This window comes from Streptomyces sp. DSM 116793 (assembly GCF_057320905.1).
Genome location: NZ_CM170494.1, coordinates 3,282,263 through 3,339,933, shown reverse-complemented (window position 1 = coordinate 3,339,933; position 57,671 = coordinate 3,282,263). Strand labels below are relative to the sequence as shown.

Annotated in this window: 45 protein-coding genes (2 of these 45 running past the window's edge); 22 read left to right on the top strand and 23 right to left on the bottom strand. The window is 74.2% G+C overall.

The genetic code is table 11. The features are described from left to right. Window positions 1-180, bottom strand: partial view of a hypothetical protein gene (locus tag ACSMXW_RS13030; RefSeq protein WP_485806325.1) — the 5' portion only. It extends 246 nt beyond the left edge of the window; 180 of the gene's 426 nt are visible here — the first part of the coding sequence; it begins with the start codon at window positions 178-180; its stop codon lies beyond the left edge, outside the window. A 265-nt stretch (window positions 181-445) separates the two neighbouring features. Here ACSMXW_RS13030 and ACSMXW_RS13025 point away from each other — a divergent pair, with 265 nt between their 5' ends. The 4 genes from ACSMXW_RS13025 to ACSMXW_RS13010 all read left to right on the top strand — a co-directional run bounded on the left by ACSMXW_RS13025 (window position 446) and on the right by ACSMXW_RS13010 (window position 5,494). Beyond that, entirely contained in the window at window positions 446-1,396 is a 951-nt protein-coding gene (locus ACSMXW_RS13025; protein ID WP_485806323.1) for a LysR family transcriptional regulator, read from the top strand. Window positions 1,397-1,424: 28 nt separating this feature from the next. After that, entirely contained in the window at window positions 1,425-1,817 is a 393-nt protein-coding gene (locus ACSMXW_RS13020; protein ID WP_485806322.1) for a hypothetical protein, read from the top strand. A gap of 152 nt (window positions 1,818-1,969) precedes the next feature. Beyond that, on the top strand, window positions 1,970-3,022 hold the full coding sequence (locus ACSMXW_RS13015) for an aldo/keto reductase (protein ID WP_485806320.1): 1,053 nt from the start codon (window positions 1,970-1,972) through the stop codon (window positions 3,020-3,022). A 327-nt stretch (window positions 3,023-3,349) separates the two neighbouring features. Then, complete coding sequence (locus tag ACSMXW_RS13010) at window positions 3,350-5,494, top strand: SpoIIE family protein phosphatase (protein ID WP_485806318.1); 2,145 nt, start codon at window positions 3,350-3,352, stop codon at window positions 5,492-5,494. A gap of 337 nt (window positions 5,495-5,831) precedes the next feature. Here ACSMXW_RS13010 and ACSMXW_RS13005 read toward each other — a convergent pair whose 3' ends face one another. Both ACSMXW_RS13005 and ACSMXW_RS13000 read right to left on the bottom strand, forming a co-directional pair. Next, complete coding sequence (locus ACSMXW_RS13005; protein WP_485806316.1) at window positions 5,832-6,569, bottom strand: polysaccharide deacetylase family protein; 738 nt, start codon at window positions 6,567-6,569, stop codon at window positions 5,832-5,834. Further along, window positions 6,566-8,104, bottom strand: coding sequence for an MGDG synthase family glycosyltransferase (locus tag ACSMXW_RS13000; RefSeq protein WP_485806315.1), 1,539 nt, complete (start codon window positions 8,102-8,104; stop codon window positions 6,566-6,568). The genes ACSMXW_RS13005 and ACSMXW_RS13000 overlap by 4 nt, the downstream gene beginning before the upstream one ends. A gap of 181 nt (window positions 8,105-8,285) precedes the next feature. Here ACSMXW_RS13000 and ACSMXW_RS12995 point away from each other — a divergent pair, with 181 nt between their 5' ends. From ACSMXW_RS12995 to ACSMXW_RS12985, 3 genes are all read left to right on the top strand, one after another. After that, window positions 8,286-8,678 carry a BlaI/MecI/CopY family transcriptional regulator gene (locus ACSMXW_RS12995; RefSeq protein WP_485806313.1) on the top strand — a complete coding sequence of 131 codons (393 nt, stop codon included), beginning with the start codon at window positions 8,286-8,288 and terminating at the stop codon, window positions 8,676-8,678. A 300-nt stretch (window positions 8,679-8,978) separates the two neighbouring features. Next, complete coding sequence (locus tag ACSMXW_RS12990) at window positions 8,979-10,010, top strand: hypothetical protein (RefSeq protein WP_485806311.1); 1,032 nt, start codon at window positions 8,979-8,981, stop codon at window positions 10,008-10,010. Continuing rightward, the gene (locus ACSMXW_RS12985; protein ID WP_485806309.1) at window positions 9,977-10,825 is read left to right on the top strand and encodes a hypothetical protein; all 849 of its coding nucleotides are present in this window, start codon (window positions 9,977-9,979) and stop codon (window positions 10,823-10,825) included. The genes ACSMXW_RS12990 and ACSMXW_RS12985 overlap by 34 nt, the downstream gene beginning before the upstream one ends. A 167-nt stretch (window positions 10,826-10,992) precedes the next feature. Here the strand turns inward: ACSMXW_RS12985 and ACSMXW_RS12980 are convergent, their stop codons facing one another. Together ACSMXW_RS12980 and ACSMXW_RS12975 are read right to left on the bottom strand one after the other, a co-directional pair. Further along, window positions 10,993-13,689 (bottom strand): glycoside hydrolase family 2 protein, encoded by a 2,697-nt coding sequence (locus tag ACSMXW_RS12980; protein WP_485806308.1) that lies wholly within the window; start codon window positions 13,687-13,689, stop codon window positions 10,993-10,995. 370 nt (window positions 13,690-14,059) lie between these two features. Further along, window positions 14,060-15,439 carry an ROK family protein gene (locus tag ACSMXW_RS12975; RefSeq protein ID WP_485806306.1) on the bottom strand — a complete coding sequence of 460 codons (1,380 nt, stop codon included), beginning with the start codon at window positions 15,437-15,439 and terminating at the stop codon, window positions 14,060-14,062. A 232-nt stretch (window positions 15,440-15,671) separates the two neighbouring features. Between ACSMXW_RS12975 and ACSMXW_RS12970 the strand changes: the two genes are divergently transcribed. Both ACSMXW_RS12970 and ACSMXW_RS12965 read left to right on the top strand, forming a co-directional pair. Continuing rightward, window positions 15,672-17,177: an APC family permease gene (locus ACSMXW_RS12970; RefSeq protein WP_485806304.1), complete on the top strand. Its 1,506-nt coding sequence runs from the start codon at window positions 15,672-15,674 to the stop codon at window positions 17,175-17,177. Then, window positions 17,174-18,226 (top strand): ROK family protein, encoded by a 1,053-nt coding sequence (locus ACSMXW_RS12965; protein WP_485806302.1) that lies wholly within the window; start codon window positions 17,174-17,176, stop codon window positions 18,224-18,226. Before ACSMXW_RS12970 ends, ACSMXW_RS12965 begins: the two co-directional genes overlap by 4 nt. 172 nt (window positions 18,227-18,398) lie before the next feature. Here ACSMXW_RS12965 and ACSMXW_RS12960 read toward each other — a convergent pair whose 3' ends face one another. Beyond that, window positions 18,399-20,621 carry an NADP-dependent isocitrate dehydrogenase gene (locus tag ACSMXW_RS12960; RefSeq protein WP_485806300.1) on the bottom strand — a complete coding sequence of 741 codons (2,223 nt, stop codon included), beginning with the start codon at window positions 20,619-20,621 and terminating at the stop codon, window positions 18,399-18,401. Between the two features lie 313 nt (window positions 20,622-20,934). Here ACSMXW_RS12960 and ACSMXW_RS12955 point away from each other — a divergent pair, with 313 nt between their 5' ends. Next, window positions 20,935-23,358: a SpoIIE family protein phosphatase gene (locus tag ACSMXW_RS12955; protein WP_485806298.1), complete on the top strand. Its 2,424-nt coding sequence runs from the start codon at window positions 20,935-20,937 to the stop codon at window positions 23,356-23,358. Here the strand turns inward: ACSMXW_RS12955 and ACSMXW_RS12950 are convergent. Next, window positions 23,300-24,061 carry a helix-turn-helix domain-containing protein gene (locus ACSMXW_RS12950; RefSeq protein ID WP_485806296.1) on the bottom strand — a complete coding sequence of 254 codons (762 nt, stop codon included), beginning with the start codon at window positions 24,059-24,061 and terminating at the stop codon, window positions 23,300-23,302. The genes ACSMXW_RS12955 and ACSMXW_RS12950 overlap by 59 nt on opposite strands. After that, window positions 23,982-24,620: an HD domain-containing protein gene (locus tag ACSMXW_RS12945; RefSeq protein WP_485806294.1), complete on the bottom strand. Its 639-nt coding sequence runs from the start codon at window positions 24,618-24,620 to the stop codon at window positions 23,982-23,984. Before ACSMXW_RS12945 ends, ACSMXW_RS12950 begins: the two co-directional genes overlap by 80 nt. Window positions 24,621-25,207: 587 nt before the next feature. Here ACSMXW_RS12945 and ACSMXW_RS12940 point away from each other — a divergent pair. Continuing rightward, window positions 25,208-27,136 (top strand): glycoside hydrolase family 84 protein, encoded by a 1,929-nt coding sequence (locus ACSMXW_RS12940; RefSeq protein ID WP_485806292.1) that lies wholly within the window; start codon window positions 25,208-25,210, stop codon window positions 27,134-27,136. 54 nt (window positions 27,137-27,190) lie between these two features. Here the strand turns inward: ACSMXW_RS12940 and ACSMXW_RS12935 are convergent, their stop codons facing one another. Next, the gene (locus tag ACSMXW_RS12935) at window positions 27,191-27,991 is read right to left on the bottom strand and encodes an IclR family transcriptional regulator (RefSeq protein WP_485806290.1); all 801 of its coding nucleotides are present in this window, start codon (window positions 27,989-27,991) and stop codon (window positions 27,191-27,193) included. 296 nt (window positions 27,992-28,287) lie between these two features. Then, window positions 28,288-28,989, bottom strand: a complete 702-nt coding sequence (locus ACSMXW_RS12930) for a GntR family transcriptional regulator (RefSeq protein ID WP_485806288.1) — start codon at window positions 28,987-28,989, stop codon at window positions 28,288-28,290. A 151-nt stretch (window positions 28,990-29,140) separates the two neighbouring features. Between ACSMXW_RS12930 and ACSMXW_RS12925 the strand changes: the two genes are divergently transcribed. From ACSMXW_RS12925 to ACSMXW_RS12900, 6 genes are all read left to right on the top strand, one after another. Next, a complete protein-coding gene (locus ACSMXW_RS12925; RefSeq protein WP_485806286.1) occupies window positions 29,141-30,358 on the top strand; it encodes a 4-oxalomesaconate tautomerase in 1,218 nt (405 codons plus the stop codon). Then, window positions 30,355-31,380 (top strand): amidohydrolase family protein, encoded by a 1,026-nt coding sequence (locus ACSMXW_RS12920; protein WP_485806285.1) that lies wholly within the window; start codon window positions 30,355-30,357, stop codon window positions 31,378-31,380. The genes ACSMXW_RS12925 and ACSMXW_RS12920 overlap by 4 nt, the downstream gene beginning before the upstream one ends. 26 nt (window positions 31,381-31,406) lie before the next feature. Then, on the top strand, window positions 31,407-32,090 hold the full coding sequence (gene ligK, locus ACSMXW_RS12915; RefSeq protein ID WP_485806284.1) for a 4-carboxy-4-hydroxy-2-oxoadipate aldolase/oxaloacetate decarboxylase: 684 nt from the start codon (window positions 31,407-31,409) through the stop codon (window positions 32,088-32,090). Between the two features lie 117 nt (window positions 32,091-32,207). Next, window positions 32,208-33,128, top strand: coding sequence for an amidohydrolase family protein (locus tag ACSMXW_RS12910; protein ID WP_485806282.1), 921 nt, complete (start codon window positions 32,208-32,210; stop codon window positions 33,126-33,128). Between the two features lie 96 nt (window positions 33,129-33,224). Continuing rightward, a complete protein-coding gene (locus ACSMXW_RS12905) occupies window positions 33,225-34,604 on the top strand; it encodes an MFS transporter (RefSeq protein ID WP_485806280.1) in 1,380 nt (459 codons plus the stop codon). Window positions 34,605-34,712: 108 nt separating this feature from the next. Next, window positions 34,713-37,136, top strand: coding sequence for a SpoIIE family protein phosphatase (locus tag ACSMXW_RS12900; RefSeq protein WP_485806279.1), 2,424 nt, complete (start codon window positions 34,713-34,715; stop codon window positions 37,134-37,136). A 68-nt stretch (window positions 37,137-37,204) separates the two neighbouring features. On the opposite strand, the gene ACSMXW_RS12895 is transcribed toward ACSMXW_RS12900, so the two are convergent. The 3 genes from ACSMXW_RS12895 to ACSMXW_RS12885 form a co-directional block, all read right to left on the bottom strand. After that, window positions 37,205-38,512 (bottom strand): beta-ketoacyl-[acyl-carrier-protein] synthase family protein, encoded by a 1,308-nt coding sequence (locus tag ACSMXW_RS12895; protein WP_485806277.1) that lies wholly within the window; start codon window positions 38,510-38,512, stop codon window positions 37,205-37,207. After that, on the bottom strand, window positions 38,509-38,793 hold the full coding sequence (locus ACSMXW_RS12890; protein WP_485806276.1) for an acyl carrier protein: 285 nt from the start codon (window positions 38,791-38,793) through the stop codon (window positions 38,509-38,511). The genes ACSMXW_RS12895 and ACSMXW_RS12890 overlap by 4 nt, the downstream gene beginning before the upstream one ends. 148 nt (window positions 38,794-38,941) lie before the next feature. Then, window positions 38,942-40,246 (bottom strand): wax ester/triacylglycerol synthase domain-containing protein, encoded by a 1,305-nt coding sequence (locus ACSMXW_RS12885; RefSeq protein WP_485806274.1) that lies wholly within the window; start codon window positions 40,244-40,246, stop codon window positions 38,942-38,944. 775 nt (window positions 40,247-41,021) lie between these two features. Between ACSMXW_RS12885 and ACSMXW_RS12880 the strand changes: the two genes are divergently transcribed. Continuing rightward, window positions 41,022-41,489, top strand: a complete 468-nt coding sequence (locus tag ACSMXW_RS12880; RefSeq protein WP_485806272.1) for a hypothetical protein — start codon at window positions 41,022-41,024, stop codon at window positions 41,487-41,489. 134 nt (window positions 41,490-41,623) lie between these two features. On the opposite strand, the gene ACSMXW_RS12875 is transcribed toward ACSMXW_RS12880, so the two are convergent. Further along, the gene (locus ACSMXW_RS12875) at window positions 41,624-42,484 is read right to left on the bottom strand and encodes a helix-turn-helix transcriptional regulator (protein WP_485806270.1); all 861 of its coding nucleotides are present in this window, start codon (window positions 42,482-42,484) and stop codon (window positions 41,624-41,626) included. 125 nt (window positions 42,485-42,609) lie between these two features. Between ACSMXW_RS12875 and ACSMXW_RS12870 the strand changes: the two genes are divergently transcribed. After that, window positions 42,610-43,605: an aldo/keto reductase gene (locus ACSMXW_RS12870; protein ID WP_485806268.1), complete on the top strand. Its 996-nt coding sequence runs from the start codon at window positions 42,610-42,612 to the stop codon at window positions 43,603-43,605. Between the two features lie 534 nt (window positions 43,606-44,139). Here ACSMXW_RS12870 and ACSMXW_RS12865 read toward each other — a convergent pair. The 4 genes from ACSMXW_RS12865 to ACSMXW_RS12850 form a co-directional block, all read right to left on the bottom strand. Continuing rightward, on the bottom strand, window positions 44,140-45,108 hold the full coding sequence (locus ACSMXW_RS12865) for a PfkB family carbohydrate kinase (protein WP_485806267.1): 969 nt from the start codon (window positions 45,106-45,108) through the stop codon (window positions 44,140-44,142). Continuing rightward, window positions 45,108-46,631 (bottom strand): purine-cytosine permease family protein, encoded by a 1,524-nt coding sequence (locus ACSMXW_RS12860; protein ID WP_485806265.1) that lies wholly within the window; start codon window positions 46,629-46,631, stop codon window positions 45,108-45,110. Before ACSMXW_RS12860 ends, ACSMXW_RS12865 begins: the two co-directional genes overlap by 1 nt. Window positions 46,632-46,788: 157 nt before the next feature. Further along, window positions 46,789-47,805: an ADP-ribosylglycohydrolase family protein gene (locus tag ACSMXW_RS12855; protein ID WP_485806263.1), complete on the bottom strand. Its 1,017-nt coding sequence runs from the start codon at window positions 47,803-47,805 to the stop codon at window positions 46,789-46,791. Beyond that, the gene (locus ACSMXW_RS12850; RefSeq protein ID WP_485806261.1) at window positions 47,802-48,521 is read right to left on the bottom strand and encodes a GntR family transcriptional regulator; all 720 of its coding nucleotides are present in this window, start codon (window positions 48,519-48,521) and stop codon (window positions 47,802-47,804) included. The genes ACSMXW_RS12855 and ACSMXW_RS12850 overlap by 4 nt, the downstream gene beginning before the upstream one ends. A 186-nt stretch (window positions 48,522-48,707) precedes the next feature. Here ACSMXW_RS12850 and ACSMXW_RS12845 point away from each other — a divergent pair, with 186 nt between their 5' ends. After that, window positions 48,708-49,580, top strand: coding sequence for an SGNH/GDSL hydrolase family protein (locus ACSMXW_RS12845; protein WP_485806259.1), 873 nt, complete (start codon window positions 48,708-48,710; stop codon window positions 49,578-49,580). Window positions 49,581-49,763: 183 nt separating this feature from the next. Next, the gene (locus ACSMXW_RS12840; RefSeq protein WP_485806257.1) at window positions 49,764-50,984 is read left to right on the top strand and encodes a carbohydrate-binding protein; all 1,221 of its coding nucleotides are present in this window, start codon (window positions 49,764-49,766) and stop codon (window positions 50,982-50,984) included. Window positions 50,985-50,992: 8 nt separating this feature from the next. On the opposite strand, the gene ACSMXW_RS12835 is transcribed toward ACSMXW_RS12840, so the two are convergent. The 3 genes from ACSMXW_RS12835 to ACSMXW_RS12825 form a co-directional block, all read right to left on the bottom strand. Next, on the bottom strand, window positions 50,993-51,547 hold the full coding sequence (locus ACSMXW_RS12835) for a LysR family transcriptional regulator (RefSeq protein WP_485806255.1): 555 nt from the start codon (window positions 51,545-51,547) through the stop codon (window positions 50,993-50,995). After that, entirely contained in the window at window positions 51,522-52,367 is an 846-nt protein-coding gene (locus ACSMXW_RS12830; protein ID WP_485806253.1) for an MBL fold metallo-hydrolase, read from the bottom strand. The genes ACSMXW_RS12835 and ACSMXW_RS12830 overlap by 26 nt, the downstream gene beginning before the upstream one ends. A 308-nt stretch (window positions 52,368-52,675) precedes the next feature. Further along, window positions 52,676-54,145 (bottom strand): MFS transporter, encoded by a 1,470-nt coding sequence (locus ACSMXW_RS12825; protein ID WP_485806251.1) that lies wholly within the window; start codon window positions 54,143-54,145, stop codon window positions 52,676-52,678. A 438-nt stretch (window positions 54,146-54,583) separates the two neighbouring features. On the opposite strand from ACSMXW_RS12825, the gene ACSMXW_RS12820 reads away from it, so the two are divergent. Further along, on the top strand, window positions 54,584-55,528 hold the full coding sequence (locus ACSMXW_RS12820) for a LysR family transcriptional regulator (RefSeq protein ID WP_485806249.1): 945 nt from the start codon (window positions 54,584-54,586) through the stop codon (window positions 55,526-55,528). Between the two features lie 70 nt (window positions 55,529-55,598). Here ACSMXW_RS12820 and ACSMXW_RS12815 read toward each other — a convergent pair whose 3' ends face one another. Both ACSMXW_RS12815 and ACSMXW_RS12810 read right to left on the bottom strand, forming a co-directional pair. Beyond that, window positions 55,599-56,399, bottom strand: a complete 801-nt coding sequence (locus ACSMXW_RS12815; RefSeq protein ID WP_485806247.1) for an AfsR/SARP family transcriptional regulator — start codon at window positions 56,397-56,399, stop codon at window positions 55,599-55,601. A gap of 508 nt (window positions 56,400-56,907) precedes the next feature. After that, window positions 56,908-57,671, bottom strand: partial view of an IS701 family transposase gene (locus ACSMXW_RS12810; RefSeq protein WP_485806245.1) — the 3' portion only. It continues 463 nt past the right edge of the window; the window shows 764 of its 1,227 coding nt (coding positions 464-1,227); its start codon lies beyond the right edge, outside the window; it ends in the stop codon at window positions 56,908-56,910.

The following is a 57,671-nucleotide window of genomic DNA, read 5'->3' as shown; positions in this document are numbered from 1 at the left end:
GATGACGATCACCGCGATCGCGCCGAAGAGGATGTTCCAGGCGTCCTGGTAGACGCGGGCCTGCACCATGCCGGCGTCCTGCGACTGCCCGAGTGTGAAGAGGTCACGCGCAGCGTTGAGATGCACGAGTCCCCAGATGACGTAGCAGACTGCTCCGATTCTCGCCGCTATTCGTTGCATCTCGTTCACGCTCCTGCGTCGCTTTTTCCTGTTGTTGTGCTCGGGCCGTTTATGACCATGGGCCGGCGCGCTCGACGTTTCTCCCTGAGCGCCCGCGAGTTGGCCGGGAGATGAACACCGGCGGCAGTTCGCGTGTTCGTTGCGAGGTATCCGTGGTCACGCGTGTCCTTGTTGCGTTTCCGCCTTGCGTCTTCAGCCTGACGCCCCACCACTATGATGTCCAATGAACGCTGTTGATCATCGCTATCGACACAAGGAATGCCTGGTGGAGCTGCGTCATCTCGAACACTTCGTCGCCCTTGCCGAGGAGTCGAGCTTCACCAAGGCCGCCAGCCAGCTGAACCTGGTGCAGTCCGCGCTCTCCGTGTCGATTCGCAACCTGGAGAAGGACCTGGCGGCCGAGCTGTTCTTCCGGACGAACCGCGGTGTGCGGCTGACCGAGGCGGGTGAGGCGTTGTTGCCCGCGGCCCGGCAGGTCCTGCGTGACGTCGCCGTCGCCAGGGACGAGGTGAACGCGGTGCGGGACGTGGTGCGTGGACGCCTGCGGATCGGCATGATGCAGTCCCTCGGCCTCATCGACGCCGGCCGGCTGTTCTCCGCGTTCCACCAGGCTCACCCGGACGTCGTCATCGAACCCCGGCCGGCCCCCGGCGGCGCGCTCACCCTCGCCGAGCGCGTGCACCAAGGGGAACTCGACGCGGCCTTCCTCTGGCACCCCGAGGTCTCCGCGTACGCGCTGCGGGTCGCCGAACTGGCCACCGAGCCCTTCGTGCTCGTCGCGCCCACCGGCCGCGGCCTGCCCCCGGGAGAACTGGGCCTCGCCGATCTCCGCGGGGAGGCGTTCGTCGAATTCCCGCCGGGCTGGGGGGCGCGGGCACTGGTGGACCAGGCGTTCAGGGACGCCGGCATACCGCGGAGGACCGAAGTCGAGGCGGCCGACGTGGCGATGTGCATCGAATTGGTGCGCGCCGGATTCGGTGTCTCCCTCGTGCCCAGATCACAGGTCAGCCGCTCGCGCGGACTGACGTGCCGACCGGTCTCCGGCCTCCCGCGGTGGGGGGTCGCCCTGGCCGTCCCCTCCGACCGGCGCCAGACGGCCGCCGCCGCCGCGTTCACGGACCTCGTGTGCGCCGAGTTCGGCGTCACGCTCTCCGCCGCACGGGCACCACGCCGGAGTCCGTGGCGCGAGCCGGAAGACGGGACCGGAGTAGCCTGACCACCCCGGAGTAGCACGACCACCGGGGATGGACGAGGTGGCCGACTGCCGGGAACTGGGCGGCGGCACCTACAACACCGTCTTCCGGGTCCGCAGGGCGGACGGCACCGGCCTGGTGGTGAAGCCGGCACCCGATCCGGCCGCACCGGGACTGCGCTACGAGCGCGGGATCCTCGGCACCGAGGCGCTGTACTACGCGCTGGCGGGCGCCCTGCCGGGGGTGCGGGTGCCGGTGGTGCGGGTGGTGCGGGTGCCGGTGGTGCGGGTGGTGCGGGTGCCGGTGGTGCCGCGGGACGAGCGCGGATGGCTGCGCGAGCAGGTCCTCGGCCCTCTCGCCGCGACGCTGGACTCCTGGCGGCGGAACCACCGCGAGGCCGGCCCCCGGCGCCCGGCGGGAAGGCCGGGGCCGGGCAAACGGTGAGGACGGCGCTCGGGCCGCGGGTCGTGGTGTGAGGGCCCCGGCGGCGCGGGTACGCGGGGAGCCGGTGATGCGGGGCTCAGGGCCGGTGTGAGCGTGCCGGAGTCCCCTTCGCCGGCCGGCCGGTCCCCTCGGCCAGAGGCAAGGGAGTGATCATGGAATACCGTCAGTTGGGCCGCTCCGGGCTGCGGGTGTCCGCCCTGACGCTGGGCACCATGACCTTCGGCGGGAAGGGCATGTTCGGCGCGCTGAGCGACGTCGGCCTCGAAGGCGCCGACCGGCAGATCGGCATGGCGCTGGACGCCGGTGTGAACCTCATCGACACCGCCGACATGTACTCGAACGGCGTCAGCGAGGACATCATCGGGCAGGCCGTCGGGAAGCGCCGGGACGAGGTGCTGCTCTCCACCAAGGCCCGTATGGTGCTCGGCGAGGGCCCGAACGACGGCGGGGCCTCGCGCTTCCACCTGATGCGCCAGCTGGAGGGCAGCCTGCGGCGGCTGCGCACGGACCACGTGGACATCTTCCACATCCACGAGTGGGACGGGCAGACGCCGCTGGAGGAGACCATGGAGACCCTGGACACCATGGTCCGCTCCGGGAAGGTCCGCTACCTGGGTGTCTCGAACTACACCGGCTGGCAGCTCATGAAGGCCCTCGCGGTCTCCGACGCGCGCGGCTACCAGCGGTTCGTCTGCAACCAGATCTACTACTCGCTCGAATCGCGCGACTCCGAGTACGAGTTGCTGCCGCTCTCCGTCGACCAGGGTCTCGGCGTCCTGGTCTGGAGCCCGCTGGCCGGCGGCCTGGTGTCGGGCAAGTACCGGCGCGGCAAGGACGCCCCCGAGGGCACCCGGCAGGTCGACGAGCGGTGGAACGAGCCCCCGGTCCGTGACCGGGAGAAGCTCTACGACACCGTGGAGGTGCTTGTCGAGGTCGCCGACGCGCACCGGGTGTCCCCGGCGCAGGTCGCCCTCGCCTGGCTGCTCACCAGGCCGGCGGTCACCTCACTGGTGATCGGCGCCCGGAAGGAGGAGCAGCTCCGCGACAACCTGGCCGCCGCCGGCCTGACCCTCGCGCCCGACGAGATCGCGGCCCTGGAACGGGTGAGCGCCCCCGCGCTGATCTATCCGCACTGGCACCAGGCGAACCTCGCCCGGGAGCGCTTCGGCCCGCCCGACCTCGCCCTGCACGGCTCGGCGGGGTAGACGCACCGGACGGCGACCGGCACCACGCCCGGCCCGCTGCCGGGCGCCCGGGAGGCCGGGGCCGAGGGGCCCACCGCATCGGGTCGTTCCCGGCGGCCCGTGTCCCGTTCCCACCCCCGGCCACCGCGGCGGTCCGGCCTCGGCCGGACGCCGCCGGCCCGGTCCGGGCAGCGCCTGTCGCGTCATTCCGCGCCCAGCCGGGCCATATGGGCTACGACACCGCATGGGCTACGACACCGCGCGGCCCCCGATACCGATTTATAGCAGGTATTCACCTTTATAGAAGGTATTCACCCTTATGGGCGTAGGCTTTGCCATAATGGTGGAATGTACCCCGACCCCGACCGGCCTTATGCGCTGGATCCCTTCCTGCACTCGGTGATGGGCGAAACCGGCGCCTATGGCGGCGGGATTTTTCTGCTCCCACCGGGCGAGCAGGTGCTGTGGCTCGCGGTGAAAGCCGGTATACCGGACGCACTCGTCGGGCCCTGGAAGCGGGTGTGGCGGGGCGCGCAGACCCCGACGGCCGATGCCGTCAGGGAACGGCGGCTGGTCTGGCTCCCGGTCGGCGAGAATTTCGGCCGCTATCCGCAGACCGCGGTGGTGCTGCCCTACCGCTTCGCCGGGGTCAGCTCCCCCATCCTCACCGGCGACACCGTGTGGGGCGTACTGTCCCTGCTCTTCGCCGCCTCGCACCCGCCCGAGCTGGCACAGGGCGAGCGCACCGCGGTGGAGAAGACCTGTCATGAGCTGGGCCTGCTGCTGTCCGACGCCGCGGGGCGGGGCCGTCCGGTGCTGCCCGAGCCCGAGCCGCGCACCCCGCGGCTACGGCCGCCGGACGTGCCGCCCGCCCCCGAAGCGGTCGCCGCGGTCGCCTTCGCCGAGCGGCTGCCCGAGGGCGGCATGGCGCTGGACCCGGAGGGCCGGATCACCTTCGTCACCGCCTCGGCGGCCGACCTGGTCGGCGTCCCGGCCGGGCGGCTGCGCGGGCAGCGGCCGTGGGAGGCGCTGCCCTGGCTCGGCGACCCGGTCTTCGAGGACCGCTACCGTGCGGCGCTCTTCAGCCGGGAGCCGACGGGGTTCACGGCACTGCGGCCGCCCGGCACCTGGCTCTCCTTCGTGCTCTACCCGGACGACTTTGGGCTGAGCCTGCGCATCTCCTCCGCCCGGCCACCGCAGGAGCCCGAGCCGCCCCCCACCGGCGGCGGGCAGCCGATGAGCCCGGCCCCGGACGGCGGGCACGCTCTCGGCACCATCGCCGCACCCGCCCCCGTGGGCACGATGTACCAGCTCATGAACCTCGCCGCGATGCTCACCGAAGCCGCCGAGGTCGACGACATCGTGAAGCTGGCCGCCAACCCGATCATGGCCGCGTTCGAGGCCCAGGGCCTGGCCCTGCTGGCGCTGGAGGACGGCAGGCTGAAGAACATCGGCCACCGCGGCTACCGCTTCGATGCCGTGCGGCAGTTGGACGGTGCCCAGATGCGCTGGACGCCCACCCCCGCGTCGCAGGCGCTGAGCAGGAAAGAGGCGGCCTTCTACGGCACGCCGGAGGAGATGGACGCGGTCTACGAGGGCATGTCCACCCTCACCGGCAAGTCGGCCTGGGCGTACCTGCCGCTGATCGCCTCGGACCATCCGGTCGGCTGTTGCGTGGTCTCCTACGACCACCCGCGCACGTTCACGCCCGGCCAGCGCGCGTTCCTGACCTCCCTCGCCGGGCTGCTGGCCCAGGCCCTCGACCGCGCCATGCTGCACGACTCCCACTACCGGTTCGCACGGCGCCTGCAGGCCGGGCTGCTGCCCAGGACACTGCCCGAGATCGAAGGACTGAGCGTGGCCGCGCGCTACCGGGCCTCGGCACACGGCATGGAGATCGGCGGCGACTTCTACGACCTCATCGGGCTGGACGGCACCGGCGCGGCCGCCACCATCGGCGATGTGCAGGGCCACAACCCCACCGCCGCCGCGCTGATGGGCCAGGTCCGCACGGCCGTGCACGCGAGCGCGGGGGCGCCGCCCGCGGAGGTGCTGGCCCGCACCAACCGGTTGCTGACCGATCTCGACGCGGGCCTGTTCACCAGCTGTCTCTACGCGGACCTCGACCTGGCGGCCCGCCGCGTCCGGCTGGCCAGCGCCGGCCACCCGCCGCCGCTGCTGCGCCACCCCGACGGCACGGTGTCCGTGGTCCGGGTGCCGCCCGGGCCGCTGCTCGGCATCGTCCGCGACGCCCGGTACCCGACCATCGAGATCCCGCTGCCGCCCGGTGCGGAGCTTCTGCTGTACACCGACGGGCTCGTCGAGACGCCGGGGGACGACCCCGACCTCTCGACGGAGGAACTGGCGCTCCGGATGGCACACACCACGCGCCGTGAGTCGGTCGACGCCCGCGCCGACCTCCTCCTGAAGAACGCCCCACCGGCGGTCTCCGGCACGGACGACGTGGCTCTGCTGCTCATCAGCACGGACTGAGGACCGGACCTCCCGGCCGGGGAAGACCCCCGTCGGGGCGCACCGCGGCGGGGGCGCGGGACGGGGGTTCCTCCCACGCCCTCAGGGCAGTGGGGGAGCGACAAGCCACAACGCGACCCGTGGGTTCTGGGGGCGCCTCCCACGCCCCTCAGGCAGTGGGGAACGTCCCGAGGGGGCTGTGTCCGCCGCCGCCGGACCACCGGCCGGCGGCCGGCGGCCGGGAGGGGACCATGGGGTGGCCGGCCCCGGTGGCCCGGTGCGGCACGCGTGTCGTGGCCGGTCGCGCGGTTCCCCGCGGCCCTTCCGGGGCACACCCACCGGGCGGTGGTCGGCGCCCCTACAGTCCGCGTTGCCAGCCGTGTTCCCGCAGCGGCCCCACCCGAACCCCCGACTCCGCGCACCCGTCGAGAACGCGCGGCAACGCCCCGAGCGCCGCCCGCCACGCCCCCGGCGCCGACGTGCAGTCCGAGTCGTGCAGCAGCAGCGTGCCGCCCCCACGCAGATCGGCCATCACCGTCCGGTACACGGAGTCCGGCGTGGCGCGCGCCGTCCAGTCCTCGCCCCAGCACGTCCACAGCACCGGAGTGAGACCGAGGCGGCGGGCGGCCAGGTGGGCGGCGCCGGTCATCACCCCGTACGGGGGCCGGAAGAGCCGGGGCGGACGGCCGATGAGGTCGCCGACGAGATCCCGGGCGCGGGCCAGGTCGTCACGGGTGGCGCGCGGCCCCCGCAGCAGCAGCGGCAGGTGCCGCCAGCCGTGCACGCCGATCTCGTGCCCGGCGGCGGCGATCTCCCGCACAAGACCGGGGGAACGCCTGGCCTCGCCGCCCAGCAGGAAGAACGTCGCCCGCACCTCCCGGTCGGCCAGCAGCCGCAGGAAGAGCGGGGTGGACAGCGGGGCGGGCCCGTCGTCGAAGGTGAGGGCGAGGTGATCGGCGTGGCCCCGCCCGGCGAGCCGGGGCATCACGCGGTTGCGCAGCGGCCCGAACGTGGAGACCACCGGTGCGGCGTGCACGGCCGCGAGCGCGGGCAGCGCCGTCAGGGCGGCGGTGCGCAGCATCCTGGCGGCGGTCACGGCCGGGGCTCCTGACCCGCGGGGGCGAAGTCGTCCGGGTCCAGGCGGTGGTCGATGGCCCGCAGCAGGCCGGACCCGTGGTGCGTCGCGGCGAACCCCGCGCCCACCCCGCCCGCCGACACCGCGCACGCCAGCGCCACCGTGAGCACCAGCCGCCGCAGCGCCGGCACGGCCCGGACGGGGCGCGGCCGCGCGCCGGGCAGTGCCCGTGTGGCGGGGCCGGCCGGACGCGGTCGTGCCACGGGGCCGGTGGGGACCGGTCCTGCCGTGGGCCCGGCCGCGCGTGGCCCGCGGACCGGCCGCGTCCGCACCGCCGACCGCGGCGGCGCAGCGGCCGGCGTGACCCCCGTCGTCGGGCGGCGCAGCCCGGGCCCGGCGGCCCGGCAGGCACCGAGGACCGCGGCCTCGGGGCCTCCGCGCGGCGCCACCGCGAACAGCGCGCGGCCCGCGGCCCGCTGCCGCTCACCGAGCGGCCCCTCCAGTACGGCGGAGAGCACCCGCCCGAGGTCGTCCGGGCTGCGTACCCAGGCGGCGACCCCCGCCTCGGCCAAGGCGGCGGCGTTCGTCAGGCCGTGTCCCGGGATGCAGCGATAGCTGATCACCGGAAGGCCGGTGGCCAGCGCCTCCAGCGAGGTCAGGCCCCCGGCGTTCTGGACCAGCAGGTCCGCGGCGTGCATCAGGCCCGGCATGTCGTCGCTCCAGCCGAAGGCGTGCGCGACGCCGCCCGCGCGCAACCGCTCGGCCAGCGCGGAGTTGCGTCCGCAGACGACCACGGGCACCGCCGTGCCGGTCCGGAGGATCTCCGCCGCCGCCTGCCGCAGCGAACCGACGCCCCAGGAGCCCGCGACCAGCAGCGCGAGCGGCACGTCCGCGGGCAGCCCGAACCGCTCCCGCGCCGCGCGCCGCTCCCGCGCACCACCCGGCCGGAACCGCGGATCGGTGACGGGCCCGCAGACCCGCACGTCCGCCGCCCCGAGCGCCCGGGCCTGCCCGGCGGGCACGGCGTGCGCCGCGAGGTGCGTGTCCACGCCCGGGGCCACCCAGAAGGGGTGTACGGAGAAGTCCGTCAGATAGGTGAGCACGGGCACGGTCAGCCGGCCGTCCAGACGCAGCGCGCCCAGGATCCGGCTGGCGCCGGGGTAGGTGGAGACGACCACGCCGGTGCCGTCGGGCAGGGCGCGTAGCAGGCGGTCCTCGGTGGCCCGCAGCAGCGCGCGGGCCAGCGGGCCGCTGCCGCCGGCGCGCTCGGCGCCCCGGTGGATCCGCTGGTAGACCCAGGGCGTGTGGTCGAGCAGCCGGTGGTAACCGTCGCAGACCGCCCGGCCGAGCCGGGCGGGCAGCAGGTCGAGCAGGTCGTACCTGACGACGGCGGTCCCGGCGGCGGAGATCCGCCGGGCCAGCTCGGCGGCGGCACCGTCGTGACCGGCCCCCATGCTCGCCGAGACGATCACGACGCGGTGTGCGGTCGTCCCCGCCGGGCCGGGAGCGGCGGGCGGTGCCGCTCCCGGGTCGACCGTTCTGCCGAAGCGCACCATGGACCTGCCTTCTGCGTGCGGAACTGGGTGGTGCCGGGCGCGGTGTGTGCTGCGTGCGCTACGTGGCCGGGCACGAGTGAGCGGAAACTCTACAACATGTAGTAGGCCGGGTCTCCCGGGGCGGCCGCACCGGCCGGGGCCCGCAGTAGCCTGGGCGCGGACCGGGAAAGGAGCGTGCGCGGTGCGCGACGGACGTGCGGGGGATGCCGGGCCCGGCGGGGCGCGCAGGCGTGCCCGCGGGGAACTGGAGGCGGGGGTGCTCGCCGCGCTCTGGGAGGCAGGGGAACCCCTCACCGCCCGCCAGGTGCGCGGCCGCCTGCCGGGGGACCTCGCCTACACCACCGTCCTGACGATCCTGGCCCGGCTGTACGCGAAGGGCGTGCTGGTCCGGCAGCGGAGCGGGCGCGGCTATGCGTATGCGCCCGCGCGGGACGAGGCGTCCCACACGGCGGAGCGCATGCGGACGCTCCTGGACGGCGGCTCCGACCGCGAGGCCGTCCTCACACGCTTCGTCTCCCAGCTCTCGGAGCAGGACGAGGAACTCCTCCAACGCCTCCTCGCCCCGGACGACTGAGGGGGCACCCCGCGCGCCCCTTCCCCGGTGACTGCTCATGTCGGGGTCCGCCCCGGCAGGGGTGCGGGGAAGGGTGTGCGCCAGGTCGACGGTGCGGTGAGGTCGCCGCCGTGCCGAGGGGGCGGTCTCTGTCGTCGCCGGGCCACTGGCCGGTGGGGGCTGGTCGCGCAGTTCCCCGCGCCCCTCGGCGCCCGTCCCGACAGGGGCGCGGAACCTCAGCGTGGATCCTCTCATCTACGACATGTAGTAGATGGCGCAGAGATCTCCCCCATGGCGGGACGGAACGAAGGGCGGTCCGCGATGCCCGACGGGACACGCACCGACGGCACACGCACCGGCGGCGTACGCACCGGCGGCGTACGCACCGGCGGCGTACGTACCGGCGGCCCACGCCCCGCCGCCGCCCCGTGGCGCGCCGCGGACGCCGGGGCCGGACCGGCCGGACCCGGACCCGGGGCCGGGCCGCTGCCCCTGCACCGGGGACTGACCCTGCTCGCGACGGTCAGCCTCTTCATCGGCACCCGGTCCACCTGGACGGCCGCCATGGCCGCGGACCCACCCCTGGCGGGCGTCGTCACCGCCTGCTACGCGGGCATCCTCACCTGCGCCGTCCTCGCCCTCGCCGTACGCTCCCGGCGCACGCTCACCCGGGTGGACCTCGCCGTCCTGGCCCTCGCGACGGTCCTCGTGCTGTGCGGCTACGGCCTGCACCACGCCGGCACCGACGAGGGCGTGCTCACCGCGCAGGCCGCCGACCAGATCCTGCACGGCCGCCCGGTCTACGGCCAGCCCTGGCCCTGGCTGTTCGGCAGACCCTCGGTGGCCCTCACCAAGACGATGTCCGGCGGCGCCGACCTCACCTACGCCTACCCTCCGCTGACCGCACTGCTGGCCGCGCCGCTGACCGCCGTCGTGCACTCGGCGGCCGCCGCCACCCTGGTCACCACGGCCGCCCTGCTCGCCGGCACGGCCGTGCTGTGGGTGCTGCTCCCGCCGCCGTGGAAGCCCGCGGCCACCGCCGTGTGCCTCGGCTTCGGCCTGCTGCCGGCCCTCGCCTTCGCCGGCTACCCGGCCGTCACCGCGCTGGCCCTGCTCATCCCGGTCGTGGTGCGCTGGCACACCATCGGCACGCGCACCCCCGTCTCCTCAGGCCGCCTGAGCCGGCCGGACGTGCTGCGGGCCTGCTGCCTCGGCGCGGCCTGCGCCGCCCAGCAACTCGCCTGGTTCCTGGTGCCGTTCCTCCTCGTCGGGCTGTACGCCGTGCTGCGCGGCACCCTCGGGCGCAGGAGGCCGGCGCCGTGCTCGCCCGCTTCACCGGCGTCGCCGCGCTGACCTTCGCCCTCCTCAACGCCTACGTCGCCGCCCAGGACCCCGGCGCCTGGGCGCGCGGGCTGCTGCTGCCGCTCACCCAGAAGGCGATCCCGCACGGCCAGGGCGTGATGGGCATCTCCTACTACGCCACCGGCGGAAGCAGCCGCCTGGACTACTACTCCTACGGCAGCGTCCTGCTGCTCCTCGGCCTGCTCGCCGCCGCCCGGCTCTTCGTGCGGCGGCTCGGCCCCGCCCTCGTCGTGCTGCCCTGGCTCGCGTTCTACGCCGCGCTGCGCTCCCAGGACGGGTACTACACGACGATGACGCCGCTGTGGCTGGCGTCCGCGGCGACCGTGCCCGCGTCCGCGTTCACCTCCGCCTGGCAACCGCGCCTCGTCCGCCGCGCCGGGCGCCGCGGCAAGGCGGTGCTGGCGGCGGCCCTGCTCGCGCCCGCCGTGCTGTGCGTGGCGGTCGCCGCGGCCAGCCCGCCGCCGCTGCGCATGACGGTCGTCGCGCGCCTCACCGCCCGGCCGGGACCGGACATCGCCGCCGTCACCGTACGGGCCCGCAACACCACCGGGACCGTGCTCACGCCGCACTTCGCCAGCCGCAGCGGCCAGGCCGCGTCCAACTGGTGGACCATCGCCTCAGGACCGTCCCGGCTCGGGCCGGGCGCCGCCGCCACGTACGTCGTCCGTCCGCCCGGCGGCCGCCCCCGCCGGCTGCCCGCCGGGCCGCACCCCTGCCTCTACCTGGTCGCCGTCACCGGCACGCCGATGACGGTCACCACCGCGCCCGTCCCGCTCCCGGCGTGGACGGCCGGGCATCCGGGCTGACGGGCCCGCGAGGTGACGGGCCCGCCAGGGCCCGCGGGCCGACGGGTGCCCGGCCGGACCCGGTGCCCGGCCGACCCGGTGGCCCGGACGTGCGCAGGCCGGACCCGCCGGCCGGGTGCCCGTCGGCGCGGGCACCCGGCAACGTCCGCTCCGGCCACGGGCGGGGCTCAGCCCCGCCCGGCCGCCACCACCCCCTGCCGCACATTGAAGCCGGACAGCTCCACCGCCGGGGTGTCACCGCCCAGGTCCCCGGTGCGGTAGGTGGCCGTCAGCGTGATCCGCTGGCCGGGGAAGAGGGTGATGTCGTCGTCGCTCCACGACACCGGCGCCACCGCGGCCCCGTGCCGGGCGCCGACCACGCTGGTGTGCAGCCCGACCGCGGGCACCGTGCCGGTGTTGCGCAGGGTCACCCGGGTCGTCGTCCGGCCGCCCGCCGTGCCGGAGTCCACGGCGGCCGTGACGTCCGCGTCCGCCAGCTTCTGCAGGGCCGTCAGGTCGGCGTACTCGCTCTCGGGCGTGTAGTACCAGGTGGTGTTGGCGTCGTCGAGGACGTCCGGGTGGGTGGAGTTCCAGTAGACGTTGCGGCTGACCTCGTGGCCCTGCGCGTCGCTCAGGGTCAGCTCCACGAAGTACGCGGTGGTCAGGCCGGCCGGCGGCTTCAGGGTGAGGGCGGTCGCGGTGTGCCCGCCCGGCACCGGGCCGACCGGAGCCTTCCGGTCCAGCCGCACCGTGCCGTCCAGGTCCCGCACCCGGACCCGCGCGGTCAGGGCACCGGTCGCGTCCGGGGTGTGGTTGACGACCTGCACCGCCGAGGTGTCGTACGCGTACTGGACGTGCACCGGCTCGCCCGCCTTCTTCGCACCGAAATAGCCGCCCGCCTGGTCCAGGTCGTAGTCGAAGAGGTGCCAGTGCAGGCTGGGCCAGGCGTTGTTGAGCATCCAGTAGATGACGCCGGTGGCCGGCCGGTCCGCGTCCGCGCGGCTGCCGAACGCCTCGAACTGCGCCCGGGTCGCCTCGTAGTTCGCGAGCTGCGCCTTGCGCACGTAGTCGGTGAGGCCGGTCGGCGGCCCGTAGCGGTGCGACAGGGCGTTGTCGAAGATCGACAGGTCGGAGAACTGCGAGCCGGTGCGGCCCGCGTGGTACTGCGGTGTCTTCGGCTCCTGCCAGAGCTGCCGCTGCTCCTCGGGCGTCAGCATCGCCTGGAGGGTGGGCAGCCGCGGGATGGCCTCGCCCGCGCTGGTCTCCGAGTCGAAGCCGATCGCGCCGCCCTGGTCGTCGCGGGTGGAGTACCAGTAGTTCGGCGGGACGTACGCGTAGGGGCCGTTCATCTTCATGCCGGAGTCACCGGTGGGCTCGGTGCTCTGGTCGGAGGCGGCGGAGACGATCGGCACGGACCAGCCCGCGCCGGTCAGCGCGTCGGTGTACGCCTTGGCGATGTCGGCGGGCGGGGCGTTGTCGCTGCCGATCAGGAAGGCCACCACCGACGGGTGGTTGTGCAGCAGCACCGCCTCGTCGGCCGCCGAGCGCGCGGCCACCGCGTGGTCCTCGGCCGTCCACGGCTCGCCGCCGGTGCCGGCCCACGCCTCCCACTTGTCACAGCACTCCCAGCCGGGCAGCACCATGATCCCGGCGCGGTCCGCCAGGTCGTAGAACTCCGGGTTCTCCAGCTTCCCCTCCAGCCGGACGGTGTTCAGGCCGAGGTCGGCCACGTAACCCAGCTCGTCCGCGGTGCGCCGCTGGTCGTCCCTCAGGAACATGTCCGGCGCCCAACCGCCGCCGCGCAGCTGCACCTTGCGGCCGTTGACGACGAACTGCCGCCCGCCGCCCGGCGCCACGGAACTGGTGACACTGCGCACGCCGAAGCTCGTGGCGGCCCGGTCGGTGACCGCGCCGCCCTGCTCGGCGGTCAGCTCCAGGTCGTACAGCGGGTGGGCACCCTCGCCGACCGGCCACCACACGGCCGGGTGGCGCAGGGCGAGACCCGGGGTGTCCTCGGGGGAGAAGGTGACCGTCTTCGTCTGGCCCGCGGCCAGCTCGACGCTCCGGCTCAGCGGCACGGACGCGCCGTGCCCGCTGACGGCCCCCGTGATCCGCACGGTGGCTGGCTCGGACCCGGCGTTGTGCGCGTCGACGGCGACGGTGAGGTCGGCGCGGTCCAGCGAGGGCACGTCGAGGTCGGGCGTGACCCGCGCGTTGCTCAGCCGCACCCCGCCCGTGCGCAGGATCTCGACGTCGCGCCAGATGCCCATGTTGTTGTCGGGCGGCGCCTGGTTCCAGTCCACCCAGCCGAGGGTGAGGTCCTTGTCGGGGTCGGTGGGCGGCACCTCGAAGGCGACGGCGTTCTCGCCCGGGTGCACGTCGGCGGTGATGTCGATGTCGTTGACGGTGTAGGCGCCCTGGACGGTGCCGCGGGAGGCGACCTTCCTGCCGTTCACCCAGACGTCGGCGCCCGGGATGATCCCGTCCGCGCGCAACACCGTGCGCCCGCCGCCCTGCACGGTGAAGGTGCTGCGGTACCACCACGGCACCTGGAACATCGCGGGATCGATCGCGCTCAGGTTCTTCGAGCGGAAGACGTCCGGGTACAGCCCGTCGGCGAGCATCGCGGCCACCACGGTGGACCGCGCGGGCGCCACGTACCAGCCGCCGGTGTCGTAGCCGGTGCGGGAGAGGGCCGCGCCGTCCGCCCCGCCGGTGACGGCGCTCGACTGCACCTGCCAGGAGCGGATGGCACTCGCCGTGCCCGGGCCGCCGGACGGCGTGATGTGGAACGGTGGGGTGGTGACGGGCGGCGGCGGTGCCTGGGCCGCGGCCCCCGAGACGCCACCGCCGATGCCGACCGGCAACAGCGCCGCGACCAGCACGGCGGCAACCGCCGGGGCCCGGCGCCGGCCTCTCGGCGGGCGTGCACTGCGACTGAGAAGGGAACGCAAACCAGGCATGCCTGCCTCCGGCTCGGGGTGGACGGCAACGCGACGACCCCGCTCCGGGGCCCCACCCATGATTCAGGAAAGCTCCCTAACTAAGTCAAGAGCGCCTCGCGAGCAAACGATTGACGGCACGTCGGCACCCTGTCGGGGGTGCGGTGCCCTGACCCGGGTGGGTGGGACCTCCCCGGTCCCTGAGCCGGTGACGCAAGGCGACGAACAGTCGTTCGTCGCCTCGTCGCCTCGTCGCCTCGTCGCGCGTTCTGCGTACGCCCGCCACCGGTTCCGCCGGGGGGCGGAGCCCACGTCAGGTCCCGGAGCCGTTCCGGGTGTCGAAGACGCGTTCGCGGGCCGCCTCCGCCGCCATCGCCACGGCCCCGAGCAGCACCGCGTCGTCCCCGAGCGTGGACGACACCACGCGAGGCCGCAGCGGCGTCAGCGAGTGCAACGTCCTCCGCAACGGCCCGAGCAGCAGGTCCCCGTTCCGCCCGACGCCGCCCCCCAGCACCACCAGCTCCGGATCGAGCACCGCGGACAGCGCCGCCACCGCGTGCGCTAGGCGCGCCGCCTCCCGCTCGACGACGGACCTGGCGACGGCGTCGCCGGCCCGGGCCGCGGCGAACACGTCCTTGGCGGTGCGCGTGGTGCCGGCCGGCATGCCCATCGCACGGGCGAGCCGCACCACCGCGTCCGCGCTGACCGCGTCCTCCATCGGCCCGCGCGGCACGGAACCGGGGGAGTGCCCGCCCACCGGCGGCTCTGGCTCCGCCCCGTCCGGCAACGGAAACAGCGGCAGGTAGGCGAGCTCACCCGCCGCCCCGTGCCGTCCCCGGAACAGCCTGCCGTCGCTGACGATGCCCGCCCCGAGTCCGGTGCCGACCCACAGGTAGGCGAAGAGCCGGGCGCCCTGCCCGGCGCCGAGCGCGTACTCGCCGAGCGCGGCCAGATTGGCGTCGTTCATCACGTCGAGGCCGGTGCCCAGCTCGGCGCTGAGCCGCTCGACGAGCCCGCTGCGCCCCCAGCCGGGGAGGTTGACCGCGTAGCGCACCCGGTGCGTGCCCGGGTCGGTGACCCCCGGGCTGCCGACGACCGTGTGCACCACCTGCGACCAGACGAGGCCGGACTCCGCGGCGACCGCACGGGCCAGCCGGGCGGCGTCCCGCACCATCGCGCCGGCGGTGCGGGCGGTGTTGGGCGCGTCCCGGCGGCCGACCACCCGGCCGTCCAGGTCCGCGGCGGCGGCGCGCAGCCAGCGGCGGCCGACGTCCACGCCCAGCACGAAGCCGGCCTCCGGGTCCGCCTCGTAGAGCACGGCGGCCCGGCCGCGCCCCCGGCCGCGCGCGACCTCGCCGGTGCGGCGCACCAGGCCGGCCCGCTCCAGGCTGGCCAGCGCGGTGGAGACGGTGGGCTTAGACAGGCCGGTGGCGCGGGCCAGCTCGGCCCGCGAGGTGGTGCCGGCGGCGCGCAACGCCTCCAGGAGGGTGCGCTCGTTGATGCTGCGCAGCACGCCGCGGTTCCACGGCCGCCCGGCGGTGTCCGACGGCCGGCCCGCGGCATCAGGGGAGCGCCCGGGGGCGCCCGGCGCCCGCCCGGTGGGGTGTGCCGTCCGCTCGGCGGGGCGTGGGCCGGGCTCGGTGGGGCGTGGGGCGGCGGCGGTCCCGTCGTCCCCGGTCGAACCGTTCAGCATCGTCTCCCTGATCCCGGCCGCCGTCCCCGGCGCGTGGCTCTGGTGCGTGTGTCCCCTGCGCGTGCCCCGCGTATGACGACCAGGTTACGAGACGGCGCCCCGGGGCCCGCCGGCCGCGGTGAATCCCAGCCGGACGGTTGACGACTTTTTGTTAAGGAGCCTAACTTGATCTGGTCATCCTGACGCTTTCCTGACGACGACGTCCCCGCGGCAGCCAGAGGAGGTGGCCCTGATGGCCGACACGGAGCGGAAGCCCGCGCCGGCCGATCCCGGGTTCATACGCCGGATCGGCCAGTTCCAGGCGAGTGCCATCAATATGAGCCAGATGGTCGGCGTCGGTCCCTTCATCACCATCCCGGCGATGGTGATGGCCTTCGGCGGCCCCCAGGCGGTGATCGGCTGGGTCGCGGGGGCGGTCCTGGCGCTGGCCGACGGGCTGATCTGGGCCGAGCTGGGAGCCGCGATGCCCGGAGCCGGCGGCTCGTACATCTACCTCCGCGAGGCGTTCCAGTACCGCACGGGCCGGCTGATGCCGTTCCTGTTCACCTGGACCGCCATGCTCTTCATCCCGCTGATCATGTCCACCGGTGTGGCCGGTTTCGTGCAGTACCTCACCTACCTCTGGCCCTCCATGAGCAGCGGCCAGGGCGATCTGGTGGGACTGGCGATGTGCTTGGTGGTCGTGGTGCTGCTGTGGCGGCGGATCGAGTCCATCGGCCGGCTCGCCACGGTGCTGTGGGTGATCATGATCGTCAGCGTGGCGTGTGTGATCATCGCGTCCTTCACCCACTTCCACGCCCATGACGCCTTCACCTACCCGGCGGGCGCCTTCGAGCTCGGCAGCTCCAAGTTCTGGCTGGGCTTCGCCGCGGGCCTGACCATCGGCATCTACGACTACCTGGGCTACAACACCACCGCGTACCTGGGCGCCGAGGTCAAGAACCCCGGTCGGGTGCTGCCCCGGTCCATCATCTACGCGATCGTCGGCGTGATGGCGATCTACCTGCTGATGCAGATCGGCACGCTCGGGGTGGTCAACTGGAAGGACATGATCGACCCGGACAACCCGGCGTCGCGGTCGGTCGCGGCCGTGGTGCTGGAGAAGGCGTGGGGCAGGACCACCGCCGACGTCATCACCGGCCTGATCCTCATCACCGCCTTCACCTCGGTCTTCGCCGGACTGCTCGGCGGCTCCCGGGTGCCGTACGACGCGGCGCGGGACAAGGTCTTCTTCCGGCAGTTCGGCCGGCTCCACCCCAAGCACCGGTTCCCGGTGCTGAGCCTGGTCACCATGGTCGTGATCACCGCCCTGGCCTTCCTGGTCAGCCGCCACCTCGGCACCTCGGCGAAGACGCCGCCGCTGACCGTGCTGATCACGCTGCTGACCACCGTCATGGTGATCGTCCAGTCCTTCGCCCAGGTCGCCGCCGTCACGGTGCTGCGCAGGCGGCAGCCGGGGCTGAAGCGGCCGTACCGGATGTGGCTCTATCCGCTGCCGAGCGTGGTCGCGCTCGCGGGCTGGCTGAGCGTGTACGTCTTCGCCGACAAGAACAACCCCGGCCTGCACCCCATCGAGTGGTCGCTGGCCTGGGTGGCCCTCGGCGTGATCGCGTTCCTGGTGTGGGCCCGGGTCGAGAAGGTGTGGCCGTTCGGCCCGAAGGAGATCAACGAGAACTTCCTGACCACGCCCGCCACCGCCACCCCCGCCGGGCTGCCCGACCCCCAGGAGACCGTGTGACCCGCGTTCCGCCGCCGCCCGGGACGGCCGCCGATGCCGCTGCCGCCGCTGCGGGCGGCCTGCCGGGGACCGGCCGCGGTGACGGCGCGGACCGGGTGGATTTCGTCCTCGGTATCGACGTCGGCGGCACCAAGGTGGCCGTCGCCACCGCCACGCGTGACGGGCGCCTGCTGCGGCGGACCAGGATCGACACGGACGCCTCCCGCGGCGCCCGGCAGACGGTCGAGCGCGCGTTGCGCACGGCGGAGCGGCTCGCCGCGGAGACGTCGGCCGAGACCGGGGGCCGCTGCCTGGGAGCGGGCGTCGCGAGCCCCGGGGTCGTCCACGAGGACCGGGTGCTCATGGCGCCCAACATCCCCGGCTGGGGCGAGCTGTCGCTGCCCGCGCTGGTCCGCGAGCACCTGGGCCTGGCGGAGGTCGCCGCCGACAACGACGTCAAGGCGGCCGGGCTCGCCGAGGCCCGCTGGGGCGCGTTGCGCGGCGTGGACCCCGGCATCTACCTCAACCTCGGTACGGGGCTGGCGGCCGCGCTGGTCGTGGGCGGCCGGGTGCTCGGCGGCGCGCACAACGCCGCCGGCGAGATCGGCTACCTGCTGCGCGGCCCCGGCGACACGGCCGGCGCCGCCTCGGACCGGGCGCCGCTGGAGGAGTACTTCTCCGGCATGGGCCTGGCCCACCGGGGCGCCGAACTGCTCGGCGGCAGCCCGACCGCGGCGGACCTCTTCGGCTCCACCGAGCCCCGGGTCCGGGCCCTGGTGGACGACGCCCTGGACCACCTCGCGGTGCACGTGGCCAACCTCGCGACCGTGCTGGACCCGCAGCGGATCGCCGTGGGCGGCGGCATGATGCGCTCGGCCGACCGGATCTTCCCGCCCCTGATGGCCCGCCTGCGCGAGGCGGCCCCGTTCCCCCCGGAACTGGTCCCCAGCGCCTTCCCCCACGACACCGCCCTGCACGGCGCGCTCGCCCTGATCCTGGACACCCTGGACACGCGGGACACCCTGGACACGCGGGACCTGCCCGTGCCGTCGGCGGACGGCACGGCGTAGCGCGCCCGGGACGCGGTGCCGCCGTCCCGGCGACGTGTGGACTCACTCGCCGCACCCCGGTGGTCCCCGCGCCCGGCGACGCCCGGCCCCGGACGGTGCGTCCGGGGCCGGGCGTTCGTGTCCGGCCGCGGCTCCGGGGCCCTGCGTCGGCCCCGGACTCCGCGGCATGTTGTCAGGACGTCAGGGACGCCAGGGCCTGGTTGAAGGTCTTGGAGGGGCGCATGACCGCCGACGCCTTCGCCGGGTCCGGCTGGTAGTAGCCGCCGATGTCCGCCGGCGAACCCTGCGCCGCGAGCAGTTCCTCCACGATGGTGGCCTCCTGCTCCGTCAGCGTCTTGGCGAGCGGGGCGAACGCCTCGGCGAGCCGGGTGTCGTCCGTCTGCCGCGACAGCTCCTGGGCCCAGTAGAGCGCCAGGTAGAAGTGGCTGCCGCGGTTGTCGATGCCGCCGACGCGCCGGGTGGGGGACTTGTTCTCGTTGAGGAACGTGGCCGTGGCGCGGTCCAGGGTGTCCGCCAGGATCTGCGCCCGGGCGTTGCCCGTCTTCTGCGCCAGGTGCTCGAAGCTGACCGCGAGCGCGAGGAACTCGCCGAGGCTGTCCCAGCGCAGGTAGTTCTCCTTCACCAGCTGCTGCACGTGCTTCGGCGCGGAGCCGCCCGCGCCGGTCTCGAAGAGCCCGCCGCCGTTGATGAGCGGCACCACCGAGAGCATCTTGGCGCTGGTGCCCAGCTCCAGGATCGGGAAGAGGTCGGTCAGGTAGTCACGCAGCACGTTGCCGGTGACGGAGATGGTGTTCTCGCCGCGCCTGATCCGCTCCAGCGAGAACGCGATCGCGTCGACCGGCGACATGATCTCGATCTGCAGGCCCTCGGTGTCGTGCTCGGGCAGGTACGCCCTGACCTTCTCGATGAGGTTGGCGTCGTGCGCCCGGCCCTCGTCCAGCCAGAAGACCGCCGGGTCGCCGGTGGCCCGGGCGCGGGTGACGGCGAGCTTGACCCAGTCCCGGATCGGCACGTCCTTCGTCTGGCACATCCGGAAGATGTCGCCGGCGCTCACCGTCTGCTCCAGGATCACGGCGCCGCTGCCGTCGAGCACCCGCACCGTGCCGGTGGTGGGGATCTCGAAGGTCTTGTCGTGGCTGCCGTACTCCTCGGCCTTCTGCGCCATCAGGCCGACGTTCGGCACCGAGCCCATGGTGGCCGGGTCGAACGCGCCATGGGCGCGGCAGTCGTCGATGACGACCTGGTAGATGCCGGCGTAGCTGCTGTCCGGGAGCACCGCGAGGGTGTCCGCCTCCTGGCCGTCCGGGCCCCACATGTGGCCGGAGGTGCGGATCATGGCGGGCATCGAGGCGTCCACGATCACATCGCTCGGCACGTGCAGGTTGGTGATGCCGCGGTCGGAGTCGACCATCGCCAGCGCGGGGCCCTCGGCGAGCTCCGCCTCGAAGGACTCCTTGATCTTCGCGCCCTCGGGGAGCCCGTCCAGGCCCTTGAGGATGCCGCCGAGGCCGTCGTTCGGCGTGAGGCCCGCGGCGGCGAGCGTCTGCCCGTGCTCCGCGAACGTCCTCGGGAAGAACGCGCGCACCACATGGCCGAAGATGATCGGGTCGGAGACCTTCATCATGGTCGCCTTGAGGTGCACCGAGAACAGCACGTCCTCGGCCTTGGCGCGGGCGACCTGCGCGGTGAGGAACTCGCGCAGCGCCGCGACGCGCATCACGGAGGCGTCCACGACCTCGCCCGCGAGCACCGGCACCGACTCGCGGAGCACCGTGGTGCTGCCGTCGTCCCCGGACAGCTCGATGCGCAGGGCGCCGTCCGCGGCGATGACGGCGGACTTCTCGGTGGAGCGGAAGTCGTCGGCGGTCATGTGCGCGACGTTGGTCTTCGAGTCGCCGGACCAGGCGCCCATGCGGTGCGGGTGGTTCCTGGCGTAGTTCTTCACCGAGGCGGGCGCCCGGCGGTCGGAGTTGCCCTCGCGCAGCACCGGGTTGACGGCGCTGCCCTTGACCTTGTCGTAGCGGGCGCGGATGTCCCGCTCCTCGTCGGTCTTCGGCTCGTCCGGGTACGGCGGCAGCGCGTAGCCCTGCTGCTGGAGCTCCGCGACGGCGGCCTTCAGCTGCGGGATCGACGCCGAGATGTTCGGCAGCTTGATGATGTTCGCGCCGGGCGTCCGGGCCAGCTCACCCAGCTCGGCGAGGGCGTCGTCGATGCGCTGGTCCTCCCGAAGCCACTCGGGGAAGCTGGCTATGATCCGGCCCGCGAGGGAAATGTCCCGGCTCTCCACGGCGACGCCGGCGGTGGAGGCGTAGGCCTCGATCACCGGCAGGAAGGAATACGTCGCCAGGGCCGGTGCCTCGTCGGTGTGCGTGTAGATGATGGTCGAGTCTGTCACCGGGTGCTCCGCTCCGCGTCTGCGTCTTCTGCGTCTGCAACATTGCTTGACATCAAGATATCTCGTCCGGCCGCCGCGCTCGACAGGGTCCCGCCGCCCGGTTCCGGTCCCGCCGCCCGGTTCCGGTCCCGCCGCCCGGTTCCGGTTCCGTCGGCCCGGGCCCGTGGAGGGCCCCTCCGGCCGCCCTGCGCCACGCCCGTGCGCCGCGGGGAGGCCGTCCGAGGGCCGCGGGAGGCCGTTCGGGGACCACTGGAGAACATCTTGAAACAACTCATACCGTGACATGCTGGAGAAGGAGGCTATAGGGGGATTGATGCCTGTGGGTGACCCCTTCACCACGCATGAGGAGAACCGCCGCGGACCGGCCCCATCCGGGCCCGAAGCGGGGGTCACCGTCGATGCGCACGGCACCGTGGCCGCATGGAGCCCTGAGGCCGAGCGGCTCTTCGGCTACCAGGGGCCCGAGGTGGTCGGCCGCCCCGCCGTCAGCCTGCTCGCCGACCTGGTGGCGGCGGACGGCGAGGAGGCGGTCGGGGCGCCGCTGCGCGTCCGCCGCAAGGATGGTCATGTGGAGGCGTGCTCCTTGCGGGTCCGGCCCGCCGAGCCCGCGCCGGGCGGCGCGCCGCGCTGGCACCTGGTGCTGAGCCCCGTGACCCCGATGGGCCAGGCCATGGACAGCGCGACGCTGGAGACCCTCTTCACCCAGTCCCCGATCGGGCTGTGCGTCTTCGACGCCGACCTGCGGCTGCGCCGCTACAACGCCGCGGCCGAGGGGATGCAGGACATCTTCACCTCCGAGTCCCTGGGGATGCGGCCGCACGAGGTGTGGCCGGAGTCCAACTTCGACGAGAAGGAGGCGATGCTCGCCAAGGTCCGGGACACCGGCATCCCCGTCGTCGGCTTCCACGTGCACGGCTACCCGCCGGGCGACCCGGACAACGAGCACCACTTCGCCACCTCCGCCTTCCGGCTCCAGGACACCGCGGGGCGCGTGGTGGGCGTCGCCGACACCACCGTGGACATCACGGCGCGCCGCCGGACCGAGCAGCGCTTCGCCCTGCTCGCCGAGGCCGGCGGCGCCATCGGCACCACCCTCGACATCATGCGCACCGCCCAGGAGCTGACCGACGTGGTGGTGCCCGGCTTCTGCGACGCCGCGGTGGCGGACGTGGTCGACCCGGTGCTGCGCGGCGACGAGCCCGAGGGCGTCTCGCGCCCGGCGCTCCGCAGGGCCGGCGTCGCCGTCAACCCGGTGCTCGCCGCCTCCGCCGGCGACCCGCTGGTGGACGTCGGCACCACCTTCCCCTTTCCGCCCGCGTTCCAGGAGTGCCTGAAGAGGCGGGAACCCATGCTGTTCCAGGTGAGCGAGCCCGAGCCCTCCGGGCGCCGGCTGATCGCGGACTTCGAGGACACCGGACACGGCCTGTTCGCACTGGTCGTCCCGCTGCGGGCGCGCGGGACGACGCTGGGGCTCGCCTCGTTCTACCGGTTCGGGACCGCGCGCACCTTCGAGGAGGACGACCTCGTCACCGCGCGCGAGGTGAGTTCCCGTGCCGCCGTCTGCATCGACAACGCACGCCGCTTCACCCGCGAGCACGCCCTCGCCCGCGCGGTCCGCCGCGAGCTGCTGCCCTCCCGCTTCCCCCAGCAGAGCGCCATGGAGATCGCGCACAACAGCGTGGCCGAGGGCACCGGCGGCGACTGGTTCGACGCGATTCCGCTGCCCGGGGCGCGGCTGGCCCTCGTGGTGGGCACCGTCGTCGGCGGCGGGGTGCTCGCCTCCGCGGCGATGGGCCGGCTGCGTGCCGCCATCCACACCCTCGCCGAGCTGGACCTCGGCCCCGACGAGGTGCTGGCCCGGCTCGACGACCTCGTCACCCACATCAGCCGGGAGCGCGCCGAGACGCCGAAAGGCAGCCCCGCGCCCGGCGGGGTGGCCGGCGCCACCTGCGCTTATGTGGTGTACGACCCGACGACCGGCCACCTCAGCGTGGCCAGCGCCGGCCACCCCGCGCCGCTGATCGCCTACCCCGACGGCACCGTCGAGCCGGCCGACCTGCCCTCCGGGGTGGCCCTGGGCACCGGCGACAGCCCGTTCGGCACCGCCGACACCGACCTGCCGGCCCAGAGCACCATCGCCCTGTACACCCCCGGACTGCTCTCGGGAGACGGCCACGAGCGGAGCCAGACCCCCCTTCAGACCCTGACCGACCGCCTCGCGGCCGCCGACGGCGCGCCCGTGGAGCAGGCCTCCAGGACCACCGCCGACGCGCTGCTGAACGGCGCGCCCCGGTCGAACGCGGTGCTGCTGCTGGCCCGTACGCATGTCTTCGACGAGGACCAGGTCGCCGCGTGGGACCTGCCGAGCGATCCGGCGGTGGTGGCCACCGCCCGGTCCCTCGTGGAGCGGCAGCTCGTGTCCTGGGAGCTGGCGCACATGGTGTTCCCGTCCCAGCTCGTCGCCAGTGAGCTGGTCACCAACGCCATCCGGCACGCGGAGGGCCCCATTCAGCTGCGGCTGCTCCGGGACCAGACGCTGACCTGCGAGGTCGCCGACGGCAGCCCCGCGGCGCCCCGCATGCGGCACGCCCGCGCCGGCGACGAGGACGGCCGCGGGCTCTTCCTGACGGCCCAGGTGAGCCGGCGGTGGGGTACCCGGTACACCGAACACGGCAAGATCATCTGGGCCGAGCAGGCCCTCGACGACGGCGGCGCCCTGATGACGCCGGAGCCCTGAGCCGACCCGCCGGAGCCCTGAGCCGACCCGCCGGCCCTGAGGTGGGCCGGCCCCGGCCCACCTCAGGGGCGCGGGGCTGCGGCATGGTGTGCGGCTCCGCCGCGTGGGCGCGAGAATCCCCGGCGAGAGCGTCACGTCGTCGCCGTTCCGAGGGGGAGTGTCGGGCGGGCGGGGCCCGGTCGCCGCCCCGCAACGCGGTCCCGCAACCCCGGCCCCCCGGTCCCCGGTCCCGCCGGCCCCATCGACCCCACCAGCTCCGCCGGCCCATCGGGCCCCACTGGCCCCACCGTGCCCGCCGTCGGCCCACCGCGGCCCCCTCAGCCTCCTCGCTCCTGTCGGCCCCCTCAGCCTCCTCGGTCCCGTCGGCCTCCTCAGCGTCGTCCCGCCCGGCCTGTCCCGTCGTGCCGGCGAACCGCCGCCGGTACCGCGGCGGCGAGATCGACAGGTGGGCGATGAAGGACCTGCGCAGCGACCCGGGCGTGCCGTATCCGGTCATCCGGGCCGCCCGGGTCACGCTGTGCCCGGCGTCGAGCAGCGCCTTGGCGATGTCGGAGCGGACCGGTCCGACGAACTTCGCGGGGGTCGTGCCGAGTTCCCGACAGGCGCCCTCCGCCCACTCGCCCTCACTCGGGCCAGGCGGAGTTCTGGATGACGTCCACGAAGTCGATGTGCCGGAAGCCGGGCACGAAGTGCTCCAGCACATCGGCGTTGACGGTGCCGAACGTCGTGTCCGGGCGGTAGTCGAAGCCCTCCTTGAACGCCTGGAGGATCTGCCGCTTGAAGTCCGGCCGGGGATGCACCGCGGTGACGGACTCGATCTCCTCCTTCGTCAGGTTGCCCAGCCGCATGCCGAGGACGTCGGTCTCCACGCCGGCGGTCGTCGCGGCGATCTCCGGGGCCATCTTGTAGGGCACCTCGGGCGTGGTGTGCAGGGCGATCGCCGTCCACACCACATCGGCGTCCGAGGACGAGTACCCGTGCGAGAGCATGAAGGCGCGCGCCTGGTCGGCACCGTCCAGCTCGAACCGCTGGTCCTGGCTGCGGTAGGCGGGCACCAGTCCCGTGTCGTGGAAGAGCGCCGCGATGTACAGCAGCTCCGGGTCCGGCTGGATGCCGAGGGCACGGGCCTGGAGGCTGCCCCAGAGGAACACCCGGCGTGAGTGGTGGAAGAGGAGCGGGGTGGTGGACTCCCGCACCAGCTCGGTCGCCTCGGCGGCGATTCGGCTGTCGGGGACGGCGACTCCCGCGATCTCCTCGGACATGATCGGCTCCCATCGAAGTGTCGGTCGGGACTGCCCCCTCAGAATCACCGGCGCGCCCGCCCGGCCGCCGTGCTCGAACGGCCAGGAATCCCACCTGGACGGACATGCGCCGGGCCGCGGCCCGCGGCGGGCGGCTGGATACGGGTGCTCGACGAGGTGCTCATGAGCGGGACGCTCTGTGTTCCGGCTGCCGACGGACGCTGCTTGGGTTATGCGAACGGTAATGCCTTTGTTCCGTTCTGCACCGAACATGTGGGATGAACGGGAGACGTGTCGGATCGCAGTGGACCCGCGTCCGCGCCCGTCTCTCCAGGGCGTCCGGCGAACCCCAGGAGGCCCCCCGGAGACCCGGGGAGCCGCCCCCAGAGACGCCCCCGGAGGTGCCCCATCGGAGGTGCCCACAGGGCTCGGTGCCGGGGAGCAGGCGTGAGGGGATCTTGACAGTGACAGCCGGGGGGTGGTGGTTTAGACCACATCCTCATCCGCGTCGTGTGGTGGCCACCAACCCTGGAGGTGCTGTGCCCTGCAGATTCCGAAGTCGCCCGTCCCGTCTCGCTCTTCTCGGTGCCGTCGCCCTGACCGTCGGCATGGTCACGGCCGTGCCGGCCGGCGCGGCCGGATCCGTGGGAGCCGAGTCCGGCACCGTCGCGCCGGGCGCCCTGCCCGTCGTCACCCCGACCCCCCAGCACATGGCGTCCGCGGGCCGGGCCCTGCGCGTGCCGGACCGGGTCCGGCTGCTGACCGGCGAGGGCGTGGACGGCCCGAGCGTCGACGTGCTCAAGAAGGCGCTGACCGCCGCCGGGGCCCGCCACATCGACCAGGCCACCGCCACCGGCGCCGCGGCCGGCGCGCCCCGGGCGGCGCTCACGGTCGTGGTCGGCGCCATCACCGACCGGGCCGTGTCCGACGCCCTGCGCGCCGCGGGCGGTACGGTGCCCGGCGACCTCGTCGCGGAGGGCTACTCCCTCGCGTCCCGGGCGGCGGGCGACGGGGGCACCGTCGTGCTCGCCGGCAACGACGGCGACGGCACCTACTACGCCGCCCAGACGTTCCGTCAGCTCACCGGCCGGGGCACCATCGCCGCCGTCACCGTCACCGACTACCCGAGCATGCCGCTGCGCGGCAGCATCGAGGGCTTCTACGGCGCCCCCTGGTCGCACACCGACCGGCTCGACCAGCTCGCGTTCTACGGCGACATCAAGGCCAACACCTACATCTACACGCCGAAGGACGACACCTACCTGCGGGAGAACTGGCGCGAGCCCTACCCCGCCGACAAGCTCGCCGACCTGCACGAGCTGATCGACCAGGCCACCGCCCACCACGTGGACTTCACGTACGCCGTCTCCCCGGGCCTGTCCATCTGCTACAGCGACCCGGACGACGTCGCCGCCCTGGAGAAGAAGCTCGGCAGCCTCTACGACCAGGGCGCCCGCAGCTTCTACGTGGCGCTGGACGACATCAGCTACACCAAGTGGAACTGCGCCGGCGACCAGGACAAGTACGGCGCCCCGGGCCGCGGCAGCGCGGGACAGGCACAGGCCGACCTGCTCAACACCGTGCAGCACGACTTCGTCGACACCCACGCCGGCACCAAGCCGCTCCAGATGGTGCCCACCGAGTACTCCGACACGGCCGACTCCGCCTACAAGAGCGTCCTGCGCGAGCAACTGGACCCGAAGATCGTCGTGCAGTGGACCGGGACGGCCGTGGTGCCGCCGTCCGTCAGCGTCACGGACGCCCGTGCCGCCTCCGAGGTCTGGGGCCGCAAGGTGTTCCTCTGGGACAACTACCCCGTCAACGACTACGGGCAGACCACCGGACGCCTCCTCATGGCCCCCTACGACAAGCGCGAGGCCGGACTGCACGACGAGCTCAGCGGCATCGTGCTCAATCCCATGAACCAGGCCGCGGCGAGCAAGGTCGCCCTCTTCGGCGGCGCGTCCTTCGCCTGGAACGACGAGGCCTACGACCCGGCCCGCACCTGGCGGGCGGCGGCCGGCTACCTGGCCGGCGGCGACAAGGCCACCACCCGGGCCCTGCTCGCGTTCTTCGACACCGAGCACCTCGCACCCACCTTCGGCACGGAGAACTGGCAGCCGCAGGCACCCGCGCTCGCGGCCGAACTGGACGCCTTCAGGACCGCCTGGAGCAGCGGCTCCCCGGCCCGCCGCGCCGCCGCGCTGCTCACCCTCCGCTCCTACGCCCATCTGCTCGCGGACGCGCCCGAGCAGATCCGGGCCGGCGTGAGCGACCCCGCGTTCCTGGCGGAGACCAAGCCCTGGCTGGACGCGCTCGACCTGTGGGGCGACGCCCTGAACGCCACCCTCGACGGCCTCGGCGCCACCCTGCTCGGCGGCAGCGGCCAGGCGGACTTCGCCAAGGCGGCCGACCTGGCGGGCAAGGCCGCGGCGATCACCACCATCCCGGGCACCACCCGGCCGCAGGGCCCGGTCAAGGTGGCCGACGGCGTCCTGGACACGTTCCTCCGGCAGGCGCCGGACCTCGGCGCCTGACCGCACCACCACCCGGCGCGGACCGGGGTGGCCGTGGGAACCCGGCCGCCCCGGCTACCGGAGTCCGCGCAGGAACCCTTCCGTGCCGGACGGGTCGCCGATCCGCTGCCGGAGGGTGTTCCGCGCCGTCAGCAGCAGCGACGCCAGCTCGGCCAGCCGCTCGGGGCCGAGCCGGGCGGTCGGCACGGCCAGGGAGACCGCGTCCCTGGCCGGCCGCTGGTCGGGGACGGCCACCGCGAGACAGCCGAGGCCGGTGTCGCTCTCCTCCTGCTCGGTGGCGTACCCGAGCCTGCGGGCCTCGGCCAGGTCCGCGAGCAGCGCGTCGGCGGCCACGCGGGTGTGCGGCGTGAGCGTCGCGAGCGGCCAGGTGAGCAACTCCCTGACCCGCTCGTCGGCGTACTCGGCCAGCACCGCCTTGCCCAGCGCGGTGGCGTGCGCCGGGATCCGCCGGCCCACCGCCGAGAAGATCCGCAGCTGGTAGCGGGACTCCCGCTTGGCCAGGTGGACCACGTGCGAGCCCTCCAGGCGGCCGTAGTGCACCGTCTCGCCGGTCTGCTCGCTCAGCCAGTCCAGCACGGGCTCCGCCCGGACCACGACGTCGTCGGTGCGCGCATACGTGGAGCCGACCAGCAGCGCCTGCACACCGATCCCGAACCGGGTGCCGGTGGCGTCGGTCTCCAGCCACATCCGGCGCTGGAGCGTGCGCAGGATCGAGTGCAGGCTGCTGACCGGGACGTTCAGCTCCCTGCTCAGCTCGCTGAGGCTGCGCCGGTGCGGCGCGGAGGCGAGCGCCTCCAGAACGGCCAGCGCGCGATCGGCCGACTTGACCGGCTGGAACGCGGGTTCACTCGTCATAGGACGTCATTGTCCCCCTCCTGGTGGGGCTGCGCCCTCGGCGGTGGGGCAGCGGCCCGCGGCGGTAGGGCCGCGCCCCCGAAGGGGCGCGGGGAACTGCGCGAGCAACCCCCACCGGCCCGCGGCCCGAAAAGGAAACCGCGAGGGGCTGATGGAAACCGGGCGCCGGGCGCGCTCCGCGGGGCCTCTTCCGCGGTGCCGGTGCCGGGCTTCTCCACGCCCGGGGTGGGGCCGCGGCGGACGGCGGGCGACGGGCGGCGGGCGGGGCAGGCCGGGCGGCACACCGTCCGGTGCCGTCAGGCCTGAGTCGTCTGGAGGTCGTTCTCGGGGTCGCCGGTGGTGCCGGCGTCCGGGGTGGCGCCCAGTTCCTGGATCACGCTGTCCAGGTGGGCGCGGATCGCGTCCTCCGCCGCGGGGGCGTCGCCCGTCACGATCGCCTCGATGATCGCCAGGTGCTGGGGGAGGGACTGCGAGGGGCGGCCGGGGCGCATGGCCAGGCGGAACTGGTAGCGCACCATTTGTCCCTTAAGGCGCTCCAATAGCCCATCTGCCACCTTTTGTCCGCTCATATCCGCGATGGCCGCATGGAGCTGGCGGTTGAGGGCCGAGTAGGAGCTGAGGTCGCCCCGTGTGACGGACTCGCGCATCCGGTCGCCTATGGTGCGCAGCGCCTCGCGGTCCTCCGCCGAGGCCAGTTGGGCGGCGCGGCGGGCGCACAGGCCTTCCAGGGCGGCCCGGCACTCCGTGATCTGGATCGCCTCCTCCACGGAGATGACCCGCACCCGCGCGCCCCGGCGCGGCACCAGCTCCACCAGGCCCTCCGCGGCGAGGTCCTGGAGCGCCTCGCGCACCGAGCTGCGGGTCACCGAGAGCGACTCGGACAGCTCCTGCTCGACCAGCCGCTGCCCCGGCACCATGTCCCCCGACGACAGCGCCTTTCGGATCGCCGTGCTGACCACGCGCCGTCCCGCCTGACCGGTGAGCCGGTTCTCCGCCACCCCTTGCCGCCTTCCTGGCTCCGTCACTCGACTCGGGGGAGTTTATCCCCCGGCCCCCGGCGCTGACGATAACAGTGACTTTTTCGTCGAAATTATTGTCAACAATCTGGTCAACCGTTACGTTGACGCAGACACCGACGGAGGGAGAGCAATGGCGCTGCCTACGACGACCCCGGCGCCCGGGCCCACGGACGCCGGACCAGGTCCCCGCATACGGGGCGGCCAGGCCGCCGTCCCCTGCTGGTTCATGCGCGGCGGCACCTCACGGGGCCCGTTCTTCCGCGCCGCCGACCTGCCCGCGGACCGGGCGGCCCGGGACGCGGTGCTGCTGGCGGCCATGGGCTCGCCCGACCCCCGCCAGATCGACGGCCTGGGCGGTGCGAACCCGCTCACCAGCAAGGCCGGCATCGTGGACCGCAGCACCCGGGACGGCATCGACCTGGAGTTCCGCTTCGCCCAGCTCCAGCCGGACAGCGACGTCGTCGACACCACCCCGAACTGCGGGAACATGCTCGCGGCCGTGGTCCCCTTCGCCGTCGAGTCCGGCCTGCTGACGCCGTCCGGGGACACCACCACCGCGCGGGTGCTCACCCTGAACACCGGCCTCACCGCCGAGATCACCATCCGCACCCCGCAGGGCGAGCACGGCCGTTACGTCGACTACGCCGGCGAGGCCCGCATCGACGGCGTGCCCGGCACCGCCGCGCCCATCACCATCGGCTTCCTGGACACCGCGGGCTCGGTCTGCTCGGCCCTGCTGCCCACCGGCCACGTCCGGGACCGCGTCGAGGTGCCGGGCACCGGCCCCGTGGACGTGACGTGCATCGACAACGGCATGCCGCTGGTGATCGTGGACGCCGCCGCGCTCGGCCGCACCGGCCGGGAGCCCGTCGCCGCGCTGAACGCCGACACCGAGCTGAAGGACCGCCTGGAGAGCCTCCGGCTGGTCTGCGGGGAGCTGATGGGCCTCGGCGACGTACGGGAGAAGAACTACCCGAAGATGACCCTGGTCTCCCGCCCCGCGCACGGCGGCGCGATCGGCACCCGCAGCTTCATCCCGCACGTCTGCCACGAGTCCATCGGCGTCCTCGCCGCCGTCACCGTCGCCACCGCCTGCGTGCTGGACGGCACCGTCGCGCACGACCTGGCGGACCTGGCTCCCGGCACGGACGTCACCGTCTCCGTGGAGCACCCGGCGGGCGAGTTCACCGTAGAGCTGGGCCTGGACCCGGCCGACCCCCAGCAGGTCAAGAAGTCGGCCCTGCTGCGCACCGCACGGCTGATCATGGCCGGCGACGTCCTCGTCCCGCTGAGCGCCTGGCACCCCGCCGCCCCGTCGGCCACCGCACCCGAGGAGCACCGTCGTTGATCATCGACATACACGGCCACTACACCACCGCGCCGCCGGCCCTGGGCGCCTGGCGCGACCGGCAGATCGCGGGCCTCGCGGACCCGGCCGCCGCGCCCGACCCCGCCGAGCTGCGCATCGGCGACGACGAGCTGCGGGAGAGCATCGAGGCGAACCAGCTGCGGCTGATGGACGAGCGCGGCATCGACGTCACCGTCTTCTCGCCGCGCGCCTCCTTCATGGCCCACCACATCGGGGACTTCACGACCTCCGCGCAGTGGGCGGCGCTCTGCAACGACCTCTGCCACCGCGTCAGCACCCTCTACCCGGAGCGGTTCGTGCCGGCCGCGATGCTGCCGCAGTCGCCGGGCGTCGACCCCGCCACCTGCCTGCCGGAGCTGCGCCGCGCGGTGGAGGAGCTGGGCGCCGTCGCCGTCAACCTCAACCCGGACCCGTCCGGCGGCCACTGGACCGCGCCGCCGCTGACCGACCGCTCCTGGTACCCGCTGTACGAGAAGCTCGTCGAGTACGACATCCCGGCGATGGTGCACGTGAGCACCAGCGACAACGAGGCCTTCCACACCACCGGCGCGCACTACCTCAACGCCGACACCACGGCCTTCATGCAGCTGGTCCAGGGCGACCTGTTCGCGGACTTCCCGACGCTGCGCCTGGTCATCCCGCACGGCGGGGGAGCCGTGCCCTACCACTGGGGCCGCTTCCGGGGCCTCGCCATGGCGCTGAAGAAGCCGCCGCTTCAGGAGCACGTCCTCGGCAACGTCTTCTTCGATACCTGCGTCTACCACCAGCCCGGCATCGACCTGCTGCTCGGCGTGGTCCCGCACCGCAACATCCTGTTCGCCTCGGAGATGATCGGCGCCGTCCGGAGCGTCGACCCGGACACCGGTCACCACTTCGACGACACCCGCAGATACCTGGACGCCGCCGGTCTGCCGCCCGAGGAGCTGGCCGCGATCCAGGAGCGCAACGCCCGTCACGTCTACCCCCGTCTCGACGCCCTGCTGGCCCGTCAGGGCCGCTGAGAAGCGCGGAAGGAACGAAGTAAGCCATGGACGAACTCGGAGTCGTGCACCGCACCATCACCCGTGCCCCGCGCGCCGACGTCGAGGCCCTGAAGCCGTTCGGGGTCGCCACCATCCACGAGGCCATGGGCCGCACCGGCCTCCTGCACCCCCGCATCCGGCCCGTGTACCGCGGCGCCCGGATCTGCGGCCCCGCCGTCACCGTCCTCCTCCAGCCCGGTGACAACTGGATGCTGCACGTCGCCGTGGAGCAGGTGCGGCCCGGCGACGTCATCGTGGCGGCCTGCACCACCGAGTCCACGGACGGCTTCTTCGGCGAGCTGCTGGCCACCTCGGTCCGTGCCCGCGGCGGCACCGGCCTCGTCATCGACGGCGGCTGCCGGGACGTGGCGGAGCTGGAGGAGATGGACTTCCCCGTCTTCAGCCGCGCCATCAGCGCCAAGGGCACCGTCAAGGCCACCCCCGGCTCGGTCAACGTCCCCGTCGTCTGCGCGGGCGCGCTCGTCCACCCCGGTGACGTGGTCGTGGCCGACCTGGACGGCGTGGTGGTCGTACCGGCCGGCCGCGCCGCGGAGGTCGCCGAGGCCGCCTGCAGGCGCGAGGAGAACGAGGCCGGCAAGCGGGAACGGCTCGCCGCCGGCGAGCTGGGCCTCGACATGTACGGCATGCGGGAGCCGCTGGAGAAGGCCGGCCTGCGCTACGTCGACTGAACCGGAGCACCGCGCGGCGCCGCCCGACCACGGCGCCGCGCACCCCGCAGGGGGCCGAGAGGGGGACTCGCCACCGCACCCGGGACGCACCCCGGGGCACCGCCCACGAGGAGAACCATGAGCGCAGCATTCACCAAGACGCCCGGGTGGCTGGACTGGCACCCGAACCCGTCCCGGCCCGCCTTCCGGCTGCCCGCCGGCACCGTGGACACCCACTGCCACGTCTTCGGGCCCGGCGACACCTACCCGTACGCGCCCGAGCGCAAGTACACGCCCTGCGACGCGAGCGGCGACCAGCTCTTCGCGCTCCGCGACCACCTCGGCGTCAGCCGCAACGTCATCGTCCAGGCCACCTGCCACGGCGCGGACAACAGCGCCATGCTGGGCGCCGTCCAGGCGTCCGGCGGCCGGGCCCGGGGCATCGCGACGGTGCGTCCGGACGTCACCGACGCCGAGCTGCGGCGGCTGGACGCGGCCGGGGTGCGCGGGGTGCGCTTCGCCTTCCTCAAGCGCCTGGTCGACACCGTGCCCACCGAGGACCTGGCCACCGTCGCGGCGAAGATCGCCCCGCTCGGCTGGCACGTCGTCCTCTACTTCGAGGCCGCGGACCTCCCCGACCTGGAGGACTTCTTCAGGGCGCTGCCCACCCCGCTGGTGATCGACCACATGGGCCGCCCCGATGTGACCAGGCCCGCCGGCGGTCCGGAGTTCAGCCGCTTCCTGCGGTTCGTCGAGCGGGGCGACGTCTGGGTGAAGGTGACCTGCCCCGAGCGGCTCACCGCCACGGGGCCCGCCGCGCTCGACGGCGAGCAGCACCCGTACCGGGACGTGGTGCCCTTCGCGCGCCGGGTGATCGAGGAGTTCCCCGACGCCGTGCTCTGGGGCACCGACTGGCCGCACCCCAACCTCAAGAGCCACATGCCGGACGACGGCCTGCTCGTCGACTACGTACCGCAGGTGGCCGTCACCCCCGAGCAGCGGCAGAAGCTGCTGGTCGACAACCCCATGCGGCTCTACTGGCCCGGCGAAGCCGGCTGACCCCGCCGCCCGGCCCCTCCCCCCTCCCCCCGCGCCCGGGGCCGCTCCGCTCCCCCCTCACCCCGCACCCCGCACCCCCTGGACAAAGGCGTTCCGATGCACCACACACCTGCACAACCCGTCAACGCGTTCAACAGACTGAACCGGCTGCCCGCCGCCCGTTTCCACAAGGTCACCATCGCCATCGTGGCGTTCGCCTACTTCTTCGAGTTCGCGGACATCAACAGCTTCTCGATCACCGCGCCGCGGCTGGTGAAGCTGTGGGGCGTCACGGTCAACCAGGTGGCCTATGTGACCTCGCTGTCCTTCGTGGGCATGTTCATCGGAGCGATGGCCGCGAGCTGGATGGCGGACCGGTGGGGCCGGAAGCGGGCGCTGACGCTGACCACCGTGTTCTTCGGGGTCTTCTCCCTCGCGTCGGTCTTCTCCTGGGACGTCGTCTCGCTCGGCGTCTTCCGCGTGCTGACCTCGGCCGGACTGTCCGCGATGACGGTGGTGGCGGTCATCTACGTCAACGAGCTGTATCCGGCGGCCATCCGCGGCAAGTACCAGGCCTACGCCATCGTCATCGGCATCTGCGGCACCCCCGCCACCAACCTGATCGCCAGCGCGACCGTGCCGCTCACCGACTGGTCGTGGCGGCTGGTGTACCTGTGGGGCGCGATCGGCCTCTTCTACCTCCTGTTCGCCAGGCGGCTGAAGGAGTCGCCGCGCTGGTTCGAGAGCAAGGGCCGCCACCAGGAGGCCGAGGCGGTGCTGCGGGAGATAGAGGCGCAGGTCACCGCGGAGAAGGGCGCCCTGCCCGAGCCCGCGCCGCCGGTGCCCGAGCAGGAGCCCGTGAAGGCCCCGCTGCGCCTGCTGCTGCAGAAGAAGTACCTGGCCCCGACCCTGCTGCTCACGGTCCTGTGGGTCACCCAGACCATCGGGTTCTTCGGCTACTCGACCTGGGCGCCGACCCTGCTCGCGAAGCACGGCTTCAGCGTCGGGAGCTCGATCTTCTACGTGTCCCTCACCACGGTGGGGGCGCCGCTCGGGTCCTACCTTGCGGCCCTGGTCACCGACCGCTTCGAGCGCAAGTGGTGCCTGGTCGTCTTCGGCGCCGTCATCGCGGTCTGCGGCCTGCTCTACGGGCTCACGTTCAACCCGGTCCTGATCGTCGCCTTCGGCTTCCTGGTCAACCTGGTCGAGCGCGGCTACACCGCGCTGGGGTACGCCTACTCACCGGAGCTGTACGACACCCGGGGCCGCTCGCTGGGCACCGGCTTCTCGTACGGCCTCGGCCGGCTGTCGAACGCGGCGGGCCCGCTGATCATCGCCTCGCTCTACAACGGCAGCGGCTACCGCAGCGTCTTCTACTTCATCGCCGGCACCTGGCTGCTGGGCGCCGCCGTGCTGGCCGTCTTCGGCCCCAGCACCCGAAAGGCGCGGCTGGCCACCACCCAGGCGCCCGCCCCCGCGGAACGGGCGGCCGCCTGACGGCACGGTGACCCGACGGCGACGTTTGGTATCGCTCCTGCGTTCGATTCGCCGGAGTTATACTGATACGTTGAGTAATGTCGTTATGTCCCCCACCAGGAGCAGGCGATGGACGCGCCCGCCGGACCGCCGGACGACCAGGGGTTCTTCTTCCCTGTGCTCGCGACGGCCGTCGTGGACGGCGGGGGAACGATCGTGGGCTGGTCCGAGCCGGCCGCGCGGCTGCTGGCGCGGCCGGCCGAGGCCGTGTCCGGGCGCCCGGCCGGCGATCTGCTCGCGACCGGCGCGCGATGGGGCCCGGAGGACGGTGTGGCGGTACCGCGGCCGGGCCCCGGCAGGACCCGGCTGCTGCACGCCGACGGGGGCGCCGTGGAGGTGGCGTTCTGGGCGGAGGCGATGGGCGGCTCGGCGGGCGCGCTGCTGATCCACTTCGTGCCGGCCGGGTCGGCCGTCGAGTGGGGGCAGGGGGTGGCGCTGTTGCGGGCGCTGCTCGGTCAGCGGGAGATGGGGATCGCCCTGCGGCGGCGGGACCTGACGCTGGAGCGCACCAACATCACCTCCGGGATGTTCGGGGCCCGGGCGCTGCATCCGGGTGAGCGTTTCGACGGTGTGGTGCGGGGCGTTGACGCGGCTCAGGCGGAGGCGATCCTCGGGGAGGTGCTGGAGAGCGGGGTGCCTGCGATCTCGCGGCAGCACAAGTGGCGGTCCGGGGAGCGGCCGCCGCAGGATCGGACGGTGTCGGTGTCCGCGTTCCGTATGGAGGATGCGCGGGGTGAGCCGTCGGGGGTCGCCGTGGTCGTGGAGGACGTCACGGAGCAGGAGCGCATCCGCAGGCAGCGCGAGCTGCTGCACAGCGCGGCGACGCGGATCGGTTTCTCGCTGGACGTGCGGCGTACCGCCGAGGCGCTGGCGGACGTGGTCCACGACCTCGCCGACATGGTGGCGGTGGACCTCACCGGCCCGGTGCTCGACGGGGAGGAGCTGGCGCCGGCCGTCCGCGGCCGGAACCGCCTGGTCCGCGCCGCCGTCGCGGCCACCGGCGGCTGGCCCGAGCACATGCTGGGGGTCGGGGACCAGCAGCCGCCGCTGCCGGACAGCGTCCAGGTCAGGGAGATCCTGCGCGACCGCTCCGTCCTCCTCGACAGGCAGGGAGCCATCCGGACCCTGGCGGAGGACGAGGGGCTGATCGGGCTGCTGGTGCCGGAGGACGCGCACTCGCTCGTGGTCTCCCCGCTGTTCGCACGCGGGATGATGCTGGGCGCCGTCACCGCGTGGCGGACCGAGCGGTCCCCCGCCTTCGACGACGGCGAGGTGCAACTCCTCGACGAGATCAGCTCCCGTGCGGCACTCGGCATCGACAACGCCCACCGCTACGCCTACGAGCACCGGGCCGCGGTCGGGTTGCAGGAGCGGCTGCTGCCGCGTGCGGTGACGGATCTGACGGCCGCGCACACGGTGGGGGCGTACGCACCGGCCGGGGGTGGGGCCGGGGTCGGCGGGGACTGGTTCGACGTCGTGGAGTTGCCGTCGCTGCGGGTGGCCTTCGTCGTGGGCGACGTGGTGGGGCACGGTCTGTCGGCTGCGGCGGGCATGGGGCGGCTGCGCACGGCGGTGCAGAACTTCGCCATCCTGGAGCTGGAGCCGGCCGAGGTCCTCGCCCACATGGAGGACCTGGTGCAGCGGCTGGCCGCCGAGACGCCCTCCACCCGCAGCGACACCATCGGCGCCACCTGCATGTTCGCCGTCTACGACCCCACCACCCGCCAGTGCACGTTCGCCAGTGCGGGGCAGCCTCCGCCGGTGCTGGTGCGGCCCGATGGCGGTACGGAGCCGGTGGACGTTCCGCCGGGGCCGCCGTTGGGTGTGGGTGGGGTGCCGTATCAGTCGACCACCATCACGCTGGACCCGGGCAGTCTTCTGGCGCTCTTCACCGACGGCCTGTTGGCGCTGGAGCCCTATGCGGATGGTGACGGGCAGCGCCGCGTGGAGCAGAGGCTGGCGGAGCTGTGCCGCTCGGGGCGGACGCTGGAGGAGGCCGGCGACGAGCTGCTGGAGGCGGCGGACCGCACGGAGCCCCGCGACGACATCGCCGTGCTGCTCGCCAGGACGAACGGCGTGGACCCGGACGCCGTCGCCGCCTGGGAGTTCCCCGCGGAGGCGGGGTCCGTGGCCGAGGCCAGGACGGCCGCCTCCCGCCAGCTGGACGCGTGGGGCCTGTCGGACCTCTCCTTCAACACCGAGCTGGTGGTCAGCGAACTCGTCACCAACGCCGTCCGGTACGCCTGGGGCCCGATCCGGGTGCGGCTCATCCGCGACCAGGTGCTGATCTGCGAGGTCAGCGACCCCAGCAACACGCAGCCGCGCCTGATGCGGGCCGGGGGCACCGACGAGGGCGGGCGCGGGTTGTTCATCGTCGCCCAGTGCACGACCCGCTGGGGCTGCCGGTACGGCCGCCAGGGCAAGACCATCTGGACCGAACAGCCCCTCCAGGCGAGCGAGAACCCGCTCGTCGGGTTCCCCGGCGTGGTGTAGGCACGACCGGCCGGTTCTCAGGCGGGCCGCGTCCCGACAGGGGCGCGGGGCGGTGTCCTGGGCCCGTGTCACGCGCTGCTCGGCTCCAGGACGAGGCACGCGTTGTGGCCGCCGAAGCCGAAGCTGTTGGTGAGTACCGGGCCCCCGGAAAGCTTGCGGGGCTCACCGGTGACCACGTCGAGCGCGCAGCGCGGGTCGAGCCGGGTGAGGTTCGCCGTGGGCGGCGCCAGCCCCTCGGCGGCGGACAGCGCCGCGATCACCGCCTCCAGCGCCCCGGCGGCGCCGATCGCATGCCCGGTGACCGCCTTGGGCGCGGTGACCGGCACCGCGCCCGGGCCGAACAGGTCGCTGATCGCACGCGCCTCCGCCAGGTCGTTCAGTTCCGTGCCGGTGCCGTGCGCGTTCACATGCGCGACGTCCGCGGCCGCCGCGCCGGCGTCCGCCAGCGCCATCTCCATACAGGCCCGCGCCCCGGCACCGTCCGGTTGAGGCGCGGTCAGGTGGTGGGTGTCGCAGGTGCGGCCGTACCCCGTCAGCGCCGCGTAGACCCGCGCCCCCCGCGCCCGCGCCGCCTCGGCACGCTCCAGGACGAGGAACGCGGCGCCCTCGGCCAGGACGAAGCCCCGCCGTTCGGCGTCGAAGGGCCGCGCCGCGGTCGCCGGGTCGTCGAAGCCGGTGGCGAGGACCCGGGCCCTGCGGAAGGCCAGCAGGGTGGTGAGGGTGAGCGAGGCCTCGTGGCCGCCGGCCACCACCACGTCGGCACTGCCCGCCCGGATCATCTGCATGCCCTCGCCCACGGCGTGCGCCCCCGAGGCGCAGGCGGTGGAGACGGTCAGGCCGGGCCCGGCGATGCCGAACTCCGACGCGATCCAGAACGCCCCGGCGTTGTGCATGATCTGCGGCATGTAGAGGGCGTTCGGCCGGCCGAGCCCGTTCTCCAGCGTGCCGGCCCCGCCCCGGCCGGTGCCGGTGACCACGGCCCGCCGTCCGGGCGGGGCGGCCAGACCGCCCGCGTCCCGTACGGCGTCCGCGGCGGCGCAGAACGCCAGCTGCGCCGAGCGGTCCGCGCGTGCGGCCTGCCGCGGCGTCAGATAGCCGGCCGGGTCGAAGGTGGCGATCTCACAGGCGGCGTCCCAGACGGATCCGTCCCCGCCCGAACCGGCCGCCGACGGGCCCCCGCCGGGGAGCGGACCGCGCACGGCGGCGGGACCCCCACCGGTGGCGGGACCCCCGCCGGACATGGCCCCCGCGTCGAAGCGGCGCAGCACGGCCGCGGGGCGCGGCGCGAGCAGCGCCTCCCACAGGGCCGCCGGGCCGGCCCCGGCGGCGCTCCGCACGCCCAGGCCGGTGACCACGACCCGCCGGTCCTCCCTCATACGGCGCTTCCTTCCGCCGCGTCCCGCCCGCGGAGCTGTACGACGAGGTCCGCCATGTCCCCGACCGTGCCCACGTACCGGCCCTCCGGCAGCACCAGGTCGAAGGCGTCCTGGACCGCGACCCCCAGCTCGATGAGGTCGAGGCTGTCCGCCCCCAGGTCCGCCACCAGGCGCGAGTCGGGCACCACCGACTCCGGCGGCACGCACAGCGTCACCGCGCACACCTCGCGCAGCACCGCCATGACCGCATCCCGGTCCACCGCCATCGTTGCCTCTTGCACCACGTCACCTTTCACTTCGCACTGGACTTGATCTGCCGACCCGGCTCCGTCCGTCCGGATCCGGCCGTCGGATGGGGAAACTGCTGAGGGGAACTGCTGATCGGGGACTGCTGGTCGGGACTGCTGATAGGAACCGCCGGGGGAACCGCTACCGCGGGGTCGTGAGCCTCGGGCCGCCGCCGTGCGGCAGGTCCGTGCGGGGCGGGCCGGCCAGGTCCGCGAGTGCCGTCAGCTCGCGGTCGACGGCGGCCGCGAGCGGGGCCGCCTCCCCGGGTGCCAGTCCGGTGGACGTGGAGAGCGTGAACGCGCCGCCGGTCTGGACGAGGGTGAAGCACGCGGCACCGGGGCCGGCGAAGGGGGCCCCGGCGACCTTGAGCAGGGACCGGCCGAGCAGTGTGCACGGGCGGCCGGAGAACTTGAACGCGTTGCAGAGCACCGGGGCGTGGGCGGGGGAGTGGTGGAGCGCCGACAGTGCCCGCGCCGCCCAGGGCCCGGGGCGCCCGAGTGCCTGGAACGCGGCGACGAGCGCCCGGTGCGCCTGCCTGCGGGAGCCCACGCTGGCGGTGATCCGCCGGCAGGCGTGGAGGCGGGCCGCGGGGTCGGCGAGGCCGATGGGGAGCGGGATGCGTACGGACGACACGAGGTTGCCCAGATCCTGCGCCCGCTGCGGGGTGCGCAGGTCGAGCGGCAGCACCCCGTACACCGGCGCTGTCCCCCCGGGCCAGCACGACGGCGGACCGTAGTGGCCGCGCAGGCCCCCCGCGACGGCGCTGAGGAGCAGTTCGCTGAGCGTGGCGCCCGGCCCGTCGGAGGGCAGGTGACGGGCGGACCGCACCACCGCGGGGCGGACGTCGGTCAGCACCAGCGACGGTGCCGCGCTGTCCGGCTCGGGGCCGGGTGTGGCCTGGCTGCGCCCCACCATGGCCCGCAGCTCCCGCCACAGCTCGCCCCGGGCCGCGGCCTCCCGGGCCGGCTCGGGGAGCCGGCGGTGGGACACGGCGGCCTCGTCCATCAGCAGCCGCATCAGCGTCACCAGGGAACGCCCGTCGAGCAGGGCGTGGCCCGCCAGCAGTACCAGGGCGAAGTCCCCGCCGAGGGGCGGCTCCCGGACCAGCACGAGCCGCCAGAGCGGCAGGCCCGCGGGGAAGGGCAGCGTGCCGGCGGCGGCCAGCAGGTCGTCCAGCGTGCCAGCGGCGACGTCGACATGGGCACCGGCGTCGAACCGCTCGCCGGCCACCCACCGGTGGCCGCGGACGGCGCCGAGCCGGGCCGGGGGCGGCTGGAGCGTCCAGCTCATCCGGGGCAGCGCGCCCCACCGCTCGGCGACCCGGGAGCGCAGGTCCGCCGGGGCCGGCGGGTCCCCGGTGAGGACCGCGACGAGACCGATGGTGCACGGCCCACCGCTGACGGCCTGCATCTCGTCCGCGATCGACAGTCGTATGCGCGTCGTCACTTGCTCTCCCGTGGCTCAGGTGTCGGTGGCGCGCACGCCCGCGGGTGTGGCATCGCGGCGTGCGTTCGGGTGCGGGCGGCCGGTGGCCCCGGGGGCGGTGCGGTGCCGCCGCGGCGGGGCCGCCCGTCCATCGGCGGGACGGCCGGCGGACGGCACGGCCCGCCGCCGGTGCGCGCCCGGCGGGGCGGTCGTGGGGCGGGGCAGTCGTGGGGCGGGGCTAGGCCCGCCCGGCGGGGGATGCGCCGGCCTGCCCGGCAACCGCCGGACCCGTCACCGGCGATGGTCTTCGTACGGGGCGCCGGCCGGCAGCGGCGCACGAACCGTCAGCGGCCCGCGGGCCGCCGGCTGTGCCCGGCCGGTCGGCCGCGCACGACCCGCACCGCGGAACGTCCCGCCCCCGCCCCCGTCCTCGCCCGCCCGTGGCCGGCGTCGGTCCGGATGCCGACGGGAACTCCCCCGGGACGGCCCACGGCCGAGACGCGCTCTTGCTCACGCCCCGACCAACGACCATCCAAACCGAAAGTCACACCACCGCCGCCCGCGCCGTGCGCCGCTCGGGCCGCCCCGGCGCACCCGTCGTCCGCCGGCCCGGGAACCGCCCGCGCGGCGGCCCTTCCGCGCCACGGGACCGACCCGAACTCCTCTGGCCCTCCCGCACGGTTGTGCCAGGGCGCCGAGCGTGCCGCGGGTCCGTGGGGTGTCCGATCGGCGCCGCACCGGCACCCCGGTGAACCCTGTGGGGCGTGTGCGGGCCCGGGCCGGTAGCGTGCCCTCCATGGCTGATGCCGGACCGCACTCCGCGACCGACTGGGAGTACGCCCTGTCCGCCGGTGACGAACTGGTGGTCGCGCACCTGATGACCACCGGGTCCGGCGGCCCGGTGCACGCCCGGCAGGCACATGTCGTGGTGGTGCTGGCGGCCGCCATCTGGGGCCGGGCGCGGCACGACGGGCTGCACGGCCCGGGGACCTCGGCCGTGCGGCTGGACGACCTCGCGCGGCTCCTGGAGGGCGGCACCGACCAGGCGGTGGTCGCCGCGCCGGCCACGGCCGGGCTCGGTGCCGAGCAGCTGGCCGAACTGCTCGGCGACGCCGCCGGCCTGGGCGAGGCGGCGAGCCTGGCCGGGGACGTGGTCGCCGGTCACCTGGCCACGGGCGCGCGCACCATCGCGGAACTCCTCACCCGGGACCGGCGTGCGGAGATCCTGCGCCGGCTGGAGGAGAGCTGGGAGTCCCGTACCTGACGAGCGCCGCCGTCCCGCCGGCGGACAGGCTCCGCCGTACGCCTTCCCGGATGCCGCGCACCGGCGGGCGCGTACCGGTGGGCGCGTACCGGTGGGCGCGCACCACACCGGGCACGGTGGTCGGCCCGGGAGGTTCACCGTGCGGACGTGTCCGTCGTCCCCGTGGGGAATTCCTCGATGCCGAGGACCCTCAGCAGCTCCAGCCGCTCGCGGGTTCCGGCGTCCGCCGGGGTGAGCACCAGCAGTTGCTGGCCCTGGTCGGGTGTGACCAGGGTCTCGCAGTCCATCAGCAGGCGGCCCACCCGCGGGTGCACCAGGGTCTTGCGGTCGGTGCGCCGGACGGCCACCTCGTGCTCGGCCCAGAGCTGGCGGAACTCGGCGCTCGCGGCCCGCAGCCGGTCGACGAGTCCGGTGACCGTGGGGTCCTTGAACCGGCGGCCGGCGGCCGCGCGCAGGTCGGCCACGAGCCGGCGGGCGTGGTGCTCGTGCTCCTCGGGCGGGCGGACGGTACGGGCGGCGGGGTCGGTGAACCAGCGGTACACGAGGTAGCGCCGGTCGCCGGAGAAGCCGGTGCAGTCGCCCGTCATCAGGAGGGACGTCCGGTTCTGGGCGAGGACCTCGGTCAGGTCGGAGAGGACCAGGGCCGGGGTGTCGCCCAGCAGGTCCAGCATGCGTATCAGCCCGGCGCGGGCGAGGCGGGCCACCCCGTCGGCGGGCGGGGGCCGGTGGCCGGCCAGGTGGAACAGGTGGTCGCGCTCGTCGTCGGACAGCCGCAGCGCCCGGGCCAGCGCGCCGAGCAACTGGGTCGAGGGCTGACTGCTGCGGCCCTGCTCCAGGCGTACGACGTAGTCCACCGATATGCCGGCGAGCATGGCCACCTCCTCCCGGCGCAGGCCGGTGGTGCGGCGGCGGGGGCCGTCGGCGATGCCGACCTCCGCCGGGCGGATCCCCTCCCGGCGGCGGCGCAGGAAGTCGGCGAGCTCGTCACGTTGCATCGGTCCATGGTCCCCCGCGGGGACGAGCCCATCCAGGGAGCGGCTCTCCCAGGATGACCGCTCCGCTCCCGCGGACCGCGGCGCGGGCGCAAGCTGGTGGCGGATCGACGACGAAGGAGAACGCGATGCAGACACGAACCCTGGGCAGCACCGGTCCGGCCGTTTCCGCGCTGGGCCTGGGTGCGATGGGCATGTCGGGCGCCTACGGCGCGGCCGACCGGGGGGAGAGTATCGCCACCGTGCACGCCGCGCTGGACGCCGGCGTCACGCTGATCGACACCGGCGACTTCTATGGCATGGGTCACAACGAGTTGCTGCTCGCCGAGGCACTGCGCGGCCGGGACCGGGACAGCTACACGCTGAGCGTCAAGTTCGGCATGCTCCGGGGCCCGGACCAGGGGTTCGGCGGGCCCGACAACCGTCCCGAGGCGGTGAAGAACTTCCTGGCCTACTCGCTGACCCGGCTGGGCACCGACCACATCGACGTCTACCGTCCCGCCCGGCTGGACCCGGCGGTGCCGATCGAGGAGACGGTGGGCGCGATCAAGGAGATGATCGACGCCGGGTACGTGCGGCACATCGGCCTCTCGGAGGTCGACGCGGCGACGATCCGCCGGGCGCACGCCGTGCACCCGATCGCCGACCTTCAGATCGAGTACTCGCTGATCTCCCGCGCGGTGGAGGCGGACGTCCTGCCCACGCTGCGGGAGCTCGGCATCGGCCTGACCGCCTACGGCGTCCTGAGCCGCGGCCTCATCTCCGGGCACTGGTCCGCCGGCCACACCGCGGGTCCCGGCGACAGCCGCGCCTTCAGCCCACGGTTCTCGAGCGGCAACGTGGAACACAACCTCGCCCTCGTGGCGGCCCTGCGCCGGATCGCCGAGGCGAAGGGGTGCACCGTCGCCCAGCTGGCCATCGCCTGGGTGGCCGCACAGGGCGAGGACATCGTGCCGCTGGTCGGCGCCCGCACCCGCGAGCGGCTGGCCGAGGCGCTGCCCGCGATGGAGCTGGACCTCACCGCGGACGACCTCGCAGAGATCGAGAAGACGATCCCCCCGGGCGCGGCACGCGGCGACCGCTACCCGTCCGCCTTCATGTCCAGCCTCGGCGTGGGGAACTGACCACGCCGGGGCCGTGGAGGCCGGGAGTGACATGGTGAGGGGCGCGGGGAACTGCGCGCTCAACTACAGGGGACCCGAGGATGGCCACTGCCTCGGGGGGCTGCCTCTGACGCACAGGCCGTCGGCCGAAGGCGACCGGACCGTGCCTGGGAGGTGAGGACGCCTGAGGCGCGCCGCAGGCGCCCGAAGGGGGCGCGGGGAACTGCGCGCTCAACGACAGGAGACTCGCGGATGGCCACTGCCTCGGGGGGCTGCCTCTGACGCACAGGCCGTCGGCCGAAGGCGACCGGACCGTGCCTGGGAGGTGAGGACGCTTGAAGCGCGCCGCAGGCGCCCGAAGGGGGCGCGGGGAACTGCGCGCTCAACCACAGGGGACCCGAGGATGGCCACTGCCCCAGGGGGCTGCCCCTGACACACGGCCCCCGGCCGAACGCACCGCACGGCCCACGGCCCCCGGCCGAACGCACCGCACGGCCCACGGCCCCCGGCCGAACGCACCACACAGGCCCCCGCCCAAAGCGAACCGACCGTGCCTCAGAAAGCCGAAGGCCGACCCGGAAGCTCCCGCGCCAGCGGGTCGGCCCCGAGGAACCGCAGAAGCTCGGCCCGGGTGGGCGCGGTGGCCGGCCCGTGCCGCCCCACCGCATACGCCGCCGCCGCGTTCGCCGCCCGAGCCGCCGAAGACGGAGCAACCCCCTCCGCGAGGAGCGTGAGGAAGACACCGGTGTGCGCGTCCCCCGCCCCACTGCTGTCGACGGCGTCGACGGGAAACCCGGGCACATGGACGGGCCCGCCCCCGGGCGGAGCGAGGAAGCAGCCGTCCCGGTCCGCACGGACGAGGACACCCGTACCCGGCCCGAGCCGGTCACGGAGCGCCGCGGCCGCCGCCGCGGGCCCGTCCGCCCCGGACAGCAGCCCCGCCTCGCGGGCGTTGCAGCTCAGCCAGTCCGCGCGGGTGAGCACAGGGTCGAGCACCGCGGGAGCGATGTCCGCGACGAGCGGCCCGGGGTCGACGCAGACGGTGACCCCGGCCGGCAGGCCCGTCGTGAACCGGGCGAGCGGCGGCCCCCCGGACGGCTGGGCGAGGCTGTAGCCGGAGAGGTGCACCACGTCGTCGGGCCGGAGCAGGGCCGCGACCGCCGCGGTGTCCGCGTCGGTGACGGTGGCCTCGACCCCGAAGCCGGTCACGAAGGTGCGCTCCCCGGGGTCCACCAGGGCGACGGTGAGCCCGGTGTCACCGTCGCCCCGCGCCGGCAGCAGTGCCGTGATCCCCTCGGCGGCCAGCGCGGCGCGCGCCAGGTCGCCGTTGGGCCCGGTGCCGTGCAGCCCGGCGTAGGCCGCCTCGCCGCCCAGTCTGCGCACCGCGACCAGGGTGTTGAAGCCGCCGCCCACGGTGCGTTCGGTCCGGGTGGCGACCATGTCGCCGCCGCGCTGCGGCAGCGCCGGCACATCGAGGACCAGGTCGACGATGACATTGCCGACGAGGACGAAGCGGCGGCCCATCACCGCACCTCGGCGGCGTCGGCCGACCCGGCGGACCCGGCGGGCGCCACCGCCGCGGCCGTGCCGCCCGCGCCGGCCCCGTCCGCGCCGGTCCCGTCGGAGCCGGGCACGGGCCGCGCGCACACCCCGTACAGCAGCGCGCCGAGGGCCATCGCGATGGCCCAGCCGAGTCCGTTGGTGCCCAGCCAGCTGTGCGCGAACGGCCCGGAGAACCAGACGTCGTCCGCGCTCGTGGCGGCCTCGGTGAACAGCAGCCCGCCGACGATCGCGACCGCCCACGCGAGCACCGCGGGGACCCGGAAGCCCGCCGTGTACCAGTAGCGGCTGGTGCGCCGGGTGTCCATGAGCCCCGCCGGGTCGAACGTCCGGCCGCGCGCCGAGTCCACCAGCACGATCCCGATCCACGCGGAGATGGGGACGGCGAGCAGGGTGAGGAAGGTGGAGAAGGGGCCGTAGAAATCCTTGGAGATCAGCATGAAGTAGATGCCGCCGAGGAACATCAGGACGACGTCCAGGCCGACCGCGAGGGGCCGGGGCACCCGCACCCCGAGGGTGATCATGGTGAGCCCGGCGGAGTAGGTGGACAGGTGGTTGGACATCAGCAGCCCGCCGAAGGCGGCGATCAGGTAGGGGACCGCCATCCAGGACGGCAGCATGCCGTTGATGGCCGCGACCGGGTCGGAGTCGGCGGCGAGCGTGCTGTCGCCGGCGGACAGCAGTGAACCGAGGGAGATCAGCACCAGCAGCGGGACGCCGGCCCCGAACGCCGAGGCCACCACGAGCCGTCCGCCGGGGATCCGCCGGGGCAGGTAGCGCGCGTAGTCGGCGCCCGCGTTGGCCCAGCCGATGCCGGTGCCGGCGGCGATGAAGCCGATGCCGCCGATCACGGCGCTGAGCGGCCCGGTGTGCGCGTGCACCACCTTGCTCCAGTCGACGGTGTCGACGAGGAACCCGATCACGACCAGGTTGAGCAGCCCGAACACCACGGTCGCCCACTTGTTGATCCACATGATCGTGGCGTGCCCGAGGCCGCTGATCAGCAGCGTGCACGCGATGAAGACCAGCAGGCAGAGGAGGGTGAGGGGAGTGCTGCGGCCGACGCCGAAGAGGTGGTTGAAGAGCGCGAGCAGCGCATAGGCGGCGGTGGTCGTGCTGATCGTCTCCCAGCCGACCCGGCTCAGCCAGCTCACCAGCGTGGGCCCGGCGTTGCCGCGCTGCCCGAAGACGGCCCGGGAGAGGGTGAGCGCGGGGGCGCCGCCCTTCTTGCCCGCGAGGCTGAGCACACCGACCAGCGCGAAGGAGCCGAACGAGCCGATGAGGGCGACCGCGATCGCCTGCCAGATGTTGAGCCCGCGGAACGCCACCAGGGTGGCGCCGAGCGGCAGGCCGAGGATGCTGATGTTGGCGGCGAACCAGGTCCAGAACATCTGGCTCGCATGGCCGTGCCGTTCGCTGTCGGGTACGGGCTCGATGCCCCGGGTCTCGACGGTGCCGACGCGATCGCTCGTCGTCGTAGCGGTCATGACGGGACCTCCTTGCGTGGTGCGGTGGGCGTGTGGGGCGGGGGGTGGCAGCGGTGCGGAGGAGTGGGTGTGATGAAAGAGACGGGTGTGATGCAAGTGACGCGGGTGACGGGGGAGGGGACGGCCGGCCGCACGCGGGGTGCGGCCGGGGTGGGCGTCACCGGAGGGTGAGCAGCCGGGCGGTGAGGGGTTCGAGGTCGAGGGAGTTGACGGCGCGCAGGGTGCGCACGGCGTCTGTGGGCAGCGCGGCGAGGCCGTGCACCGCACCCGCCACGGCGCCGGCCATGGCGGCGATGGTGTCGCTGTCGCCGCCGAGGTTCGCGCCGGCCAGCGCGGCCTGCCAGGGGTCCCCGCCGGTGACCGTGAGCACCGCGAACGCGGCGGGCACCGACTCCTGCGAGGCGACGCTGGTGCCGACGAGATCGACGATCAGGTCGAGCGCCTCGGCCGGGGCGCGCCCGCGCACCAGGCCGCACGCCCACTCGATACGGGCGGCGATGTCCGCGCCCGCGATCCAGTGCCCCCGCCGCGCCCCCGCACGGGCGGCGGTGACGGCGGCGGCCACGGCGTCGTCGAGGTCCGCGCCCTCGATGCCCGCGCTGACCGCGGCGGCGACCGCGGCGGCGCCGGCGATCCCGACGGTGGTGTCGTGCGTGACCTGGCACGACTGTACGACCCGGTCGAGCAGTGCGGCCAGCGGCTCGGGGCGGGTGGCGATGCCGACGGGGGTGACCCGCATCGCGGCGCCGTTGGTGCTGCCGTGCCGGCCGGCCTCCGCGGGCGGCACACCGCGCGCGACCGCGTCGAGCGCCGCCTTGGTCGAGGGGCCCAGGAGGTCGAGCGACCCCTTGGCCTTCATCCCCTTCTCCCAGCGGATCAGCTCGTCGGCGAGCCGCAGCGGGTCGATCCGGCCCCGGCCTTCGTCCAGCAGCCGGGCGACGATGACGGCCTGGTCGGTGTCGTCGGTGACCGATCCTGCGGGCATCCCGGCGCTCACCGGGTTGTCCGCGCGGGCCGGCTCGAAGCCGGTGAGGGTGCCGTAGACCCGGGCCACGTCCGCACGCGACATGACCTGTGTGGGCATCCCCAGCGCGTCGCCGAGGGCGAGTCCGTGGAAGGCGCCGAGCGCGCGGTCGAGCCGCGGATCGCGGGCGGCGGTGCCGGGGGCCGTCATGACCGCTCCCCGAGGCCGGAGCGGATGCGCAGCTCGAAGTGGGCGGGGTCGAGCAGGCTGGTGACCTGCTCGACGACCGAGCCGTCCGCGGCCCGGTACACCTGGGACAGGTGGAGGAAGGACTCGCCGGCCGAGCGGTGCAGGACCTCCGCGTCCCCGGCGTCCAGCCCGCGCACCGCGACCCTGCCCTCGCCCGCGGTGCCGATCCGGCCGAGGGCGATCAGCGTCCGGTTCAGCGAGCCGTCCACGAGACCGCGCTCCGGCAGCCCGGCCGCCTCGCCGACGGCGGGGACCCGGCTGCGCTCCAGCGAGACCCCGGTGCCGTCCGGCAGGCGGCGCACCCGGTCGAGCGCCACAAAGGCGTCGCCGGCCAGCCCCAGGTCCGCGGCGAGCGCGGGATCCGTGACCGTGGTGAACCGCAGCACGTCCGTGCTGAGCTTCGTCTCCTGGCCGGCGAGCGCCCGCGCCCAGCCGAGCCGGCTGTCCAGGGGCGTACCGTCGAACGTGACGATGGAGCCGATGCCCGCATGCGTGCTGATCAGGCCCTCCTCGCCGAGCACCTGAAGGGCGTTGCGGAGCGTGGTCCGGCTCACGCCGAAGCGTTTGGTGAGCGCGTGCTCCCCCGGCAGGGTGCTGCCCTCGGAGTGCACGCCGGCGCGGATCTCGGCGGCGAGGACCTTGGCGATGCGGTGGTGTTTGTGAACCTGTCCAGGCATGTCTAAAAGCTAGGCCTGCCGAGCCGCTCCCGTCCAGAGCCGGGGGCTCCCCTTCTCTCGGTGACCGGCTGTGCGCAAACCGTTGCCCAAGGGGCTACTTGTCAGTAACTTCAAAGGGTGTGCCGCGCCACACCCGGCGGCGTCCGCCCCGGGTGCCTCCCGCGTCTGACGTCGAAGGAGAATCAGATGTCGTTGCGCGCTCTCACCGCGGGCCTCGCCACCGCCGTCGCCACCCTCGCCGCCCTGACCCTCGCCCCCGCCGCCCAGGCCGCGCCCACCGCCCCGCTGGACTACGCCGCCCTCGGCGACAGCTACAGCGCCGGTTCCGGAATCCTCCCGCTCGACCTGACCGCGTCCCCGCTCTGCGCACGCTCCACGGCCGACTACCCGCACGTCATCGCCGCCCGCACCGGTGTCCGCCTCGCCGACGTGACCTGCGGCGGCGCCCGGACCAGGGACTTCGCCGGGGCGCAGTACCCGGGCGTCGGGCCGCAACTCGACGCGCTCGGCCCCGGCACCGACCTCGTGACGCTGACCATCGGCGGCAACGACAGCAACACCTTCGTCGACGCCGTACTGGCCTGCGGTTCCGCGGGTGTGCTCACCGCCGGGCACGGCAGCCCCTGCAAGGACCTGTACGGCGACTCGTTCGCCGACACGGTGGACGACACGACGTATCCCGCCGTGCGCGCCGCGCTCCGGGCGGTGCGCGACCGCGCGCCGAACGCCCGCACCGCCGTCCTCGGTTACCCCTGGATCCTGCCGCCCGCCTTCGACAGGTCCTGCTTCGTCAAGCTGCCGATCGCGGCGGGCGACGTGCCGTACATCCGTGACCTCCAGGCCCACCTGAACGACGCCGTGCGGCGCGCCGCCGAGGAGACCGGCGCCGTCTACGTCGACTTCTCCGCCGTCTCCGAGGGGCACGACGCCTGCCGGCCGCTCGGCACCCGCTGGATCGAGCCCGTCCTCCTCGGCACCAACTTCGTGCCGGTGCACCCGAACGCCCTCGGTGAGACGCGGATGGCCGAGCGGGCGATGGGGGCGCTGGGGCTGGGCTGAGGCGGGGGACTGCCGGATGGCGGGGGCCGTGATGGGCCTCGGCCGTGGCGCGTCGCCCGTGCCGGGCCGGCCGGGGTCGGCCGTCAGGTCAAGGAATGGAATTGGTCTAGTCCAAACCATTGACTTGGTCTGGACAAGGACCGGATGCTGAGGCCCCCCTTCAACGATCCGGGAGACCTGGACATGAGACGTCTTCGTGCTCTCCTCAGCGGCGCCGCCACGGCCGCGCTGGCCGCCGCCGGGCTCGTCGGCCTGACCACCACTCAGGCGGTCGGCGCGCCCGCCGCGGCGTACCAGCTGTCCGACCGCTGGTACGCCGCGGCGCCGTACCTGATGCCGCTCGACAACGACCCGCCCAGCGCCACGGCCATCATGGACGCCACCGGACTCAAGGCGTTCCAGCTGGCGTTCATCCTCGCCCCCAACGGCGGCGGGTGCACACCGACGTGGGACGGCACCGCGCCCGTCTCGAACGACACCGCGGTCGCGGGCGTGATCAACGCCATCCGCGCCAAGGGCGGTGACGTCTCCATCTCCATCGGCGGCTACAACGGCACCAAGCTCGGCCAGGCGTGCGGCACGCCCGAGGCCACCGCCGCCGCCTACCAGCAGGTCATCACCAAGTACGGCCTGCACGCCATCGACTTCGACCTGGAGGAGCCGGAGTACGAGAACACCGCGGCCGTCCACAACGAGATCGGCGCGGCGAAGATCCTCCAGCAGAACAACCCCGGCCTGTACGTCTCCGTCACCACGGCGGGCACCGCGGCGGGCACCGGCTGGTTCGGCCAGCAGATGCTGAACGAGGCCAAGGCGCAGGGCTTCACCCCCGACAACTTCTCGATCATGCCCTTCGACGGCGGATTCCAGGGCGCCTCGTCGCAGACCGCGGCGCTCACCGCGTTCAACGGCATCCTGCGCTCCACGTTCGGCTGGAGCGAGGCCACCGCCTATGCGCACGAGGGCTTCTCGGGCATGAACGGGCGCAGCGACACCGGCGAGATGTTCCCGCAGGACGCCTTCAGGACCGTGCTCGACTACGCCACCTCGCACGGCATGGACCGCTTCACCTTCTGGTCCCTCAACCGCGACCGCCAGTGCAACCCGCCGGACAACGGCGGCCGTACGTCGGGCACGTGCAGCAGTGTGCCGCAGGCCGCCTGGGACTTCGCCAAGTACTCCGTCGAGTTCGCCGGCGCCACCCCGCCCACCACCCCTCCCCCCACCGACCCGCCGTCCGGCGGCACCTGCACCGCGCCGGCCTGGGACAGCTCCACGGCGTACACCGGCGGGCAGGAGGTCTCCTACCAGGGCCACACCTGGAAGGCGAAGTGGTGGTCCCAGGGCGAGGCGCCGGGCAGCACCGGGGAGTGGGGGGCCTGGCAGGACGAGGGCCCCTGCTGACGCCCGGCCTACGCAGGGGCGCGGGGCCCTGACACGTGCGGCTTTGCCGCGTGGGCGCGGCCGGCCACGACGGGACGCGTCGCGTCGTCACCGTCCCGGAGGGGCAGGTGCGGTCGTCCGAGGACCACCGGCCGGTGGGCTGCGCGCGCGGCTCCCCGCGCCCCTGAGGGGCGCGCCCCCGCCGGGGCGCTCCTCACGGGGCGTGGGGTCCGGGTCGCGGTGCGGGCCTCCTCCGCGAGGGACAGCAGGCGTTCCGCGTACGGCAGGAGCCGGTGTCCGGCCGGCGTGAGCCGTACGCGTCTGCCGGAGACCCGCTCGAAGAGCTCGACGCCCAACGACGTCTCCAGGCTCCTCATCTGGCCGGTGACGCTCGACTGCGCGTAGTTGAGCTCCGCGGCCGCCTTGCTGAAGCTGAGCAGGGTCGCCGCCTTCTGGAACGTCCTGAGCTGGCGGATGTCCACATCGTCCTCCGGGTTGTGTTCGATGCCCCGCGTGGGGCCGGGCGGCGCCGCGGACGTGCGGGCCGGGGCCGCGTCCTCAGCGCGGATGCCAGCCCAGGCCATGGCGGTCGCTGCGGATCCGGCCGAAGACGACGTCCGCGAAGTAGATCCCGAAGCCGAGGGTGCCGGGGCGGCGCAGTTCGGCGATCAGGCGGCGGCGGTCGTCCGCCGGGCCGTGCGGATCCGACTCGGCGAACACGGACCACTCGGGGTGGCGGACCTGGAGGGGCGTGTGCAGGGCGGTGCCGAAGGCGAGCAGCCGACTGCCCTTCGAGGCGATGGAGAAGCCGTCGTGACCGGGCAGGGCGATGACCCGCACCCCGGGGAAGACCTCCTCACCCGGCACCGCCAGGCGCAGCCGGGGCTCCAGGGCCGCGGCCACCCCAGGGAGCGGGCCCGACGCGCTCTCGTAGCTCTCCCAGACCGACTTGGGCACGACGAACGAGGCACGGGTGAAGACCGGCGGATCCGCGTCCACCCAGCCGAGGTGTCCGGGGTGCAGCCGGGTGAAGGCGATCGTCTGCACGTCGTCGGGGCGCCGCCCGAGCCGCGCGAGGTTCGCCGGCAGCGAGCCGCCGTGCATGGCCACGATGCCGGGGCCGGTCCGTACCGGGTCCGCGGGCACCGACCTCGGGCCGAGGCCCGCGTCGATCAGCAGCGCCCGGGTGCCGTGCTCCACCAGCAGCCCGCCGGTGTTGGCGACCAGGTGGCCGGTGTCGTTGCGGTAGGGGCCCGAGGCGTCCCAGTGGTGCGTGGCCGCCGTCACGAGCAGCGGTCCCGCCGGCCTGAGCAGGATGGCGCCGTCGGGCACGTAGCTCACCTTGATGTCGCCCACGTACAGGGAGCGCGGCGCCGACGGTCTGCGCAGTCGTGGGTCGTTCACTGGACGTCTCCTCGTGGAGCGACGGCCACGGGCCACCGGGGCCGTGGGACGGGCGAACACCGGCCCGGGCGCCCGCGGGTGGGCGCACGACGGTGGGCGGCGGGCGGCTGGGCCCGCCGGGACGGTGGGACGGCGGGCCGCGGCCCGGTGGGACGGCGCGGCGGTCCGGAAGTACGACGGTGGGACGGCGGCCCGGTGGTACGACGGCGGGCATCGGCCCGGGGCCATGCCGCGCCGGGCGGCGGACGGAGCCGTGCCGTCCGGGGCCCGGCCCGCCGCATGGTGCGCGGCGGGCCGGGGCCTGGGGGCTACGCCCTGGTCCGGCGGCGCAGCACGGTGCCCGCCAGCACGGAGCCGACCAGGGCGACGATGCCCGCGGTCACCATTCCGGCGTGCAGACCGGCCAGCGTGTCGGCGCGGCCGGCCGTCCCGCCGTCGGCCAGTGCGTTGGTGCGGGCGGCCGCGATGGCGCTCAGCCCGGCGACGCCGATGGCCGCGACGTACTGCGGCAGCTGGGACAGCCCACCGACCACGCCCTGGTCCTGCTCGTCGACGTTCGTGGTCATCACGGTGATGAACGAGACGACGCTGAACACATGGCCGAGGCCCATGACCGACGAGGTGATGAGCAGCGACGCCAGGTTGCGGTGGTCCGGCAGGGTGAACATCGCGACCGTGCCGAGGCCCTGGATGGCCAGGCCCATGGCCAGCACGACGGCACCGGGCAGCCGGGCCAGCAGACGCGCGACGTACAGACCGCCGAGCACCGCGGCCACGCCCTCACCGGTGTAGCCGAGGCCCGCGGCGAGCGGCGAGAAGCCCAGCACGTCCTGCATGTACAGGCTGAGGAGCACGGTGGTGCCCGCGCACATGCCGAAGGTGATGATGCCGAACAGACCGGACCACTTGACGCTGGGGCGGTTCAGCACCCGCAGCGGTATGAGGGGCTCGGGGTGGCTCCGCTCGACGAGCAGGAACAGGCCGAGCAGGACGACGCCGCCGATGATGGTGCCGAGCACGTCGGCGCGGACCCAGCCCTTGTCACCGCCGGTGGAGATGCCGTACACCAGCCCGAACAGGCCGACGGTGGCCAGGATGGCGCCCGGGATGTCCATCCGCTTGGCGGTACCCGGCTCCCGGATGGCCGGCAGGGCGAGCGCCCCGACCAGCGCGAGCGCACCCATCGCGCACAGCACGACCATGGTCCAGCGCCAGCTGAAGCCGCTGGTGATCACGCCGCCGCCGAGCGCGCCGAGCACGAAGCCGAGGGACATCACGGCACCGTTGAGGCCCAGCGCACGGGCGCGCTTCGGGCCCTCGGAGAAGTAACCGGTCATCAGGGCGATGGCCGCCGGGGCGATCATCGCCGCCGCCGCGCCCTGCCCGACCCGGGTGGCGATCAGCACCCCGGGGCTGCCGGCCGCCGCCGCACCCAGCGAGAACAGGGTGAACAGGGCCACGCCCAGGGTGAACAGCCGCTTGCGGCCGATCAGGTCGGAGACCCGGGCGAACAGCGGCAGCAGGGACGCGGACGGCAGCAGCGAGGCCGTGGCGACCCACTGGAGCGTGCCGACCGAGGAGAAGCCGAGACCCGAGCCGATGTCGGGCAGGGCCACGGTGACGATGGAGAAGTCCAGCCCGCACATGAAGGTGGCGCAGCAGAGCGTGAGCAGGACCAGCCACCCACGGGTGCCGAATCCGGCGTCGACGTCCGGCGTCGGCGCCGCGAGCACGTCGTGCGACGCTTCGGCGGGGGGCGGGGATTCGGTGACGGTCATCGGTCATCCTTTCCATAACAACTGTCCTGACCAGCATCGAAGCCGCGCGTCCGGGCAACAAGGACGTTCTGTGCAATGATCGATCATCTGGACTCATCGTTCGGAATCGCGGCCGGTCAGCGTTGGTGCGCGGGGCGGGCCGGAGTGGCGGAGAGTGACCGGCGTCACGGCCCGGCGGGGTGGTCACACGGCGGACCCGTCGCATGCTCCGCGGGGGGCGTGTTCCGGAGGCCCCGCGTCCGCTGACCACCGGTGTCCGGAAGAGTCCGGAATCCAACGTCCCGTCAGGCAACGAAAGGGCAAAGGCCGGACGGCGTGCCCCGATTTGCGGCGGAGGCGGGAACACGCTTCAGGGCAAGCTGATAGGCAGGCTCGTGACCGATTCTCGACCGGTCCCCGCGACCGGATGTGCCCAGGAGCAGGGGGCGGACGGCACCTATGGAACGGCAGGAGATCGAGATATTCCTCGCCCTGGCCGAAGAGTTGCACTTCGGCAGGACGGCGGAGCGGGTGGGCGTGTCCCAGAGCCGGGTCAGCCAGACCATCGCCCGCCTGGAACGCCGCGTCGGCGCACGGCTCTTCGAGCGCACCAGCCGCCGGGTGACCCTCACCGCCATCGGCGAGCAGCTACGGGACGGCATCGAGCCGGGCTGGCGCCGTATCGAGGAGTCGATCGCCAGGGCCACGGCGGCCGGGCGGGGCATCGCCGGCACGCTGCGCGTCGGCTACTCCGGCGCCTTCAACGGTCACCTGCTGCACAGCATCGCCGAGGTGTTCGGCGCCCGTCATCCGGAGATCGAGGTGCAGATCCGGCAGGTGCAGATATCCGACCCGTACACACCGCTGCGGACCGGGGACGTCGAGCTCCAGGTGACCGAGCTGCCGGTGGCCGAGCCCGACCTGACCGAGGGTCCGGTGCTGGTGTCGCAGCCCCGGATGCTGATCATGGCGTCGACGCACCCCTTCGCGCGCCGCGCGTCGCTGAGCGTGGAGGACCTGGCGGAGGCGACCATGCTGACGGTCTCGGCACCGGTGCCCGCGCACTGGCTGGACTACCACTTCCCGCGGCACACGCCGTCGGGGCGGCCGATACCGCACGGGCAGGCCATGACGCACTGGGAGGACGCGCTGTCCCTGGTGCGGGCGGGCAAGGGCGTCACACCGGTCTCGGCGGCCGGGCGGCGCTACTACGCCCGCCCCGGGTTGGTGTTCCGCCCGCTGCTGGACGCACCGCCCATCGAGTACGCGTTCATCTGGCCGACGGACCACGAGACGGGCCGCCTGCGGGCGTTCGTCAGGGTGGCCGTCGACGAGGTGCGCCGGATGGGCGGTCCCGGCAAGGCGCTGGAGAGCCTGTGGGCGGCGGACCCGCCGGAGGAGTGAGCGCGCCCTGCGGCCGGTGGAAGCCCCCGCACCCGCACCGACCGCGGCGCGCCCCGCGTGGCGGCGTGGTTCAGCCGGCCACGCCCGAGACGGCGAGGTAGCGCGGGTCCGGCCGGTCCTGGAGCATCTCGTGGTGCAGCGACCGGGTGGCCGGTGACGGGGTGATGCCCAGGTCCTCGCTCATCCGTCTGCGCAGCGACTGGTAGACCTCCAGGGCCGCGGCCCGCCGCCCCGACGCGTACAGCGCGCGCATCAGCTGGGCGTGCAGGTTCTCGTGGTACGGATGCTCCTCGACGAGGGCGACGGTCTCGCCGACCGCCTCCCTGAACCGACCGGAGAGCAGCAGCGCCTCCACCCGCATCTCGCAGGCGCCCAGGTACGCCTCGTTCAGGACGCGCGCGTGGGCGGCGAGGTGGCTGCCCTGCTGGATGTTGCAGAAGGGCGTGCCGCGCCACACCGCCAGGGCCTCGCCCAGGACTTCGGTGGCGCGCGCCGGGTCACGGCCGCTCAGCAGTTCGTGGCCCTGGACGACGAGCTGTTCGAAGAGCGGCTGGTCGCACTCGGTGGGGGCGACCCTGAGCAGATAGCCGTTGCCGTCGGTGAGCAGACGGTCCTCGGCGACGCACCGCGCGGTGCGCCCGGCGGCCGCGCCCAGGGTCTTGCGTATGGAGGCGACATACGTCTGGAGCGCGGTGGTCGCGGTCCGTGGCGGGTCGCAGCCCCAGATCTCGGCCAGCAGCGCGGGGACCGAGACCCGCCGGTTGGCCCGCGCCAGCAGCAGGGCGAGCACCTGGCGCTGCTTGGGTGCCGACGGGGTGATGTCACGGCCCTGCTCGCGCACGTCGATCGGGCCGAGAAGACGGAACTCCACAACTTCCTCCTGGTGTATGGGGTCGGGGCGCACGCGCACCGGCGGGCGACCGGCCGCACGTGTGGGGTGCGGGGTGGGTGGGAACGGGGCAGGGCGAGCGGCGGACGGGGCGCCGCGCGGCGGTCTGCGCGCGCGCGTGGCCCGCGTGCCGGGGCGTGGTCCGGCCGCCGGGGTGTCCCGCGCCGGACGGCGGCGTCGCGCGTCCGACGGGGCGTCGTGTGCCGAACGGCGTCCATCGGGTGCGTGGAGACCGTTCGTGGTAGGCCGGACGGCGTCGTACGCCTGACGGGTCGCCGGCCGCCGCGGTACCGGCGGCGGGCCGCGCGGGGCGGGTCCGCGGGAGGCGGACGGGGTCACGGCGCGGGCGGGGTCTCGAGCTGGTTCATGGCGCGGGCATGTCTAGGGCGGGGCGGGGTTCGTGGCGCGGGCGCGGCCTCGGCCGCGGTTCACGGCGCGGGCCACGGTCTCGGTGGGCGGGTTCATGGCGCGGGTGCGGTCCCGGGCCGGTTCACGGTGCGGGCATGGTCTCGGGCCGGCATCCGTGGCCGGCCACCGCAGGTCCCACGGCGGCCTCGGGGGCCGGGCCGGGGCCCAGGCGGCGCTGCGCACAGGAGGCGGAGACCAGCGTGGCGTGCCGGTGCCAGCCGGGGTAGGACCGGCCGCCGAAGTCCCGCAGTCCGAGCGCGGCCTCGGCCGCCTCGGCCCGTGCGGCGGCGTGCGCGGCGATCAGTTCCCGGGCCTCGGCCTGCCGGGTGCGGGGCAGGTTGCTCAGCCAGATCCGGTCGGGCCGGCCGGCCGGCGCGGACCGCCACTCGCCGACCAGGAGGCAGTCGATGGTCCGGCCGGCGAGCGGCACGATGGTGCGCATCAGGCTCAGGCGGACGGTCCCCGGCGGCAGGGCCATGGCCGGGACGGTGTCGCGCGGTGCGGTGCCGCGGCGCAGCAGGACGCGCACGGTGTCCGGGCCGGGGCCGGGGCCGGGGCCGGCGCCGGAGGTCCCGCGCGTGTCGTGGTCCGCCGGGCCTGCCGGGGCGATTGGCAGCGAGTCGGGCACGGCGACCAGCCAGTCGTGGCCGCGGGCGTCGAGCCCGGCGATGAGGGCCTCGGCGTCGAACTGCCCCTCGGGATCGACCACGACGGGCGGCGGGCGGTGCCCGGTGCGGGGCAGCCGGTCGACGAGAGAGAGGCACAGGCCGGTCACGGAGGTGTGCGCCATGCCGAAGGGGATGCGCGCCCGCCTCCGCAGCTCCCCGTCCTCGGTCCAGGTCCGCG

Coding starts and splice junctions, on each gene's coding strand:
- ACSMXW_RS13020 (WP_485806322.1), top strand. CDS start 1,425: ATGGACGAGGTGGCCGACTGCCGGGAACTGGGCGGCGGCACCTACAAC.
- ACSMXW_RS13015 (WP_485806320.1), top strand. CDS start 1,970: ATGGAATACCGTCAGTTGGGCCGCTCCGGGCTGCGGGTGTCCGCCCTG.
- ACSMXW_RS13010 (WP_485806318.1), top strand. CDS start 3,350: ATGTACCCCGACCCCGACCGGCCTTATGCGCTGGATCCCTTCCTGCAC.
- ACSMXW_RS13000 (WP_485806315.1), bottom strand. CDS start 8,104: ATGGTGCGCTTCGGCAGAACGGTCGACCCGGGAGCGGCACCGCCCGCC.
- ACSMXW_RS12990 (WP_485806311.1), top strand. CDS start 8,979: ATGCCCGACGGGACACGCACCGACGGCACACGCACCGGCGGCGTACGC.
- ACSMXW_RS12975 (WP_485806306.1), bottom strand. CDS start 15,439: ATGCTGAACGGTTCGACCGGGGACGACGGGACCGCCGCCGCCCCACGC.
- ACSMXW_RS12970 (WP_485806304.1), top strand. CDS start 15,672: ATGGCCGACACGGAGCGGAAGCCCGCGCCGGCCGATCCCGGGTTCATA.
- ACSMXW_RS12955 (WP_485806298.1), top strand. CDS start 20,935: ATGCCTGTGGGTGACCCCTTCACCACGCATGAGGAGAACCGCCGCGGA.
- ACSMXW_RS12950 (WP_485806296.1), bottom strand. CDS start 24,061: ATGTGCTGGAGCACTTCGTGCCCGGCTTCCGGCACATCGACTTCGTGG.
- ACSMXW_RS12945 (WP_485806294.1), bottom strand. CDS start 24,620: ATGTCCGAGGAGATCGCGGGAGTCGCCGTCCCCGACAGCCGAATCGCC.
- ACSMXW_RS12940 (WP_485806292.1), top strand. CDS start 25,208: ATGGTCACGGCCGTGCCGGCCGGCGCGGCCGGATCCGTGGGAGCCGAG.
- ACSMXW_RS12935 (WP_485806290.1), bottom strand. CDS start 27,991: ATGACGAGTGAACCCGCGTTCCAGCCGGTCAAGTCGGCCGATCGCGCG.
- ACSMXW_RS12925 (WP_485806286.1), top strand. CDS start 29,141: ATGGCGCTGCCTACGACGACCCCGGCGCCCGGGCCCACGGACGCCGGA.
- ligK (WP_485806284.1), top strand. CDS start 31,407: ATGGACGAACTCGGAGTCGTGCACCGCACCATCACCCGTGCCCCGCGC.
- ACSMXW_RS12910 (WP_485806282.1), top strand. CDS start 32,208: ATGAGCGCAGCATTCACCAAGACGCCCGGGTGGCTGGACTGGCACCCG.
- ACSMXW_RS12905 (WP_485806280.1), top strand. CDS start 33,225: ATGCACCACACACCTGCACAACCCGTCAACGCGTTCAACAGACTGAAC.
- ACSMXW_RS12900 (WP_485806279.1), top strand. CDS start 34,713: ATGGACGCGCCCGCCGGACCGCCGGACGACCAGGGGTTCTTCTTCCCT.
- ACSMXW_RS12895 (WP_485806277.1), bottom strand. CDS start 38,512: ATGAGGGAGGACCGGCGGGTCGTGGTCACCGGCCTGGGCGTGCGGAGC.
- ACSMXW_RS12880 (WP_485806272.1), top strand. CDS start 41,022: ATGGCTGATGCCGGACCGCACTCCGCGACCGACTGGGAGTACGCCCTG.
- ACSMXW_RS12875 (WP_485806270.1), bottom strand. CDS start 42,484: ATGCAACGTGACGAGCTCGCCGACTTCCTGCGCCGCCGCCGGGAGGGG.
- ACSMXW_RS12870 (WP_485806268.1), top strand. CDS start 42,610: ATGCAGACACGAACCCTGGGCAGCACCGGTCCGGCCGTTTCCGCGCTG.
- ACSMXW_RS12865 (WP_485806267.1), bottom strand. CDS start 45,108: ATGGGCCGCCGCTTCGTCCTCGTCGGCAATGTCATCGTCGACCTGGTC.
- ACSMXW_RS12860 (WP_485806265.1), bottom strand. CDS start 46,631: ATGACCGCTACGACGACGAGCGATCGCGTCGGCACCGTCGAGACCCGG.
- ACSMXW_RS12855 (WP_485806263.1), bottom strand. CDS start 47,805: ATGACGGCCCCCGGCACCGCCGCCCGCGATCCGCGGCTCGACCGCGCG.
- ACSMXW_RS12850 (WP_485806261.1), bottom strand. CDS start 48,521: ATGCCTGGACAGGTTCACAAACACCACCGCATCGCCAAGGTCCTCGCC.
- ACSMXW_RS12845 (WP_485806259.1), top strand. CDS start 48,708: ATGTCGTTGCGCGCTCTCACCGCGGGCCTCGCCACCGCCGTCGCCACC.
- ACSMXW_RS12840 (WP_485806257.1), top strand. CDS start 49,764: ATGAGACGTCTTCGTGCTCTCCTCAGCGGCGCCGCCACGGCCGCGCTG.
- ACSMXW_RS12835 (WP_485806255.1), bottom strand. CDS start 51,547: ATGGCCTGGGCTGGCATCCGCGCTGAGGACGCGGCCCCGGCCCGCACG.
- ACSMXW_RS12825 (WP_485806251.1), bottom strand. CDS start 54,145: ATGACCGTCACCGAATCCCCGCCCCCCGCCGAAGCGTCGCACGACGTG.
- ACSMXW_RS12820 (WP_485806249.1), top strand. CDS start 54,584: ATGGAACGGCAGGAGATCGAGATATTCCTCGCCCTGGCCGAAGAGTTG.